Consider the following 57,671-nt stretch of genomic DNA (forward strand, 5'->3'; position numbering starts at 1 on the left):
TATGGCAAACCTGCCATTCGTCGGCTCCGGAGTCCTCGGTTCTGCCGTCAGTATGGATAAAGACGTCACGAAGCGTCTGTTACGCGATGCCGGCCTGCAGGTAGCACCTTTTATCAGTCTGGCCTCTTCAGAACTGGAAAAATTCAGCCCGGCGCAAGCCATCGGGACACTCGGACTGCCGCTGTTTGTCAAACCGGCAAACCAGGGCTCATCAGTCGGCGTCAGTAAAGTACATACGGCTGATGAACTGCTGCCCGCATTGCATGACGCTTTCCGCTATGACCGTAAGGTGCTTATCGAAACGGCGATTACCGGCCGTGAGATTGAATGTGCTGTATTAGGTAATGATCATCCGCAAGCCAGTCACTGCGGCGAAATCGTTCTCAGCGATGAGTTCTATTCCTATCAGACCAAATACATTAACGAAAAGGGCGCACAGGTGGTCGTGCCAGCAGAGCTGGACCCAGGCACAGAACAACATATCCGCCAGGTGGCATTACAGGCTTTCCGGGCACTGGAATGTTGCGGTATGGCGCGGGTCGATGTCTTCCTGACCGCGGATAATCAGGTCATTATTAACGAAGTTAATACACTGCCGGGCTTTACCAATATCAGTATGTATCCAAAACTCTGGCATGCCAGTGGTCTGGGATACAGTGAACTGATCACCCGACTGATCGGGCTGGCCTGCGAACGCCATCAGCAAGACCAGCAGATGATGGCTGCCTTCGATCACTAAACGCCGTGTAGCACCCGCCCGCCACTATACCGTCCGGGCGGGTGATATCCGGTTGCGGCCATTGCGTTTTGAAACATACAAATTGCGGTCAGCAATACTTAGCAGCCGGTTCATTACCGGTATCCAGCTTTGATCATCCGCGCCGGCTATGTCGCGGGCAACCCCGATACTGACGGATACCGGCACGGCTTTTCCCTGAATAATACAGGGCGTATCCGCCACAGTACGGCGGATATTTTCGGCGAAACCGTATAATTGCTCAGTATCAGCGTCAAATAATACGATAGCAAACTCTTCTCCGCCAAAACGGGAAACCCTGTGCCGGGAACCGGTCAATACCACCAGCCGCTGGCTTATTTCCTGTAATACACGGTCACCTTCATCATGGCCATAGGTGTCATTAATAGATTTAAAAAAATCGATATCCAGCAGAATCAGTCCCATAGCTCTGTCTGCCGACAAAGGCTCACGACTGAGGCTGTCAAATAACCCGGCACGGGACAGTAACCGGGTCAGGAAATCGTAATTCGCCCGCACAGATAGCTGCTGATTCAGCGACCGGACAGACTCCATCCCCACAGCAACCATATACGGTGTTAATGCCAGTGCAGCAATTCCCAGCCTGACGGAAATCAATGCGGGTATTTCTGACGGCAAAAATCCGGAACCGGTACTGATGAGATCCGTATAAATTAATACGATTTCGGTCATCCCGATAATGCAGGTAATCAGACAGGTAGCCGTTACCGGCAGTACCAACGCGCACCAGATCAAACCGGGCAGAGGCAACGGCAGGCTGCCCGGGCCTCCGGAGATCACCGCAAAGAGCAGCAGGACGGTAACAGCAATTACCGGAAAAACAGACGTCAGACGTAACCGGGCGGTGCTTTTGCTGCCGATACTTAAAAATAGCGGCAGTAATAATAATCCGGTCGAGAACTGTTCACTGCTCCATTCTCCGATGACGTTTAACAGACCGGCAGTGCTGTCACAGGACGGAGAAATAAATGCCCACCAGCTGCCGGAGAGTATTGCCGACAGCAGACAGACGGGAAAAATAAGCATCACACTGCGGATATTCTCTTTACCGGCCTCAGGTGTCATCAGCCTGCTCAGCAGAATACTGGTCACACTAATAAAAATAAGATTAGCCAGATTAATTGCGAATGCCTGCACACCCTGGCCGGACATATACAGGTCATAAACCACCATTCCGCTGTAACAAAACAGGTAATTCAGCGGAGTATTCAAAAATGGCTTACGAATAAATAACCCGGTGATTACCGCATTTGTCACCCAGAACAGAGAAAGTGCCTGCGGCAAGCGCAGATAACTGTTTATGACCGCCAGTACCGCACTTAAGCACAGCAGCAAAATGCCATTGCGGATAATTGTTTTTTCGCTAAAAATCCGGACCACCATTACTTAATACTCCGCACTGCTTGTTCAGGCGTCAGTCACATAAGTGAACGTTATCATTCCGTATCAGGACAGGTCAGACAGGTACCATACCGGAAGGCTGAAATATAGCGGGTAGCTCAGAAAAAATAACTTTCCTGAGTGAATTATTTATTCCTGAATGTTGATTTCGCGGGTAATCACGGCCTGTGATTATTTCCGGTAATTACGCGCTGATATTTCAGCGCGTACAGATGGTCCTTATTCATAACCGCGCGTATTCTGACAAAATAGCGGCAAATAACAAACAACAATTAATAAAATTAATGTCATTAAATGCGATAGCCGGTCAGTGAGCGCGGATTACTGGCCGTTCCAGGCCCGTAAATTCTGTTCTCTGACCTGTATTTTCTGCTGAGCAGATAACTGGTTGTAGCCGTCGGCCAGACCACTCTCCCAGTCGCCGTATTGCGGATTCGGCAGAATAATGAACTTCGTTCCGAACAGGGCATGATTATTGCTGACAAATTCACGGCGCTGAGCGTTATCTTTATGCCAGCTGGCTCCGCCAAAATCATTCAGGTTATCACCAATATACAAAACAACATTGGCCCCTGATTGCCGAATCTCATCAAAACGCGCCTGCTTATTAGAGGTGGTCGTACTCAGACGAAGGGTATTGTTACTGACCCCGGGGAAACCTAATGCGGTCAGGTTATCCACAGTGGCCTGATAATCTTTCTGATCCCGGTTCGATACGTAGAACACCGTACCGCCGTGACTGTCAACATAACGGGCAAATTCGACTGCCCCCGGTACTGCCCGTGCCTGCCGCGCCCGTGTCCAGGCAGACCAGCTGGCATCTGTGAAGGGCTGATCATTCTTTGCCTGCCAGGCCTGGTAGGCGCTATTATCCAGCATTGTTTCATCCAGATCGACAATCACCGCGCCGGGTTTTCCGCTTTCAGAGACTGCATTATCAAACGCCTGAGTCGCGACATTAAATGCCTGCCATGTCAGCGCCTGATATTCCCCGGACTGCTGAGTCCAGTTGATGGCTGCCACTGTCTGGTCATTGAGCCGCTGTTGCGCATTTTCGGCACAACCGGTCAGACCAAGAATGAAGACGGCAGGTAATGCCATAAGCCAGCGTTTTTGCATCATATATCCTCTGGTTAAATCAGATTTATCAGTAGTTGACCCCAGGATAACTATCGCAGTATCGTCATCCTGAATGCAACTCCGGAAGCCACTTCGACACAGGAAACAGCAATGTCCCGTTCTGCTGCTGCCGTTACCCGCTCGCCTTTACTTGACTCACTCGGCTGGGTCAGCCACCAGTTTATGCCGGCAGGTATCCGCCCCCCGGCAGATGCTGCTTACGGGATTCAGCGCCATAGCGCCACCGTACTCTGTGCAGAAGATAATTTCCCGCCACAGCAAGTGGTCTCAGACGGTCTGATCAGTCGTGGCCGGCAGCCGGCAGCCGTATATACCGCAGACTGCTTACCGGTACTGATTGCCTCACCGCAGACCCGTCAGGTAGCGGCAGTGCATGCTGGTCTGAAAGGCACGCTGGCCGGTATACTGCAACAAGCTGTCCGGCGGCTGTGCGATAAAGGGGCCAGTAGCAGCAGCCTGTATATAGCCATCGGTCCGGCAATCGGCCCCTGTTGCTATCAGCTTGGACGGCCGGTGTTAACAGAGATAGAACAATGCTGCGGGTTTTCCGGCCCCTGTTATGACTATCCCGGGGATAACCCGCGGGCCGTCCGGCCCTGTGCCCCGCAAAGCTACCCCGCTGTCTGGCTGGATTTACCGGCACTGGCCAGCCAGATACTGGCCTGCGAAGGTGTCCCGCCGGAACAAATCGATAATCTGCACTGTTGCACTTATTGTATGGCAGAAGACGGTGCCAGTTTCCGGCGAAATACTCACACCGGCGAAGGCTACCAGCTGCGTTTTTCATGGATAGCCAATAATACAGCTCCGCAGGCCGCGGAGACTCAAGGCCAATAGTCTGATTGACGGAGGGTAAACACAGGATAAACATCATTGCGCGGGAGCGGTTGGCCGGTCATCATCCGGCCGGAGGACAGACCGTGTTGGGTCCGGCATTATCTGAGCGCCCTGCACCGCCTGTGGACTTCTGCAGCGATACCCACTGGCGATGCAGGGGCGCGGAAATAACAGCTTAGCGCAGCTTAACAGACCTCAATACCACAAATTTACTGTTGGAAGCCACCAGCTGGCAGTTGCCGAACAGCTTTTTCAGTTTACGCTGATGGTCGAGGTGACGGTTAGCCACTACCCGGAACTCCCCTCCGTGTTGCAGACAACGGAAAGCGTCGCGGAACATTTGCCATGCCACGTGATCTGTCACCGCATTCTGCTGATGAAACGGCGGGTTACAGAGTACAGCCGCATAACTGTCAGCAGAGAATCCGCTCAGAGCATTATTGACCGTGAAATGGCAGCGAGACAAATCTTCAGGCAGATTCTGTTCGATGGTTAACCGGGCAGAAGCTACCGCCATCATTGATTCATCCACAAAATGGATAGCCGCATCAGGGTTATGGGTCAGTGCTGTCAGCCCGATGACTCCGTTACCGCAACCAAGGTCAATAATATCCCCTTCCAGATTACGTGGTAAGTGGCGCATAAAAAAGCGCGCACCAATATCCAGAGACTGGCGGGAGAATACATTGGCATGGTTATGGATAGTGTAAGGGGTCCCCTCCAGCGGCCAGCGCTCAATCAAATCGCGTGCGGTCAGTGTATCAACCGTACGCTGGCTGAAAATTAAACGTGCTTTCTTTTTCGCCAGTGACGTTTTGGTCTCGCCGATGATCCGTTCGAATAATCCGAGGGTTGAGTTATGGATATCTTTAACTTTCGCGCCCCCGATAATCACTGTTTCAGCCGTCAACACCGGACGTAAGGACACCAGCTGGTATTCGAGCAACGCCAGAGTTTTAGGCACCTTAATCAGTACCGCAGCCGGTGTTTCTGTCAGCGCCGTCATGCTGCCGAGAAACGTGACCTGACTCTCATCAAGCTGGTTTTCGGCAAGGTTGATTTGCGTCGCCTGCTGACTGTTCAGAGAATCACTGATATGCCATACCCGGCGTCCTGACTGTAACAGGGCGCAGGTCAGCGCACCGAAGTTATCGTTGAATACCGCCACCGGGCCCGGCGGTAATTCCTGCTGTAACAGATATTCATCTGCCGCATCCCAGGCCTGTAAAGCATTATCGTCGCCGGTTCTCGGAAAACGATGCAGGGTAAGTGAAAAATCACTCAGTTCGAATTGGCTCATGATATCTCCGGCACAGGTCTGGGGGTAACGCAGAAAAGGGGCGCAGTATACTGGCTTTACCGGATAAACCCAACCGCAAACACCGTGTTATCGCCACCGTATACCGGCAGCTAGCCTGACCTTTATCAGATAAAAGCGCCAGCTTTACGGATCAGGCTGGTTTTCGTCAGCGCACCAAGAAAGTAACGCTCAGAGTCATCACTCAGCACCGGCAGACGCTCGAGGGTTACCTGTGAGAATGCCTCCCAGCCCTCGCGCAGACTTTTATCCTGACAAATTGTCGGGAAATCGTTATCCATCACAGCCCGGACTGGCGAATCCGTCGTTATTTTCTGGGACAATACGCTGGCGGCAATCTCATGTACCGAAACAACGCCCAGAAAACGTCCGCTTTCGTTAATCACGTAAACATAGCGCTCACGCTTCAGAGAACTGATAGCCAGAGCATCACCGACCGAAGCATCTGGCAATAAAGCAGCCCCCGGAATAATCAGTTCAGCAATGGTGGTGTTATCAAAATCATAACGGGCTTCAGCACGGTTAAAATGGGTAGAGATTAACGGATAAGTCACTGCCGACTGTAACCGGTACGCCACCATCGTCGCCAGTACCGTGGAGATCATCAACGGGAATAGCAAGCTGCTGTTCAGGGTCATTTCCAGTACCATCAGCATCGCCATCAGCGGCGCCTGGCTGATGGCGGCAAGTACCGCGGCCATGCCCATGGCCGCATACAGCCAGCCCTGCTGACTGGCGATGCCCCAGTGTGTGGCCAACAGACTGAACATGGCACCGACTAACGCCCCGATCAGCAAGGAAGGGGTAAACATGCCCCCCACCGCCGAAGATCCCGCTGAACAACAGGTGGCCAGCAGTTTCAGAACCAGTAACATTAATAGCCCCGGAAACAGGTAATGACCACTGAAAATATTGATAATCACTTCATAGCCATTGCCCAGAATATCCGTGGAGCAGATAGCCAGCAGCCCGACAGCGACGCCGCCGGCACCAAGCCGTAATGGCAGACTGCGGATACGGGAAAATTGTTTTTTACTGTAACCCGCAAGAGTAATAAAACCGGCGCCGGTCAGCCCGCACACCAGGCCGATAACAATCACCATCAGGATACTGCTTACACTGACATCAAACCTGACATCTGCCAGCGGGTAGAGCGCAGAGCGATAGCCAAGCAACCACATGGTCATCACCGATGTACCGGAGGCTATCACCAGCGGAATCAGTCGCTGTAATGCCGAAATACCAAAAGCAACCTCGGCCACAAAAATAGCCGATGCCAGCGGCGCATGATATACGGAGGCCAGTCCGGCAGCCGCAGCCATAGCAACAACATCCCCATTTTTCAGGTAAATACGCACCGGCAGGCAACGGGCTATGATACTGCCGCATAACGCTGATAGCTGTACCATCGGCCCCTCTTTTCCGATGGAAGCACCACTGGCAATACTGGCTATTGAAGAAAAGGCGCGAAATAATGAAGTCCGGGTCGGTACCGCGTCCAGCCTGGCATTGAGAACCGCCAGGTAATCGGTACTGACTCTTTGTTTTTTTTCCAGAGCCACCGCATAGCGCAGGAAAAAACCGGCAACCACCCCGCCAGCGCCGACAATCACCGGCCAGAGAAACCATGGCCAGACATGCATTGCCTGCGTGATATCGTCAGTGGTACCAAACAGTAAGCGGTTCAGCCACTCAATGGTATGGCGAAACCCCAGAGTCACCATCGCACCGGCGCATCCGACGGGTATCGCAATCAGCAACGTTGTCCAGCTAAGGACGAATTTACCTTCCTTCACTACAAATCCTGCACACAGGGGGAGAGGCAGTCATCATAAAACTGTCAGCCTCTGCTGGCAATTAATCGCCTTTCCTGTACAGAGCGCGCGCGCACCATCATATTTCAAAATATGTCATACCCTGTATTGCATTTATTACCATTCCGTTTCAGGATAGCGGCAGCAAAGGGGAGTAACTTATAAGCCGGATGATCGTCATTACGTTGTGTATACAACCGGTCACCGGGCAACCAGAAAACATTCTGCGTTGTAAGTGAGACCTTGCCGGAAGGTAAGGTTTGCTTGCAGCGAAAAGGCGGCTGATATCTTCTGATCTCAGCCGTTTTTTTGTAAGGGCAGAATGATGCATAGTATAGGTAATCCGTTTCTCTGGAGTTGTTTCACCGTCATCGTCGTTATTATGCTGGTTATCGACCTTCGGCTGCAGGGCAGCCGTGGCAGTGCAGGGATGTCATTTAAACAGGCCGCATGCTGGTCTGTCGTATGGGTACTGGTTTCCCTGCTGTTCAGTGCCGTACTCTGGGGATACTTACGTACGACTGTCAGTCCTGATATTGCCTCTTCTCAAACGCTGGCCTTTATCACTGGTTATCTGCTGGAAAAAGCACTGGCCGTCGATAATGTTTTCGTCTGGCTGATGTTATTCAGTTATTTTTCTATACCGGCCAGCCTCCGGCAGCGGGTGCTGGTATACGGAGTACTGGGTGCGATAGTACTGCGGACCGCCATGATTTTTGCCGGCAGCTGGCTGGTGAATGAATTCAGCTGGATCCTCTGCCTGTTCGGTGCTTTTCTGGTATTCACCGGCATAAAAATGGCCATCCCGGAAAAAAGTGCCGCCGGCAGTTCAGCTGAAAAACCGCTGGTTAGCTGGCTGAGCCGCCATCTGCGGGTTACCGAAACACTGCAGGGAGAACGCTTTTTTGTGCGCAGGCAGGGTGTGCTGCGGGCTACCCCTTTATTGTTAGTGTTGATCATGGTCGAATTAAGTGATGTGATCTTTGCCGTTGACAGTATTCCGGCCATCTTTGCCGTGACAACTGATCCGTTTATCGTTCTGACATCAAATCTGTTTGCCATACTGGGCCTGCGGGCGATGTATTTTATGCTGTCCGGTATTGCCGAGCGATTTTCATTACTCAAATACGGACTGGCTCTGATCTTGTTATTTATCGGCGTAAAAATGCTGCTGATGGAAATCGTTCATATTCCCGTCACCGTATCCCTGACCGTGATAGCCACCATTCTGCTGCTGACGCTGCTACTCAACCATTGGGTCAATTGCCGGACATCACAAAAGCCATAACAGGACAATATCCCGCAGGGGGGCAGCCATTCCCCTGCAAAAATTATAACTTTCGTCGCCATGCGATATATTAATAAAAATAATGACACTATTCGCGTATTTTACGCTACCGGGTATTCAGACACCGTGAATTTGTGCTTTATTCTGCAGATCTTTTACTTATACTTGCGCGGGCAAACGTCATTTATTCCGAATTAACAAACCACGGAAAAATGATAACATCCTGATAACTAAGTAAATATTATATGACTACAAAAAAGAATAGTTTTTTCAACTGGCTGAAGTCCGGTAATCTTATCGGCCAGATTATTGCGGGTCTGTTAGCCGGTATTTTGCTGGCGATGGTCTCTAAAGATGCCGCTAATGCTGTCGGACTGTTAGGAGAGCTCTTCGTTCATGCTCTGAAAGCGGTTGCCCCTGTGCTGGTGCTGGTGCTGGTGGTCTCCTCGATTGCCAGCCATCGTCATGGTCAGCAGTCAAGTCTCCGGCCGATTATCGTTATGTATCTGCTCAGCGTTTTTTGTGCCTCAGTTGTCGCCGTTGTCGCCAGCTACCACTTCCCGCAATTTATTACCTTGTCACATGCTCATCAGGGAGCCATTCCGCCACGGGGCATTTCCGCCATTTTGCATAGCCTGCTGCTCAGTATGGTGGTTAACCCGCTGGATGCACTGCTGAATGCAAATTATATTGGTATCCTGGTGTGGGGAATTGGTCTGGGGCTGGCGTTTCGCCATAGTAGCGATACCACCCGTCTGATGCTCACTGATTTGTCGTCAGCCATTGGCTGGCTGGTACGCAAAGTCATCCGCTGTGCGCCATTAGGTATTTTTGGTCTGGTGGCATCAATTCTTGCCAGCAGCGGATTCTCAGCCCTGTGGAATTACGCCTCGCTACTGTCATTACTGCTCGGCTGTATGCTGATGATGGCGCTGGTAGTTAACCCGGTGCTGGTCTTCTGGAAAATCCGTCGCAACCCTTACCCGCTGGTCTTTTTGTGCCTGCGGGAAAGCGGAGTAACCGCCTTCTTTACCCGCAGTTCGGCGGCAAATATTCCGGTCAATATGGGCATAGCAAAACGCCTCGGCCTGGATGAAGATACCTACTCCGTATCCATTCCCCTCGGCGCCAATATCAGTATGGCAGGTGCATCAATCACCATTACGGTACTGACGCTTGCCGCCGTACATACCCTGAATATTCCGGTCGATTTTCCGACCGCCATTATGCTGAGCCTGGTCGCATCACTCTGTGCCTGCGGAGCTTCCGGCGTGGCAGGAGGGTCGCTGCTGTTGATCCCGGTCGCATGTAATATGTTTGGTATACCGAATGATACAGCAATGCAGGTAGTGGCTGTCGGCTTCCTGATCAGTGTCCTGCAGGATTCCGCCGAAACGGCCCTGAACTCATCGACTGATATATTATTTACGGCCGCCGTCTGCCAGTCTGAAGCACAAAAAAAAATATTACTGGCTGAACACACCAGATAATATCAGACAGCAGTACAATGATCTCTGACGCGGGGAGAACTTACTGTCATTTTCCCCGCGCCAGAGATGATAAAAAAATGCTATTCCCCGTTCCCTGCCTTCCCTGCTGTCACTTCATGGCCGGTGTGCTTTCCGAAAACCTTATTATGTCAGTCCGTGTAAATATCCTTTTGCAACGGTACCTGCCGGGTAAAACTCTGCGTCAGCATCGTGTTAGCTGTATTGTGAAAACTTATTATTTGTTACACTTACTCTTCCTTTTTTACCCTTCAGCAGGGTAATCACAGGTCGCTGATCAGAAGTTTTAAAGACATTCCGGCAGTTTCTGCGGAATGTATTATCTTTAAGGCTTCTTCCGGGAATGTTAATGATGGTCAGGAACACTTAATGGATACCCTACAAGCCTTACTCCACGCTCTGTGGCAGCAGGATTTTGAAACACTCGCCGATCCTTCCCTGGTCTGGGCTATTTACGGCATTTTGTTTATTATTTTGTTTCTGGAAAACGGTTTGTTACCTGCTGCGTTTTTACCCGGAGACAGTCTGCTGATTCTGGTCGGCGTATTGATTGCTAAAGGTACCATGGACTTTCCTCTGACCCTGTTTATCCTCACCACTGCCGCCAGTCTGGGCTGCTGGGTCAGCTACATTCAGGGCCGATGGCTGGGGAATACGCCGCTGGTACAGAAATGGTTAGCTCATTTACCGGCCCAGTACCATCAACGGGCCCATCGTCTTTTCCACCGCCACGGTTTATCGGCGCTACTGGCCGGACGGTTTATTGCTTTTGTCCGCACTCTGTTACCCACCATTGCCGGTATTTCCGGGCTTAAAAGCGCCCGCTTTCAGTTCTTTAACTGGATAAGTGCATTTCTCTGGGTGCTTATTTTGACAGTCGCCGGCTTCGCTTTAGGTAAAACGCCGCTGTTCCGGAAATACGAAGATCAACTGATGTTCTGTCTGATGCTTCTGCCACTGGTATTACTGGTCTTCGGCCTATTCGGCTCCTTATATATTTTGTGGCGTAAACGTACACAACAAGACCGGAATCCCCGGTAATGCATTCACGTAATGTATTTATCCGTTACCGTCTTGCGGCCTTGCTGGCGATCAGCTGCATCCTGGTTATTACCGGCGTTATTCTTACTTCAGATTTTTTGCAGGAAACACCACAGGTCAGAATTGGCGTTACCTATAAAGGTACCAATCTTCCTGATGGCTTTTTTATTTACCAGCAACTGTCAGCCCGCGGGATCATTATAAAAAGTATTACACCGGAACAGGATATGCTGGTCATTCGTCTCGAAAGCGAAGACCAGCGTCTTGAGGCACAAAAACTCCTCAGGCAGATACTTTCTGATGCCTACACCAGTGTATGAACGGCCGGTCCGGCAACAGATGATTCCGGATCGGCTATTTCATCACCTCCACAACTTTGAACTTTCCAGCAGCTGTATCTATACTCAGATAATCAGATAAAAACAGCCAGATAACTGTCTGTATGCAGGCATTCAGCGCTACTGTCACGGGTGAGGGTAGCACTGAGAAAAACAGTGATGCTGTTATTCCGGGAGCTGCTGAGACTGGCAATCCCGGACGCAGAATAACACCAAACACACAAAAAAAGGTTCAGGGCGACTGGTATTATCGGTTCACAGTGAACAAGGTTACTGAGTCTGTTTTCCCCGCATCTGCGGATTTAACTACTATCTTTCAGAAGGAGTTTCAAATGGCTAATATTCCATCGTCCGAGGATCTGCGTGCTGAACTGGCAACTCTGGCTGATACCCTGGAGGAAGTCCTGAGTGGTGCCAGCGATAAATCAAAAGTTGAAATTGAAAAGCTGCATAAAAAAGCCCGCGCCGCACTCCACAATACCCGTGAAAGCCTCGGTGAGTCCGGACAACATATTGCCAAAACAACCCGCGAGGCGGCACACAAAGCCGATAATTACGTCCACGAAAAACCGTGGCACGGCGTGGGTATCGGTGCTGCTATCGGGGTAGTGTTCGGCATTCTGATTTCACGCCGTTAATTATGGCTACTCACTCGCAGAACGAAGGACCGGCAAAAAGCATTATTACTATCGGTCAGCGAATGGTGACAACCCTTGCCAGTATTGTGGAAACCAGGGTTCGTCTGGCAATTGTCGAGTTAGAGGAGGAAAAAGCTAACCTGATCCAAATGCTGCTGATGGTCGGTTTAACTATGCTTTTTACGGCATTTGGACTGATGAGTCTGATGATCCTCATCATCGTCGCAGTAGGTGCAGAATACCGGCTGATGGCTATCGGTATTACCACCGGGGTACTGTTTGCCCTGGCGCTGATTTTCGGGATCCGGGTATTAGTTAAATCCCGGCAATCAACGTTGTTACGCCATACCCGTAAAGAACTTTCAACTGATCGGGAGCTGCTGGAGGACAGACAGTAATGAGCCGCCGTGATATTGAACGTCGCAGAGACGAATTGCTGGCAGTGATTCAGCAACAACGACTGGACCTTCAGGCCTGTCAACGTGACTGGTGCCAGGCAACCCGCCGCTATGATCAGCTCTGGGTCAGGCTAACGGGCCTGCGTCGTTATATTGCCATTGGCGGCGGGCTGGCTACCCTCTGGTCTTTACGACATCCCGGCTTTGTTGCCCGCTGGGCTAAACGCGGCTTCGGTTTATGGAGCAGTTGGCGAATGATACGTAACAACCTGCCGGGTAAATGATAGCCTGTTTCTCAGCCAGCCTCAGGGCTGGCTGAGCCTTTCACCGGCAACGGTGCGTTATTTATCTCTTTTCTCTCGCAGTTTCCCGCGACACAATAACAGTCTGTTTTACTCTCCGGAGAACATAATGGGAATGCTTACTCAGGGCCAATGGCAGGATGTCTGGTACGACACCAAAGCCAGCGGAGGTAACTTTGTTCGTTCACAATCTCAGTGGCGTCACTGGATCACCCCGCAGGGCGAACCCGGCCCGAGCGGTGACGGCGGATTTCCAGCCGCGAAAAATCGTTACCACCTGTATGTCTCTCTGGCCTGCCCGTGGGCACACCGCACACTGGTTATGCGTCAGCTTAAAGCACTGACGCAGGTTATTTCAGTTTCCGCCGTACATCCTCTGATGCTGGAAAATGGCTGGACCTTCGACCGCAACTTTCCCCATGCAGACGGCGATCCGTTATACGGACTGGAATATTTGTACCAGCTGTACCTGAAAGCTGACCCGCAAGCCACTACCCGAGTGACCGTGCCGGTACTCTGGGATAAATATCGCCAGACCATTGTCAGTAATGAATCTGCCGATATTATGCGAATGCTGAATTCTGCATTCACCGCCTGCGGGGCCAGTGACACGGACTATTATCCGCTATCGCAGCAGAAGCAGATTGATCAGTTAAATGACTGGATTTATTCGCAAATTAATAATGGCGTATACCGTGCCGGGTTTGCCACCACACAGCAGGCCTACGATGATGCAGTCAGTGCTGTATTCGACGGACTGGAGCGTGCTGAGGCAATCCTCGCTGAACGCCGCTACCTGACCGGTAACCAGCTCAGCGAAGCAGACATTCGTCTGTGGACGACACTGATACGGTTTGATGATGTTTATGTCACCCATTTCAAATGTAACCGGAAACGCATCAGTGACTACCCGAACCTCTATGGCTTTCTGCGGGATATTTACCAGCTGCCGGGCATTGCCGACACGGTTAATCTGCCCCATATCTGCCATCATTACTACGCCAGCCACCGGCAGATAAATCCCTCCGGGATCATCCCCGTCGGGCCGGATCATAACTGGTGGTCAGCCCACCATCGGGTTAACCGCTGATCAGGGTTCCCGGCCACAGGCTGTCTGTGGCCGGACTACCATAATGAAGGGGTCTGATATTTTGCCAGCAGCCGCGGGATTTCACGCAATGCCCACGCCTTCGCTTCTCCCATACTGTCACGCCGCCAGGCCATAATAATATTGATCTCATTCCGGTATTCCGGGCTGACCACTTTTAACCGCCCTTCTGCCACATCTTTTTCTATCCATGGCCAGGGCATAGTCGCTACCCCTAGTCCTGCCAGCAATGCTTTACGTTTATCTTCTAATGAACTGACAGTCAGGCGCTGCTGTTTATCCAGTAACTGTACGGTAATGACAGGCCGTTCACGGGCAGTATCCGCTACCGCGATCCCGCGGTATTTTACCCGCGTGACTTCCGAAAGGGGCTCCGGTTCCTGATGAATCGGATGATCAGGACTGGCTACATAGACGCCTGTCATACTGTATAACTTACGGGTATTAATTTCGCTGGAGGTCCGGAAATGCATGGCCGGAGCAATAACAATATCGGCTCTCCCCTGATCCAGCCTTTCCCAGGATCCGGCCAGTACCTCTGTCAGAAGCGAGACCCGGGTATTAGCCTTCTCTGCCAGCCGGTCAACCAGCGGAAACAGATGCTCACAGGGTACCAGTGCTTCGGTAACAATCGTCAGATGAGTTTCCCAGCCACGAGCCAGAGCTTCTGCATCGGTAGTGAGTTTTTCGGCGGCTTCCAGCAGGGCCCGGCCCCGTTCGAGTAACAGTCTGCCGACATTGGTAAATTTGGTGCGATGGCCGGAACGATCAAACAGCACGACATCCAGTTCTTCTTCAAGCTTTTGCATGGTGTAACTGAGAGCCGACGGAACACGGCCCAGTTCATCAGCGGCCGCCGCAAAACTGCCACGACGGTCAATCGCATCCATAACCCGCAGCGCTTCCAGTGTCAGTGCCCGTTCTCTTACCATCAGATTCTCTTTCAGTAAATTTGAATATAGCAGGCAGATTAACTGGCTAACATTCAGCCGTCCAGCCCTTTAAGATAAAAGCACACCATGATTTACAGGAAGAAATATGTTAACTCTCCGGTCAGCAAAAAAATGCGGCACTGCCGATTATGGCTGGCTGAAAGCCAGATACAGTTTCTCCTTCGGCCATTACTTTGACCCGGCGCTGATGGGATTCAGCTACCTGCAGGTACTCAACCAGGAGAGCCTGGCGCCGGGAAGCTCTTTCCAGCCACGCAGCTTTCCGAAAATTGATGTGCTGAATATTATTCTGCAGGGAGAGGCCGAATACCGCAGCAGCGACGGACAAATATCACGGGCCGGGGCAGGAGATGCACTGTTACTTTCTGCCAACGACAACAGTATTTATCAGGAATCTAATCCCTGTCAGCAGCATGCTTTACTCCGCCTGCAACTGTGGCTGAATGCCTGCCCGCAACAAACCGCTCCGCCAGTACAACATCGCTCTCTGGCTTCAGATAAACAGTGGGTTCTGATTGCCTCACCGGAAGGCAGTGATGGCAGCCTGCAACTGCGGCAGAACATCTGGGTACACCAGTTGAATTACCGCCAGGGAGAAAGCCTGCCATTCCGCTTGCAGGGTACCCATTGCTATCTGCAATCCGTATCCGGTGAATTATCACTGCAAGGCAGTAAGCAATCGTTATCCATGGCCTGCGGAGACGGGGCCTTGATCAATGATGAGTCAGAAATTTATATCTCCGCCGTGAGTGACGGAAAATTACTGATTATTGATTGTCTGGAAGAAGCTCAGGCAGCCTGACAGACTGCCTGAGAACCCCTTATTTCAGCAGAGTGAAGGCTGTAGTGACATGTTTAACACCACTCACACGGCTGGCTATATCTGCAGCAGCCTGCCCCTCTTCAGCAGTGACTAATCCCATCAGGAAAACTTCTCCCTGTTCTGTGGTGACTTTTACATTTGAAGATTTCACTTTATCGCTTCCCAGTAACCGGGAACGAATTTTGGTGGTGATCCAGGTATCTTCCGAAGAAGTTCCGAGAGAGGCATTCGGCCCGATACGAATTTCGTTATACACTTCCGATGCACCGTCCACGCCGGCAGTAATCTGTTTCGCTTTGTCTGCCAGCGCCTGTGACGGAGCTTCGCCGGTCAGTAATACTTTGCCCTGATAGGCCATGGCATTAATGTGGGTGTCTGATTTTATCTGTTTATCATTTGACAATGCATTGGCAACGCGGAGTTCTAAGGTGCCGTCATCAACCTGAGTACCCACTGTCCGTGGATCTGTTGCTGATTTAGTCGCTACCGCAGCGCTGCCTATGACGACTGCCGCACAGCCCTGTAACATCAGGGCCGGGATAAAAATCGCGAATACCGGAAGTATTTTCATTAATGCTCCTTCAGTCATTCCTGATGGGGAAATAATGTGTAATCAATAAGTTCACACAGACAGTTCACCGTCAGCATATGCATTTCCTGGATCCTTGCACTACGGTGCGAAGGAATGCGTATTTCAACGTCATGGGGGCCAAGCAATCCGGCCAGTTCTCCCCCGTCATATCCGGTCAGGGCGACGATGGTCATATCGCGGGTCACCGCAGCTTCGACAGCTCTCACAATATCCCGGCTGTTGCCACGGGTCGATATTGCAAGCAGCACATCTCCTGCCTGCCCGAGTGCTCTGACTTGTTTGGCATAAATTTCATCATGCTGTCGATCATTACCGATCGCGGTCAGCATAATATTATCTGCACTTAATGAGACTGCGGGTAAGCTGGGTCGTTCATTTTCAAAGTGATTTATCATCGTAGCGGTAAAATGCTGAGCATTGGCGGCGGATGCGCCATTGCCACAACTCAGAATTTTATGGCCATTGAGCAACGACTGAACCAGCGTCATCGCTGCACGGGAGATTGCATCCGGCAACGCTTCGGCGGCAGCTATCTGCGTCTGGATACTTTCGGTAAAACAAGCTTTAATTCTTTCCTGCACAAGACCACCTGGTGATTACATATCGGTATCAAACGCGTTTTTTAACCATTGCAGTTCCTTTCCGGTCACCGCAATAATATCAAAGCGACAGTCCGTGGTAGCAAAACTTTGCTGCCTGCCGGCCAGCCATAGGGCGGCAGCTTTCCGTAACCGCTGCCGCTTCTGCCGGGTGATGCTGGCCAGTGCCCCGCCGAAGCGATCATTGCTTCTGAAACGCACTTCTGTGAACACCCATATCATGCCATCGCGCATGATAAGGTCTATTTCGCCACAGGGATAGCGAACATTACTGGCCACCCATTTCAGCCCGGCACGTTGCAGAAAGCGACGCGCACGCCGCTCATACAACTGTCCGTTAATAATACGGTTTAATGTACCGGTATAATTTGCCCCTGAGAATATTGGTTCCATGATAACGTCCTGTTAATCACGCAATTCTGACCGGCATTCAGCATACCTGTATCTCCGCTGATCTGGTAACCGGGTTGCTGGCGGAGCTGACTGAAGTGATTCGCCAGAGTCCAGGCATCGATCCCCATTGCGTACAAACGTGCCAGCGAATAATCATTACTGAAGTTTTTCACTGTCTGTTGCATCAGCGCCGGATTAGCCCCGGACAGTAACGGAATATCACTGAACTGAAGGCCATCCATTTCCAGACGGAAATCCGGACCAGAGCCTGCCTGCGAGCTGAGTGAGCTGGCGTACAAGGCGATATTGCTACGGCTTCCGGTGCGCATAGTGATCATCGGTTTAATCAGCGCCAGTTCGCTTTGGCTGGCGACAATGTAAACAGAATCAATATTGCCCGGCGCAGCGTTATCTGCCACAGGTGCCGGTTGTTCAGGGGCAGCAAAGGTCAGTCCGGCAACCGAAACCGAAGAGGATGCCGGTGCTGAATTATTTTGTACCACAACCGGTGTACCGGTCATTGCGATACCGGAATTACTGTTAATCCGTTGTTTAAGATCAGCGACTGAACCAAACGTCTGCTGTTCGACCACTGAGCCCCCCAGTTTTTGCCACTCAAGCGCAAAAGCATTTGCCACACGGTTGCCAAAGTTATTCGCCGGAATAAGCAACAGGGGCATACGTTTGTTTTGCTGCCAGATATGACGGGCCGCATCGCGGGCTTCATTTTCCGGCGACAGGGCGAAATAACACATATTGGGGTGGTTCTGTAAGCTGCCGGGTTCATTCAGCGCCAGGATATTCAGCGGCGTGGACAGGGAAGCAACTTTGCTGACATCGTCCTTCAGTAAGGGACCGACGACCAGGGTCGCACCATCACTCTGTGCCTGCTTAATCAGCTGTTCGACCGGCTGTGTGTTCGTATCATACACTTTCACCAGCGTAGTGCTGTTGGCCGGTGCTGTCGCGGGTATCGTCGGTGCTGAGGAGGCTGCCGCCGTTACAGCGGCTGACGCAGGCGGCGTCGCTGCCGGAATCGTTGCCGCCGACGGGCTGACAACAGCATCAGTGTTTGCCGGTGATGTGGCACTGATCGGTGCATTAGCACTGCCGGTGACCGTGCTGGCCGCCGGAGCAGTTGCCCCTGTCACAGCCGCTGCCGCAGGCGTCGAGGATGGTACAACCGCTGAGGCAGTTACCTGACTGATTACACCATTACGCGCATCATCAAACCCTTTTTCTATCGCCTGTGAAAACACAGCCGCAGGGCCACTTAACGGCAGCAGTAATGCAATTGTATTGGTCGATGCAGGCGTCATATTCATGCTCTGCAGCAGACCCGCAGGCAATTGTTTTGCTGCCGGGTTATCCGGGTAACGGGTTTGCCAGTCTTTCACCCCGGATTTCAGCGCATTCAGATCACCGTTACTGCGGTAATAGACTCCCAGCAGATCCAGCCAGCCTTGCAGAATATTTTCATTGGCATTAATGATAAAGTTGCTGGCTTGCTGCTGAGGTATTTTGCGTAACGACAGCCAGGTATTATCAATATTTTGCTGTTGAGCATCACCCTTCAGCAAGGGCTGTAAGGCAATATAAGCGCGCAGAGTGTCCAGGCTCGGCTGATCGCGGCTCGCGGCAATGGTGGTCGCGTAATAACGGGTCTTTTGATCGGCCGATAACCCGGCGACATTCACCCCTTTCAGCAGCTGCAGCGCCGCTACCGAATGATTAGCCGATACCGCATACTGTGCTTTCAGTAAATCCAGCTCCTGCTGCCGGGTTGCAGAGACCTGTTGCGGTAATAATTGCAGCTGTTTACCGGCGGCAGAATATTTTCCTTCTGTCATTAACGCGCGGATTGCGAGTAATTGCCAGTCGGTCTTGCTATCATCACTGCTCTGCTGCATCTGTTGCAGGTAATAAGCAGAGGTACCTGTTGCCGGCCCCCCGACATTCACCGCAGGTGCCTGCGGCCCCTGAGAAGAACAGGCGGCCAGAATAAGCCCGGCAAGAACAACAGGAACAAAACGCCCTGCTTTACGACGATTCACATTTGAAAGAAGCATACGGTATCCGGTTATGTTTTTTTCAGAACGCCTAATATTAAATCGGCAATTCGGATGAAACAATGAAACAAAACGATCAGACAGATATTTCTGCGGGTACACTGTATATCGTCCCGACCCCCATAGGTAACCTGGGCGATATTACACAGCGTGCGCTGACTGTCCTGTCAAACGCAGACTTGATTGCCGCAGAAGATACACGCCACACTGGCATGTTACTACAACATTTCGCAATCAACGCGCGCCTGTTCGCACTCCACGATCACAATGAACAGCAAAAAGCCGATTATCTGATAACACGATTACAGGCAGGTCAAAGTATAGCGCTGGTTTCTGATGCAGGTACCCCGCTGATTAACGACCCTGGTTATCATCTGGTCACTAAATGCCGTGATGCCGGGGTAAACGTCGTGCCTCTGCCCGGCGCCTGTGCCGCGATAACAGCATTAAGTGCCTCAGGGTTACCGTCCGATCGATTCTGTTACGAAGGGTTTCTGCCGGCCAAAACCAAAGGCCGTTGCGACACGCTTCGGGCGCTGACGACCGAACCACGGACGCTTATTTTTTATGAATCCACCCACCGTTTGCTCGATTGCCTGCAGGATATGGTGCAGGAATGGGGGACTGAACGTTATGTAGTACTGGCGCGTGAAATTACCAAGACCTGGGAAAGTATTTATGGTGCCCCGGTCGGCGAATTACTTCGCTGGGTAAAAGAAGACGAGAACCGCCGTAAAGGTGAGATGGTACTGATTGTTGAAGGGTATCATGCTGATGCAGAAGCTCTGCCTCCGGAGGCTCTGCGGACTCTCGGCCTGTTACAACGCGAGTTACCACTGAAAAAAGCAGCAGCACTGACAGCAGAAATCCACGGGGTGAAGAAAAATGCACTCTACCGTTACGCCTTAGATCAACAAGAAGATCAGCAAGACGCGTGACAAATGGCCGCGAATGCCCTATTATCCGCGGCCGAAGCTGACCAGACAGTCGCCGCTTCGTCGTTGTCCCTTCGGGGAGACGGACGGAGGGGAGGAAAGTCCGGGCTCCACAGGGCAGGGTGCCAGGTAACGCCTGGGAGGCGCAAGCCTACGACCAGTGCAACAGAGAGCAAACCGCCGATGGCCCGTTTACGGGATCAGGTAAGGGTGAAAGGGTGCGGTAAGAGCGCACCGCGCGGCTGGCAACAGTCCGTGGCACGGTAAACTCCACCCGGAGCAAGGCCAAATAGGGGTTCACATGGTACGGCCCGTACTGAACCCGGGTAGGCTGCTTGAGCCAGTGAGCGATTGCTGGCCTAGACGAATGACTGTCCACGACAGAACCCGGCTTACCGGTCAGCTTCAACTTTTTATGGAAAAACCCGCTGCGGCGGGTTTTTGCTTTTCTGCTTCCGGGAAAGTCTTCTGCGGCCTGCGGTGTCGCGGACGTGTCCACGACGCTATTCACCCACAGGAACGCGGCTTACCGGCCAGCTTCCGCTGCTTATGGACAGCACGCTGCGGCGGGTTTTTGCTTTTATGTTCTCTGATAGCCTCCGGCGATCATATGGCTCAGGGGCGACCGTGCAATATTTCCCCGAAAAGAGCGGTCTGAGTAATGATATATTGGCTGAGTCGCAGTGAAATACCTGCCGCTTAAAAAGCGTACACCTGACATGATACACCCTGGGAAATGAAGAGGTAATAAATTGATATTATTAAATAAAATAATCCCTGCCTTGATGCTCTTTTCTGTAATCGTTATGACCAGCGGCTGCGTCAATAGCACTGCGGAATCAGTAAGTAGCACGAGCGGTGACAATTATCCGGCCCGGGTTGCGCTGGAGGCAATGGGTAGATCTTTTCAGGAAAATGCCACTGACTTAAAAGTCACACAGCAGGTAAATAGCGGAGAAGCGCCGGATAAAGCGATTGTCACCGTTGAACAATCGGGGCTAATGGACGATTCTGTCGCTGCCGAACGAACTGTTTTTACAATGAATTACCGCGAAGGTCAGTGGGAGACAGTCAGCCGGGTAACAACTCAGCGCTGCTGGCCTGAACGGGGGCATCAGCAGTTCTCTGAGCAGCCATGTGATTAGAGCCCGCGAACCAGGTGACTGACAGTCCGGCAGACAGCGACAATCTATAACAGCGCAGTATATCCTGCCTTCTGCCGTTCCGCGGAATGATGCTGATTCAGGGAAGCTGATCGGCAACCTGACGGGCAAATGCACGGATCGCCGGCATCAGATTGCCCTGCTCAGGGGCCGATAATAGCCAGAGATAGTTTTCCGGCTGATATTCCTGACTGGCGATAATTTGCAGGCTCTCCCGTAACGGGCTGCTCTCCAGTACTGCCAGCGGTACAATTCCTACACCGTTACCATTCGCCACCAGTTGCATCTGTAAGAGTGCTCCGGCACTTTCCACATTAACGTTGAATCGACTGCCTGAATGTTCAAGATAACGGATAATACCGGCTCTTAATCCGCACCCTTCAGGATTCAATACCCACCCCGTTTCTGCCGCTTCACCCAGTGTTATATGCTCACTGAACATTCCCTTACGGGCGATCACCGCTACCGCCATAGGTTTCAGTTTTACAGCCTGAATATTCTCCGGCACCGCAAGGTTCGCCGGACCTATCGCCAGCATGGCATCAAGGTCGAAGTTTTCCAGACGATTCAGTAACTGTCCGCCCCAGCCACAACTGACCGTGATTCCGGCATGAGAAAATTCCTGACGTAAGTTATTCAGGGTGTGCGTCAGACTCAGTTCACTCAGACTTTGGGGTAAACCTAACCGCAGAGGCCCCCGCGGCTGTCCGCCATCATCGGCCATCGCATACAAACGACGGGCCTCTCTTTTCAGAGCCAGGCACTGCTGATAAACCCGCTGTCCGACCGTGGTCAGCCGCAGGGGTTTGGTCTGCCGGTCCAGCAACCGGGTCCCTAATGACTGTTCCAGACTTTGTAATCTGCGGGTGATCGCTGACTGCGTAATCCCTAAATGTTCAGCGGCCTGACTCAGGGAAGAAAACTGTACTACCGCCAGTAATGCATCGATGTCATCTATTCGCATGCTGATCTCTTATGAACTTTTTGCATATTAGCTTAGATAAAAATTGAATTTTAGGAATAAAAATACCTTTGCTAACGTAATAACACATTTCATTTGTTGCAGGAATTATTTATGTCTTTTTCCTTACCGGGTACACAGGTCCGTCGCGTTATCCGGTGGATAGCGGTGTTATGGATCTTACCGGGGCTGGTATTCAGTGTATCTGCTGCACAAACCTCTCTGGTAGTCGGTGATCAGGCGCGTATTTTACGCAGTCTGATGGAGGCTTCCGGGGTATTGCAGGATCTGCCGTACTCGATCCACTGGGCCAATTTTCAGGGAGCCGCCCCGTTGTTTGAAGCCCAGCGGGCTGATGCCACAGACACTTCTTACGCCGGGGATTTACCGGTATTACAGGCACTGGCAGGCGGAGTGAATCTGAAAATTATTTTAACCGAAGTCAGTACCGGAAGGGGTAACGGCATTGTAGTGCCTGCCGACAGCCCGCTAAAAACGGTTAACGACCTGCGTGGTCAGCAGGTCGTTGTTTCCTCAGCGGCCGGCAGTATTTCACAGAATATGCTCTGGCTGGCACTGGAAAAAGCCGGTCTGTCGCGTCAGGATACGCGGATCCGGTTTGTATTGCCGGTTGATGCCAGCGCCGCTTTTAACAGTGGCCAGATCAACGCCTGGGCCGTTTTTGACCCCTACCTGGCCGTCGCTCAGCAAAACGGGGGCCGGTTAATTACCGATGCCAGCCACCTGACAACCTCATTTTCGTTTCTGACCGCTACGACCGCATCACTGGCTGATCCGGCGAAGCGACAGGCCATTCAGGACTTTGCTGGCCGGGTACGTAAAGCCAGACTTTGGGCGGTCAGTCATCCTCAGCAATATGCCGCCAGTTACGCCGCGCTCAGCCAGTTACCTCTCTCGACTGCCCGCCTGATTATCTCACGCGGATCGACAGACTCACGCAATGTCACTCCCGGCGATCTCAGCAACCTGCAATCCACCGCAGATCGTTTTTATCACTATGGCATTCTTCCGCAAAAAATTAACGTCAGCGAATACGCCATTACCGGTTTTCTGAATTAGCCCGCGACGTTAGCGCACGGTGCCTCGGGTTCATATCTGTTTAGCATAATTACTAATGTTAAAAATGAATTTTGATCATATTAACATTCGGCCTAGAGTATAAAAAACCACCGCTGATCTGTGCAGATCTGCGGGCCCTTTTGTGACAGGAAATAACTATGAGCATTCAGTTTATCGGCATGATTAGCCACCGTCTGGCATCTGAAACCATCGCCCCTTCAGGCCCTGTATTTGATAAAGACTACATTACTCGTATTGCACGGGCCCATGAAGCCGCAGGTTTCGACCGCCTGCTGGTCGCCCATGCTTCCGACCAGCCCGATGGATTTCTGGTCACAGCACTGGCCGGGCTCTCAACAGAAAAAATTAAGTTTCTGCTCGCCCATCGTCCCGGGTTCGTCTCCCCTACCCTCGCAGCACGTAAATTTGCCACCCTGAATCAGTTACTGGATAACCGTCTGGCAGTACATATTATCAGTGGCGGCAGCGATGCAGAGCAGCGTCGTGACGGTGATTATCTGGACCATGATCAGCGCTATGCCAGAAGTGAAGCTTTCCTCGACGTAGTACGTGATATCTGGAGCAATGATCAGCCCTTCAATATCAGTAATTCATTTTACCGGGCTGAGCAGGCGATCTCGGCAATACGTCCCCCTGCAGATCAGCCGATTCCGGTCTTTTTTGGCGGGTCATCCGATGCCGCGATTCGGGTCGCCGGTAAACATGCCGACGTTTACGCACTGTGGGGAGAATCTCTGGCCCAGACCAAAGAGACTATTGACCGCGTGACTGCCGAAGCAGCCCGTCATGGTCGGAAAACAGAGTTCAGTGTCTCTTTCCGCCCGATTATTGCCGATACAGAAGCGGAGGCCTGGCAGAAAGCTGAACTAATCCTTGCCACCGCGACCCGTCGTCAGCAGACCGCCGGGCCGCTGAAACCGGATAATAAACCACAGAGTGTGGGAGCTCAGCGGCTGCGTGCTACGGCCGCCCTCGGAGAAATTGTCGATAAACGTCTGTGGACCGGTATCGCAAAGCTGGTCGGCGGCGGACAAAACTCTACCGCGCTGGTAGGTACGCCAGAACAGGTTGCCGATGCATTACTCGATTACTACGACCTCGGGGTGCGAAATTTCCTGATCCGGGGTTTCGATCCTCTGAATGATGCGCTGGATTACGGGAAAGTATTACTACCACTGACACGGGAAAAAATCGCCCGCCGTGAACAGGCTGAACGCCAGCGTGCCTGATATCCATAAGGAGCATCCAATGAGACAGGCAGAACAGTCTGCGGCCCCCTGGCCTCCGGCATCATTACTCGCCGATATTCGCCACCGAATGGCAGAAACGGCGCAACAATATGATCAGCAAGGTGCTTTCCCGCACCAGAATCTGTCCTGGTTACAGCAGCATAAATTACTGGCACTGGCGACCGGACAATCCTATGGCGGAAGTGGCGCTTCCCTCGACACGCTGCAACAGGTGATCAGCGCCATTGCCGGAGGTGAGCCGTCGACAGCACTGATCACCTGTATGCATTATTTGCATCACTTACGGTTACGCCAGCCAAACCGCTGGCCGACAGAGCTGATCCGCAGGGTATCCGAAACCGCGGTCAGCGAGGGGGCCTTGATTAACAGTCTGCGGGTCGAGCCGGAAATGGGTTCACCGTCCCGTGGTGGCCTGCCACAAACCATCGCACGGCGTACCGCCACCGGCTGGGTACTGAATGGCCATAAGCTTTACACTACCGGGATTGAAGGGCTGCACTGGCTGGTCGTCTGGGCATGCAGTGATGACCAGGTCCCGCTGGTCGGCAGCTGGCTGGTGCCGAAATCGGCCCCGGGTATCAGCATTATTCCCAGCTGGGACCATATTGGTATGCGTGGCACCGGCAGCCATGAAGTCATTTTCAAAAACGTCACTGTGCCGCTCAATTATGCGGCCGATGTCACCCCGGTGAATGCCACGACTCACACGGATACCGCGTCTCAGACCGCATTTGCCAATGCCAATACGGCACTGCTGGCCGCCATTTACGATGCTATTGCCCGGGCCGCTGCCGACTGGCTGACCGGCTGGCTTCAGCTACGGACCCCTTCAGGTCTCGGCAAGCCTCTTGCCTCCCTGCCGCGGGTTCAGGAACAGGCCGGACAAATTGAATCGTTACTACTGATTAACAGCACACTGTTAAACCAGGCGGCGGCAGAAGCGTTCAGCTATTCGCAGGCCGGTTTAGCAAAAGCGACTATTACCGATAATGCTATCCGCGTGGTCGACCTGGCCCTGCAGTTATCAGGGAATTACGGGCTGACACGCAGTAATCCACTGGAGCGTCATTACCGCAATGTGCTCTGTGGCCGGGTACATACCCCGCAGCGAGACAGTGCCTGGTTATATGCGGGACAACAACGACTGAACACAGCCCCGGCCTGACTCGCCGCAGACATTCACCGGTGCGGCCGGCGGCTCTGTCCGGAGATGGTTTCCGGTGACAACATTAATTTCCCGGGTCCGGGAACAATAACAAGGAATTGACTGATGCGTTCTTCCCTATTATCCCGCAGGCGTTTTCTGGCCCTCAGTTCCGGCCTTGCAGCAACACCGTTGCTCGGCGGTTTTTCATCTTCTCTGTGGGCGGCTGAGCCTGTCGGTCATTCGATGGCAGGCATGGCCGGGATGATCGAAACCGCCGATAATACCAAAGGCGGCGTTGCAGATACTTCATCACTGCGGCTGGCCGAACCTTTTAAATTAAAACTGGCGATCAACCAGAGCGCGATCTGTATTGCGCCGGTCACCGTGGCACAGCAACAAAATCTGTTCAGCAAATACAATCTGGATGTCGAATTCGTCAATTTTGGTAACTCAACCGATGTGCTGTTACAGGCGATTGCCACCGGGAAAGCGGACGCCGGGATCGGAATGGCACTGCGCTGGCTGAAAGCCCTTGAACAGGGGTTCGATGTAAAACTGACCGCCGGTACTCATGGCGGCTGCCTGAGCCTGCTGACGGCAAATAATTCTCCTTATACCTCTCTTGCCAGTCTGAAAGGTCAGTCTATCGGGGTAACCGATATGGCCGGGCCGGATAAAAACTTCTTTGCGATTTTACTCAAAAATCACGGCGTTGACCCCATCGCGGATGTGCAGTGGAAGGTCTATCCTGCCGACCTGATGACCCATGCGCTGGATAACGGTGAAATTGCCGCCATCAGTGGCAGTGAACCTTTCAGCACGCGGATGCTGGATACGGGGAAATATCATCTGCTGGCCAGTAATATGACCGGAGAGTACGCCAACCTGAGTTGCTGTGTTATCGGCGTTAGCGGGGAGCTGGCCCGTAAGCACAAACCTGCAGCAGCGGCACTGACTCAGGCCCTGCTGGATGCCCACAGTTTTGCCGCCAGGAATCCGCAAAAAGTCGGTAGCGAATTTATGGCCCATGCACTGAATACCTCGCCACAGGAAGTGTCAGCAATTCTGATGAGTCAGGCCCATGACCATCATGCTGTCGGAGCAGCATTCGTCAACGAAATGACCCGCTATGTCACTGATTTACAGAGAGTACAGGTTATCAGTGCCTCAGTTAATCCTCATCAGTTTTCGGAGAGTATTTATGCAAATGTCTTCGCCTGATCATCTGATTGCCCCGGCCGGACTGACACTGCCCCGGCTGTGGAATAAAGGCGCAATTGCGGCGCTGGCATGGCTGGTTTCGGCCGCTATTACGCGGTACTGGCCAAACGGTGCCAGAGACTGGCCTTATTCACAACTATGGGCAGAGATTAATGTGACTATTGGCCTGTTGTTACTGCTACTGACAGTCACTTATCGCCACTGGGTCACTGCATTGCCCCGGCTCAGAGTCGCCGCGGCCTGGCTAATCGCCTTGCCTCTGTTACTCAGTGGCTGGCAGTTATTAACGGCAAAGCTGCTGGTACTGCCGGTCCCGTTTTTCGCGCCTCCCCAGGCACTGTTACAGGTGTTTCATGATGACTGGCCAAGGCTGCTCGACAGCCTGTATCACTCACTGTCTTTGCTGGTGAGTGGTGTGCTGCTGGGCACGCTGTTTGGTTTTATTGCCGGGCTGGCGATTGGCTGGTCACCGCGGGTTGGCTACTGGATGCATCCGGTACTGCGTATCCTCGGACCATTGCCGGCCACTGCCCTGTTGCCGTTATGCTTTTTTCTGTTCCCTACCAGCCATGATGCCAGCGTGTTTCTGATCGCACTGGCGACCTGGTTTCCGGTCACTGTGCTCACCTGGTCAGGTGTTGCCGGGATCGATCAGGCCTGGTATGACGTGGCCAGAACCCTGGGCGGGAACTCCCGTTTTCTGATTTTACGGGTAGCTATCCCTGCCGCTTTGCCGAGTGTGTTTGTCGGTTTGTTTATGGGGCTGGGAGCATCATTTTCGGTACTAATTATTGCCGAAATGGTCGGAGTTAAGTCAGGTATCGGTTTCTATCTGCAGTGGGCACAGGGCTGGGCTGCCTATTCAAATATGTATGCAGCACTGTTACTGATGGCCCTGCTGTGTTCCGGGCTGATTAGTCTGTTATTCGCGGTAAGAAACCGGGTACTCCGCTGGCAAAAAGGAACCATGAAATGGTAACCACCGCTCAGGCAACAGAAACATTCAGCGGGCTGAGTATCAGCCTGCAAAATATCAGCCACCGCTTTACTCTGAAAGATAAGCAACTGCCGGTACTGGATAATGTCAGCCTGCAGATTGCCCCGGGTGAAAGCGTGGCATTGCTCGGCCCTTCCGGTTGCGGAAAATCGACACTGTTGCGTTTACTGGCGGGTCTTGAACCTTTACAGCAAGGGCAGCTGCTGGCGGGAAACCAGCCGGTAACCGCCCCTGGCCCTGACCGTATTCTGGTATTTCAGGACCCGACGCTATACCCGTGGCTGACGGTACGGCAAAACGTTTTACTCGGCCCGCGGGCTCGCGGACTAAAAGGGCAACAACCCAAAGCTGATCAGCTGATCAGCCGCATCGGTTTGCAGGAGTTTGCTGATGCCTGGCCAGCCCAGTTATCGGGGGGGATGGCACAACGGGCGGCATTAGCCCGTGCGTTGCTGAATGAGCCCCGTTTGCTGCTGCTGGATGAACCCCTCGGTAAACTTGATTCCCTGACGCGGATCCGTATGCAGAGTGAATTAATTACCTTATGGCAAAACCAGGGCTATACCAGTGTGCTGGTTACCCATGATATCGAAGAAGCTTTACTGCTTAGCCACCGTGTGGTGGTTTTTTCACCCCGTCCTGCACGCATTCTTGCCGAATTCCGTAATCCGGCACCTTTTCCCCGTCATCGGGACGCCCCTTTACTGGTCAGACAACGTCAGGAAATTCTGGCTTTACTCGGCCAGGGCACTGACTGGTAATTTTTTATACAGGAATCATTATGACTACAGACACCCTGGTTCATCACACCGCCACAGATAGCCGCCACTGGTCTGATGAAGAATATGCTGTGCGGCTGGATCTGTCCCGCGCTTACCAACTGGCGGCGCGGCTGAAATTTACTGACCATATTTATACGCATTTTTCGGTGAGGGTACCGGGCAAAGAAGAACACTTTCTTATTAATCCCTACGGATTACTGTTCGGGGAAATAACCCCGCACAATCTGATTAAAATAGATATCCGCGGTAATATTATTGATGATCCGACCGGGCTTGGGATCAATCAGGCAGGCTATGTGATCCACGCAGCCATTCATGAAGCACGTCCGGATCTGAAAGCAATCCTGCATACCCATACCCGTGATGGTGTGGCGGTTTCTGCGCAGCGCGAGGGGCTGCTGCCCATATCACAGCACGCGCTTGGCTTTTACTCACGTATCACTTATCACGACTACGAAGGTATTGCCCTTGATATGGATGAACAACAACGGCTGGTCCGGGATTTGGCAGACAGTGATGTTATGATCCTGCGTAATCATGGTTTGCTGGCCGCGGGAAGCAACATAGCGCAGGCGTTTCGCAATCTGCATATGCTTGAGCGGGCCTGTAATATACAAATTGCTGCGTTGGCCGGCGGCCGGCAGAATATCCTGCTGGCGCCTCAGGAAGCGATTGATAAAGTCAGTGAACAGTCATCACGCTTCAGGGATGGGAATGATCCTGTGACCCTGAAACACTGGCAGGCGCTGGTCCGTACTTTGCCTGCTGAAATATCCGGTTAATACTGCCGCCCGGGCCCTGCATAGGTCCGGGCAGGCAGTCAGCGAAATTTTTTATGGTTCTGATTACGGATCTCAGCCAGCTTTTTCGCTTCAGTTCTGGCTTCCGGTAGTTTATTCAACACCGCAAGTTTATCAACCACCACAATCTGTGTGATTAACTGATCCAGTCCGGCACGGTAATCTTTCATACCGGCACTGTCAGGTGCCTGCCCCTGCAACGTATAGGGCGCCGATTTTTTTGCATCTTCGGCCGCCGCCTGCATTTTTTGCAGGGCCTGATGCATTTCCGGGCCACTGTCAGTGCTCTGCACGGTTGCCAGCTCCACCCCCAGAATATCCATATCCTGTTCCAGTGGCAGGGCATAGGCCGAAGCGCAGGAAAGAAACAGCACGGCAGTGAATGCCGCAATCACAGATTTACCCATTGCTCACTCCTTAATGATTATCAGCGTACCGGCATTATTAGTTTTATCACCGGTATCGACTGCTGCCAGCCGGTTACTGACCGGCGATTTTCATTCCGTCCAGTAATACAGAGCCGCACTGAATATTACTGCGGGTTTCGATGTCATCGCCGACAGTGACCATGTTTTGCCACATATCTTTCAGGTTACCGGCAATAGTAATCTCACTGACCGGATACTGTATCTGGCCATTTTCGACCCAGAAACCGGAGGCACCACGAGAGTAGTCACCGGTGATAGCACTTACCCCCTGACCCATTAACTCGGTGACCACCAGCCCGGTGCCCATCTGCTGTAATAACTGTTCAAATGAGTGGCCTTGTCCGGCAATACGCCAGTTATGGATGCCGCCGGCATGCCCCGTACTGTGCAGACCCAGTTTGCGCGCAGAGTAGCTGGTCAGTAACCAGTCCTGTAAAACACCATGATTAATAATCGTCCGGTCGCAGGTTCGGACGCCTTCACTGTCAAACGGGGTAGAAGCTACGCCTTTCAGCAAATGCGGACGTTCTTCAATATTCAGCCAGTCAGGGAAAATCTGTTTACCCAGTGAGTCCAACAGGAAGGTCGATTTACGGTAAACATTACCACCACTGATAGCTCCGACCAGATGACCAAATAGCCCCGTCGCCACTTCAGCAGCGAAAATAACCGGAGCCTGCATGGTAGACAGTTTTCTCGGGGCCAGCCGTGCCAGAGTACGACGGGCACACTCTTCACCGACCCACTGTGCCGTGCGCAGGTCAGCAAAATCGCGGGCCGCGGTATACGCGTAATTGCGCTCCATCTGCCCTTCCTGCTCAGCAATCACACTGGCCGAAATACCATGGCGGCTGCTGCAATAACTGTTCAGTAAGCCATGGCTGTTACCGAATACACGGATACTGGCATGGCTATTAAAACTGCCACCCTCGGTATTAATAATCCGCTTATCCGCCTGCAGGGCTGACTGTTCTGCCGCCGCCGCCAGTTCAATGGCACGATCAACTTCAATCTCCGCAGGATGGAACAAATCCAGGTCCGGAGCATCCCAGGCCAGCAGATCTTTTTCCGCCACTCCGGCGCAGGGATCCGGTGAGGTGTAACGGGCAATATCAACAGCAGCCTGAACCGTACGCTGGATAGCCTGCGGGCTGAGATCGGTCGAAGAAGCACTGCCTTTACGCTGCTGCAGATAGACGGTGATTCCCAGCGCACCATCACTATTGAACTCAACATTTTCCACGTCGCCATAACGGGTACTGACACTGATCCCTGTCGTTTTACTTACTGCGACCTCTGCGCCGTCGGCGCTGGTTTTCGCCAGCTCCAGCGCGTGAGAAACTGCCTGTTCCAGCACTTTACGTTGCTCTGCAACCTGAGTTGATACCTTCATCGATTCGCCGTCTGCTGTTATGTATGAATATATTCAGTCTATCAGAGTCAGAGAACAATTTCGCAGTCACCCTGTAACCTGTTAGCATTAGCTTCTTTTTCAGGAGCCCTATAATGACCAGACAGCCCGATGAGTGGCTCGACCACGAGCCAGACCCCCAGCAAGATGAAGATGAAGAGATTATCTGGGTCAGTAAAAGTGAAATTAAACGTGATGCCGAAGAGCTTAAACGCCTGGGTGCAGAACTGACTGACCTGAGTAAAAATGAGCTGGAACGCATCCCGCTGGATGAACAGTTGCGCGATGCAGTTGAACTGGCTCAGCGAATCAGGAAAGAGGCACGCCGCCGCCAGTTACAACTGATTGGTAAGTTATTACGTTCACGTGACGTCGAACCTGTTCGCCAGGCACTGGATAAACTGAAGAACCGCCATAATCAGCAGGTAGCACTGTTCCACAAACTGGAAGCGATCCGTGACCGGCTGATTGAACAGGGCGATGATGCGATTACAGAGGTGATTAATTTATATCCGACAGCCGATCGTCAGCAATTACGCAGTTTTATCCGTAATGCTCAGAAAGAAAAAGCGGCCAATAAACCGCCGAAATCTGCACGACTGATTTTCCAGTATCTGCGTGAGCTGGCGGAAGCTGAGTAAGGCTTCCGGCAGGGCGACATTTCGCCCTGCCGGCCGCGGCTTACCGGTTTTCCAGTCGCTGGCGGAGCTTCTGATGGATCCCTTCAAAACCGCCATTACTCATGACCAGCAGGGTATCACCGGGTTTTGCCTCTCTGGCTATCATTTCCACCAGCGTATCAATATCCGCACTCCAGTGTGCAGGCTGGATACAGGCATCAGCCACATCCGTAACCTGCCACGAAATATGCGGCGGCTGGAACAGGAATACCTGATCGGCTTTGGCCAGTGACGGTGCCAGCTCATTTTTACTGATCCCCATTTTCATGGTATTGGAGCGCGGTTCGAGTATCGCGAGGATCCGTGCATTACCACCGACTTTACTGCGCAAGGCCGATAACGTGGCCAGGATAGCCGTCGGATGATGGGCAAAGTCATCATAGATATCCATGCCATTGATATTGCCCTTCCATTCCAGACGACGACGGGCATTGATAAAATCATTCAGGGCTAATGCTGCATCCTGCGGAGTAATGCCGACATGCCGGGCGGCCGCCATCGCCATTAATCCGTTATGCATATTATGTTCGCCCACCAGTGACCAGTTCACTTCTGCCACCGGCTGGCCATCAAACCAGACTTCCCAGTGGGATGCATCGGCGTTCAGTTTTTTCGCCTGCCAGTGCCCCTGTTCTCCCAGAGTTTCCTGTTCACTCCAGCAGCCCATCTGAATCACCTGACGCAGGTTAGTATCCTGCTCCGGCCACAGGATTTTCCCCTGACCGGGAACAATACGGATCAGGTGATGGAACTGGCGCTGAATAGCACGCAGATCATCAAAAATATCCGCATGATCAAACTCCAGGTTATTGAGGATCAGTGTCCGCGGGCAGTAATGCACAAATTTAGATCGTTTATCAAAGAAGGCACTGTCATATTCATCTGCTTCAATGACGAAAAACGGGCTGTCACCGGGCCGGGCAGAGACATCAAAGTTGCCCGGCACACCACCGATAACAAACCCCGGCGCCAGGCCACAGGCGTCGAGGATCCACGCCACCATCCCCGAAGTGGTAGTTTTACCATGAGTGCCGGCAACGGCCAGCACCCAGCGGTCGCGCAGCACAAAATCATGCAGCCATTGCGGACCGGACATATAAGGCATATTTTTTTCCAGTACCGCTTCAACACAGGGGTTCCCCCTGGCCATCGCATTACCGATGATCACCAGATCCGGTGCCGGATCCAGCTGCTGAGGGTCGTAGCCCTGAGTGAGTTCAATTCCCTGTTGTTCCAGCAGAGTACTCATTGGCGGATATACGTTGCTATCAGAACCGGTCACTTCGTGTCCCAGAGATCGCGCAAGTATTGCCAGCCCACCCATAAAGGTGCCACAGATACCCAGAATGTGAATTCGCATAAACTGATCCATTACCCAAAAGTTGCGGTACAGTGTAACGCTACAGCCGGTAACTAAGAAATAAGATGATTGATTAAGTTATTATGGCCAGTTAAGTTTGCATTGGTGTTAACATAAAGTAAGAAATTAATTAATTAACTTATCCCGGATAATTGTTATGAAAACATTGGGTGAATTTATTGTTGAGAAGCAGCATGACTTTCCTCATGCCACAGGCGAACTGACAGCGCTGATTTCAGCGATAAAACTGGGCGCAAAAGTTATTCATCGCGACATCAATAAAGCCGGTCTGGTCGATATTCTTGGCACCAGCGGCGTCGAGAACGTACAGGGTGAGCAGCAAATGAAGCTTGACCTGTTCGCTAACGAAAAACTGAAAGCCGCCCTGAAAGCACGCGGAATTGTGGCGGGCATCGCCTCCGAAGAAGAAGATGAATTTGTCATTTTCGAAGGTGTGGAAAACGGTAAGTATGTGGTGCTGATGGACCCGCTTGATGGTTCCTCAAATATTGATGTCAATGTCTCTGTCGGTACTATTTTCTCAATTTATCATCGTATTACTCCCGTAGGGACGCCGGTCACTGAAGAAGACTTTATGCAGCCCGGTACCGCTCAGGTTGCTGCCGGATATGTGGTTTATGGTTCATCGACCATGCTGGTTTATACCACCGGCCACGGCGTACATGCCTTTACCTACGATCCGTCACTGGGCCTGTTCTGTCTGAGTCAGGAACGGATGACTTTCCCGGCACAAGGCAATATTTACTCGATTAACGAAGGTTACTATTCACGCTTCCCGCAGGGGGTGAAAAAGTACCTGAAATTCTGTCAGGAAGAAGATACGGCTACCCGCCGCCCTTATACTTCACGTTATATTGGCTCTCTGGTCGCAGACTTCCATCGTAACCTGTTAAAAGGCGGTATTTATCTGTACCCGAGTACCGCAAGTTATCCGACAGGAAAACTGCGTTTATTATATGAATGTAATCCGATGGCCTTTCTCGCCGAACAGGCTGGCGGCAAAGCCAGTGACGGCACCACCCGTATTCTGGAACTGAAACCCCAGAGTATTCACCAGCGCAGTCCGTTCTTTGTCGGTCCTGAAACGATGGTCAACGACCTTGAACGTTTTATCCGCGAGAACCCTGAAGAAAACGCACAATAATTACCGGTTTTCCCCCGCAGATCTTACCCGGTGCCGATCTGCGGGGCTGGTGACGCTTTACGCCGTCAGACGAAACCCGGCGACCGTATGCTGTAGCCGGGAACTCTGGTCTTCGAGTGTATGAGTCGCTGACGTTGCCTGTTCCACCAATGCGGCATTCTGCTGCGCCACGTCATCCATCTGTGTGACCGCAATATTTATCTGTTCGATACCGCGGCTCTGTTCATCAGAGGCAACCGAAATTTCTTTCATCAGCAGACTGACCTGCGATACTTCAGAATAAATTTCACTCATCGATTCCCCGGCCCTGCTGGCCATCCTGCTGCCATCAGCCACCTGGCTCTGGGAAGTGACTATCAGCTGACGGATCTCTTTTGCGGCACTGGCACTGTGCTGGGCAAGGCTGCGGACTTCGTTAGCAACCACCGAAAATCCCCGGCCCTGTTCCCCGGCCCTGGCCGCTTCAACCGAAGCATTGAGAGCCAGTATATTGGTCTGAAAAGCAATACCATCGATCATAGCCAGAATATCGCCAATTTTTTGCGAACTGTGGGTAATCTCCTGCATTTTTTCGACAACCTGATTGACCACTTCTGCACCACGATGGGCAGTTTCCGACACCCGGCTGGCAAGCTGATGCGCCTGATGCGCATTACCTGCATTCAGGCGGACTGTGGCGGTGATCTGTTCCATACTCGCGGCCGTCTGTTCCAGAGAGGCTGCAGACTCTTCTGTACGCTGAGACAGGTTAAGGATCCCCGCCCCCAGTTCACGGCATCCCTGGTCTATCTGTAAACTGGCCCCGGAGACTTGCTGTACCGAAGTCCCCAGCGCACTTTGCATCGCCTGCAGTGTATTCATTACCCTGAGCAGCTCTTTACTGCCTGCCAGAGGCACCTGACGGGTTAAGTCCCCTTCGGCAATAAATGTCAGATGTGTCGTCATCAGCGCCAATGGCTGTAACAAGGCCTGCCGCAGGATCCGCCAGCTGATCAGTAAGGTACTGATGGTAATGATTGAACAGAGAGCCAGTAATATTTCCATATTCCTCTGCCGTTTTCCGGCAAGGATAAATTGCTGTTGTGCAACATTACTGGCGTAACGATTAAACGTTTGTACCGACTGACTGAAGCTGGCCATCAGGGCAGGGAATTTCTCAATATTTTGATAGTAACTGGCAAGATCTGCTGCTTTAAGGCTGGTGACCATCGGAAAAATAGCCTGCCCGGTATAGGCCTGAAAACTGCGACTGATGTCAGCCGCCATCTGTTTTCCTTTCTGCGTCACCGTCCCGGCTTTCATAAACAGTTCCATATGCAGCAGTGAACTGGCAACCGCATCATTTACCCCCTGCAGATACTTTGCTGCGGCCTGTTTATCCCCCGATTCCTGCTTGAGGACCACCAGTGCCGCCAGTGAGCGACTATGCAGTAAGTCGCTGTTACTCTGGTAAAGGTTAGCCAGCTCATTCTCATGGATACGATTGATCTCAGTCAGTGAGCGATCGGCGGCTCTCAGAGCGATAAACCCGGTGGCGCTGACAATGCATAACAACGCGGTCATTAATAACAGAATAATCAGCAACCCGCTGCGTAATGATAATTTAAACAGCATAAAACCTGTTCCTTAGCCGCTATGTACGGAAATACCTTATTTATCGTCACGGCGGGGCGATCCTTTACTGACAACTGACCCTCTGCTGAATCATCCGCAGAGATCTTTATCTCTGATAGCTGTGCGGCGGGTTTGTTTTTCGCCGAAAGCTCTGTGCGGATCACTCTGAAAGCAGAAAAAGAGGCAATACTTTCACTGTCAGTTAGCTATAATACCGGGCACTTAATTGATGTCATTGAAGGAATTAAACGATGAGTTTGAACCTGGTTGAAGCAGGTAAAGATCTGCCAGAAGATATTTACGTTATCATTGAAATCCCGGCGAACGCTGATCCAATTAAATATGAAGTTGATAAAGAGTCAGGCGCACTGTTTGTCGATCGTTTCATGTCTACGGCCATGTTCTACCCATGTAATTACGGTTACATCAACCACACTCTGTCACTGGATGGTGACCCGGTAGACGTTCTGGTCCCGACGCCGTATCCGTTAGAGCATGGTTCAGTGATCCGCTGCCGTCCGGTTGGCGTACTGAAAATGACTGATGAATCAGGTGAAGATGCTAAAGTCGTTGCTGTCCCCCACAGCAAACTGACCAAAGAATATGATCATGTTAAAGACGTGACAGATCTTCCTGAGTTACTGCGCGCCCAGATTACCCATTTCTTTGAACATTACAAAGATCTGGAAAAAGGCAAGTGGGTTAAGGTCGATGGCTGGGCTGATGCCGCCGCGGCTAAAGCAGAAATCGTTTCTTCTTTCGAACGTGCTGCTAAAAAGTAATCTTCTGCTTTTGCTGTAAAAAAACGCCGTCTGCTAACAGACGGCGTTTTTCGTTGTCTCAGTTTTCACTATCCTTTTTAAGCCAGTCACCACTGATAATCTGCTGGCTGCGGACGACTGGCCGCTGATATATATACATCCACGCAGTACCGTACGGCGTCGATATCAGCTGACGCTTGTACTCTCCGCCACGGGTCCTCAGGGCATCCAGTTCACCCAGAGTTGTGGCATCTATCCGGTATACCTCACAACACACACGTCCTTCACCGGCAACAATCCCGGGGTACAGACCAAGATTATACAGGTCATACCCTTCAACCTGATAATCCCCTAACCACTGCGCATTGGTCATCCAGTGACTGTTTCCCTGCTTGCGCCTCAAACTACCATAGACGATTATTCGCATTGCTAAAACTCAAACTGATAAAGCAAATCAAGTGCCTGATCAACACCAGACACCGCTTCCAAATAGAGTTTAGGCATCAGCCGGTAGCGCAGGGTCAGCGTCGCCAGAGAATCAAACAAGCCGATACCATATTTCACCTGCAGCCCCGGCAGGACATAACCACTGACCTGCACCTGCTGACTATCACCGACCCCTGCGGTATCGAGTGCAAGGTTACTCACACCGAAGGTTTCGCCGATTTTGCCCATTACCTGCCCGCTTTGTGCAACCCCTAATCCAACCAGAGCAGATGTCAGTGCGTTGCCGTCACCGTCACTGCCGAGTCCCTGCCCGCGTAATAAATAAGACAAGGCCGCCTGTTGTGACATCACCGGATCAGAGAACACCTCAACCTTAGGTTCATCTGCCATGCCTGTCACACGGATACCCGCAGTCACATCATCTTCTGTGGCTTCAGGGTTACGGATAGCTTCCAGATTGACATATGGCTGGTCAGGCGGGCCGGAGAACTGTAACTGTCCTTTACGTACCACCAGATCCTGGCCATAGGCATGGAAGCGTCCTGAAGGAATATTAATCTGTCCATTCAGTCCGAGTCCATTTTTATCCTGCAATACTTTCAGGTCTCCCGTCAGACGGGCATTCAGGCCAAAGGCAGACAAACGAACATCATTACCTACATGTATGATTAAATTACTGTTTATAGGAATTGAGGTGGTTTTTGGCTGTATCGGCTGCAGATTCTCATTCAGCATCACCAGATCAGGAGATACGCCGACGGCACTTTCCGGTACCTGCTGTACCGTAATCCGCGCCCAGGGAATATCCACACGGCCATCCAGATTAAAGGCTGCCGGCGTGGCTTCAAACACAAGATCCGGAGAGACATCCATCCTGACCATCGGCGGCACCGTGACACGAATTTTTTCACCTTTGGCAGCAACCCGAGCCCGCCAGTTATCAATCTGAGCCCAGTCAGCATTACCGGTCAGATTCAGGTTTCCCTGCCGGGTCTGAATCAGACCTTCGAGGGTTGAACTGACCCCGTTAAATACCAGTTTCAGGTTCGCCGATGTCATATCAACCGGCATAAAATTGGCATTAATATCAAGGCCGTCCAGCGTAGTCTGACCATAGACCCGCGGGTTCTGCAAATTACCGGATAAACGCAACTGGCTGTTCAGCATACCGGTAATTTGTTCCCCTTTCGCCAGCGCCGGATTAAACAGCCCCAGAGAAAAACCGGCAATATTCACGCTACCACTCAGATTACGGGCCCGTTGCGGATCGCTGATCCGGACACTGCCGTTCAGCTGACCGTTATTAGCAATTTTTACCCGCCAGTCAAGCTGAGCTTTTCCGCCTGCCAGCGAGGCTTTCAGGTTCAGGGCATCAAATGCAATAGGCAGTGTATTGCCCTGCACGTTCTGTTTCACCTCGACACCTTTCCCGCTGAGGGTCACATTACCTTCCGGGAGTCCTCCGTTGGCGGTCCATTTCACCCTGGCATCTCCGCTGAATACACCTTTCAGCTGAGTCTCCGCAGGTAATACCGGTTTTAACATCCCGAGGTCAAACCGGGTCAGTTGTATCCGTGCATGCCCGTCAGCACCGGCGACAATCGGTTCCGGTACACAAATCTGTGCATCAGGATTCAGCCAGCAGTGGCTGCCAATTGTGATCGTTTTCAGGGTATTTTTATAATCCAGGCTGACCGCTTTACTCAGCCGCCATTCGCCAACCGGGGTGTTAAAGCGGGTATTGTTAAGTGATCCCTGCCAGCGCTGTTGCTGGCGATCAAAGCTGCCGGTCAGGGACAACTGACCCGAAACAGGTTCACCGGCCACCGTCAGTTTCAGCTGATGCTGTTTTTCGTTACCATCGGCATCCAGTACCACACTGCTGATGTTAAGGGCATCCTGTTGCAGCTGTGATACCCGTAACGCAAGTTTACCGGCAATCTGCTGGCCGGAACTGACATTGCCTTTAAGGCTGACACGACGAATTTTCAATTGCTGCCAGCGTAACCCCTGTCCGTCAAGATCCGCACGAACTTCAGGCTGCTGTAAGCTACCGCGCGCCAGTATTGTTCCTTTAACCACCCCACCCAGTCCCGGCAATGCATTATCCAGGTGTGACGCATCAATGCTGGCATCCAGGTTAATCTTATCCGACAGAGATCCTTTAATATTCAGCCGGTTTTGTCCCAGTAACAGATCAATACCCGGAATATTCCATTGATTGTAACTGTTGCCGTAAAGTGAACCTTTTACATTCACCGCATTCTGCTTCACATTACCGGTAAGTAACAGTTCAGGTACCCTGATTTGCCAGCTGCCGCCATACAGACTGCCACGGGTTTTAATACTGCCGTTCAGTTTTGCCGGCCAGTCAGGATACTGTCTGGCGGTATTAATACCTGCCAGGGTTAACTCACTGTTCCAGCTGACGGCTTTGGTCCAGTCAACCAGCGCACGTAAATCAACATTTCCTTGTAATGCTGAGATACGCAGTTTATCCAGCGAGAACTGATCCGTATTCCCTTTGCCGTCCAGAGCAATATCTGCGGGAGGTATGCTGTTGCCTGAAACCGCGCTGCGCAGGGAAATCGTGTAGCCCGTCGCTTTCCCCTCAGTAGTCAGTGCCAGATTTTTCACCTGCCAGTCAGGCTCTCCGGTCAGCGGCCAGCGTAATTGCGGGCTGTTTAAACGCAATGAAAAAGGCAGCCCGATGTCAGCCGGACGGGCCATCGCCTGTAACTGTGCTTTCACTGGTCCGGAAAGATTAACTTTCAGATCTACCTGCTGTTTTGCGGCACCACTGACAGTCAGCCTGACTTTCTGGCCTTTTACCGGTGCCATATTGATATCACTGTTCAGTGTCAGGCTGAGCGGCCAGTTATCTCTGAGGCTGGCTTCGCCGCGGGCACTCAGGATCCCCTGCTGTGCGTTTATCTTCAGGGTCTGTAACTCAACTTTATTTTCCTGAGTCAGGGCCCGGAGCTGTAAACGATTAACGGTCAGGTCCGTATCCCCGGTCAGACGCAGGTTTTCGCCAAGAATATCCTCAATACGGATATCTATCGGTAAACGGAATTCGGGTAAATTCAGTAGTGGTTTAGCGAATAACGCCCGCAGCATTTCTGCCGGTGATTGCTCCGTAACAGGCTGCGAAGCTGCCGCAGCCACCGGCTGCCCTGTTCCGGACGTTGCCGAAACTGGCGGTGTGACTTTGGCAGCTTGTACGGCAACCGGCCCGGCGGCTGCCTGTGCTGCGGCTGTTTTGCTTTTTGGTAATGCCAGCAGCAGATTTTCTATCCTGGTCGGTGTCAGGGTCAGCTGACGCCCCTGCCAGTGAATCCCGCTCGAGAAACTGCCCAGAGAAATCGCCGTGTCATCGATTTTCAGATTCACATTATCCAGCCCGAGGTGACGTAACACTATCGGATACGGGGTGGAAATGTCGCCACTGCTGCTCTCTTCGGCCGGTTTCTCCGGTGATGCGGGGGCCATTTTGCTGCTGTCCACGACCACGCTGACATCTTTAAGTCCGATGTCATTAACACACACTGAAGAGTGGATCAGACATGACGCATCCAGCGATAAATGAAACTCCCCGCCGGAGACACTGACCCCGGGCATCTGATACGCCAGCCCTTTAATCGTCAGATTTCGCCAGCCACCTTCGACCTGTTGAATCTGTAAACCCGGAACCCAGCGCGCAGCGCTGTTAAGCACCAGATGTAAGCCGGGCGTAGTCCCAATCAGGAAGCCAATAATAACCACCAGCAGTAACAGAAATATCAGGATCCCTGCCAGAACTCTTTTCAATAGCGTCATAACTCCGGCCCCAACCCGATATAAAACTGTAATCCATGCTCGCCTGAATCGCCTACCGGCCGGGCGATATCCAGCTTGATCGGCCCAACCGGTGATGCCCAGCGGATCCCCACTCCGGCACCGGTTTTGAAATCAGAATCTTTGATATTATTGACCGCTTCACCGGAATCGATAAAGACTGCCCCCCACCATTTGCCCGTAAAATTATACTGATACTCGGCCGAACCGGTGGCCATTTTGGAGGCCCCGGTCAGCTTGCCATCAGAATCACGCGGTGAGATATCTTTATATTTATAGCCACGGATACTGCGGTCACCCCCGGCAAAAAAGCGCAGGTCAGGCGGGATACGGTTGAAATTACTGGTTTCTATCCAGCCAAGGTTACCACGGAATACAAAACGGTTTTTTTCGGCCAGGGTACGGATCCAGACATTTTGTGCCTGCATAATGACAAAATCGACATCCGAGCCCCACCCCGTATCAGAAACGTCGACAGAGTAACGCTGAGAGTCCCCCCATGTCGGCATCAGCCCGCCCCGTGAGCGGGTACGGTTAACACTGACCCCCGGATAAATCAGCATCGTATTATCCGATATATTCCCCTGGGTATAGTTATCCAGACTCCAGCGCAGGTTTACCGCTTTTTGCCAGCCCGACTGATTATCCCAGTAGCGGGATACTGCCAGTGTCGAGGTATCAGAACGGGTATCATTCAGGTCGGTACGCTTTACACCGCCCTGTAACAGATAATATTGTTCCAGCGGACTTTTCAGTAACGGTATTTTATAGGTCATGTCGAGCTGTTGTTCCGGCTGCGACAGGTAAGTGCTGACCGACATGCTGTGGCCGTAGTCGTTTACCCAGGGACGTTTCCACGATGCTTTAACATGGGGCCCGACATCAGTTGAGTAACCGATACCCGCTTCGGCGGTATTTTTCACTGCGGGGGTCAGTACCGCACTCACCGGTAGCACCTTATCCTGACGGGACTTACCGAATTCCGGAGATGCCACCACCGAGCTGAACCACCCGGTGGCAGATAAACGGCGGTTGAGTTCGGCTAAGTCCCGGGAACTGTAGTAGTCGCCTTTGTGATAAGGAACCAGCTGGCGCAGATACTCTTCACGGATCTGTGAGCCTGTAAAGCTGACATCACCAAACCGGTAACGCTGCCCGCTGTCATAGTCGATATCCCAGAACGCTTCATGCCGCTCAACCGAAACACCAAGCTGACTTTTTTTAAACTCACCATCAAAATAACCGTTGCGCAGAGCAATGCCGGAGAAGCCGCTTTTAAAGCTGTCGTATTTGCCCTGATTAAGTACCGTACCGACCACCGGACGTCCTGCGGCTATCCACTGTTGGTAATCAGGGTCTTTACTGCCTTCCCCCCCGACCACAATCGTGCTGCCGGCAATCTTTACCGGCGGACCGGCATCAACCTTTACGCGGATGATCGGGTTTTTACGATCCAGAGACTCAGGAGGGGTCGGAAACGTAATTACCGGTTGAAAGTAACCGAGCGCTTGCAGGCTCTGTTTAATGGAATCGGTCAGTCGTGCCTGGAAACGGTTATCCGCCGTAACTTCTTCACTGGCAATCGCTGCCAGACGGATCCGCACATTATTTTGTAATTCACCTGACAATCCCGTCAGTTGTAACTGAACGGTCGCAGCCTGAAGGGCAGGCGCTGTCAAAAGCATTACCGTCATACCAAATAGCGATAAACGTAGACGTGGCACGTAAACTCCTGTTTAAACCGGCCGTTTTCCCGGTGAGCTTTTCCGGCTATCGGTAGCCGGAAAGGCAAAAACAACGAAAAATGAAAAACTAAGATAGTTAGCGGCTATTGTCGATAAATGCTGCAGTTAACACAACACCTGGCAGTAAGATATAACGCTATTTTTCGGTTTAATGACGTAATGATGGCGGTAAAGCTAAGATAAAAAACCAGCACAGACTGTTTTACGACAGATTATTTTGGCGATGAAAATTTGTTCATCTTTCCCTCTGGCGGCCTCTCTGTGGCTGCTGCTATAATCGCTTCTTCAGGAAAGCCTGAGCCGTTCTGTCTGAGAGGTACGCTAATTAAGCTGCCGGACAGACATTTTTGGCGCGGATAGCCGATGTTACTGATATAAGCACTGTCAGCGCACGAGAAGGTCTATGTTGCCCACGCCAAAAATGACAAGAGTATAAACACTGGACCCTTTATGTTAGATAGCTTATTTGTCATTTTATTACTGATAGTCATCAGTTCTTTTTTCTCCCTGTCTGAAATTTCTCTGGCCGCTGCACGCAAAATAAAACTGAAATTGCTGGCAGATGACGGTGATGTCCGTGCCCAGCATATCCTGAAGATGCAGGAATCCCCGGGCATGTTCTTTACCGTAGTACAGATTGGTCTGAACGCGGTTGCCATCCTCGGCGGTATCGTCGGTGATGCTGCATTTTCCCCGGCATTCAGTTCGCTGTTCTCACGCTTCTTTGCACCGGAAATTGCCGATCAGCTGAGTTTTATCTGCTCTTTCACCATCGTCACCAGCCTGTTTATTCTGTTTGCAGACCTGACACCAAAACGTATCGGGATGATTGCACCGGAAGCCATTGCTCTGCGTATCATCCACCCGATGCGTTTTTGTCTGATGATCTTCCGGCCACTGGTGTGGTTTTTTAACGGTATGGCGAATAATATTTTCCGCCTGTTTAAAATTCCAATGGTCCGCAAAGATGACATCACCCCTGATGATATCTACGCGGTCGTCGAAGCCGGGGCGCTGGCCGGGGTACTGCGTAAACAGGAACATGAACTGATTGAAAATGTCTTTGAGCTGGAGTCACGCACTGTGCCTTCATCCATGACATCGCGGGAAAATATTGTCTGGTTCGATTTGAATGAAGATGAAGAAAGTCTGAAGTCAAAAATTGCACAGCACCCGCATTCTAAATTCCTGGTCTGTAATAACGATATTGACCATATTATTGGTTATGTTGACTCCAAGGAGCTATTACTGCGGGTGCTGGGGAATCAGAGCCTGACCCTTAACAGCGGCGTGCAGATCCGCTCTGCACTGATTGTTCCTGACACACTGACCCTGTCTGAAGCGCTGGAAAGCTTTAAATCTGCCGGGGAAGATTTTGCAGTGATCATGAACGAATATGCATTAGTGGTGGGCATTATCACACTGAATGATGTGATGACCACTCTGATGGGTGACCTGGTCGGTCAGGGCTTTGAAGAACAGATCGTTGCCCGTGATGCTAACTCATGGCTGGTCGAAGGAGGAACCCCGATCGATGATGTGATGCGGGTGCTGAACATTGACGAATTTCCCCATTCGGGTAATTACGAAACCATTGGCGGCTTTATGATGTACATGCTGCGTAAAATCCCGAAACGTACCGATTTTGTGATGTTTTCGGGGTATAAGTTCGAAGTGGTGGATATCGACAGCTACCGGATTGACCAATTACTGGTCACCAGAATAGATGAACGCCCGGCAATGCTGGCCCCTGCCGGCACTATTGTCGCAGACGAGAATATCTCTGCCAGTTAAATGATTCAGGGCGCCTTCCGGCGCCCTGGCTTTATTAACAATACTCAGCCTGTAAACGCAGCACCTGGCGGTTAATTTCCGACATCACATTCAGTTGCTGCTTATCTTTTACAGTCGGCAGTAACAACCTGCCCTTATCGAAGTCAAAAGCCCCGATACCGCGAATATATAAGCGGCCTTTAAACAAAATTTTCACGTATTTAGCGATTTGCAGAGGGTTGTATCGCTGAAAAATCTTCATCCTTTCGATCCTTACTTGCTGATGCCCTGATATCCGCAACCGGATATCACTGCTATGACCACAATTTACCGGTAAATTGTCACACTGCTCAATCAGATAAACCATAAAAATGGTATGGATTAGTCTTATATTTTGTTTATCTATGTTAATACAGTATAAAAATCACATCTGTGCAGTAGCACACAATTATTTAACAACTGATGGCGACATATAATGCCGGGCATATATGTCAGTAAGATGATCACTGCACAGAAGAGTGGCCGTACCGCAGTTAAGGGTGTTGCAGAGAAAAGTGCGTAGCAAGCCGGTAAGGGATACAGCACAGGGCACGCCGGCGCCCCCGCGGGCTGAATAGGATTAGCCCGCCGATGCAGTCCGGCGGGAGAGAATGGTCAGAACACACTGACCCGGAAACCGGGATTGAGGAAGGACTCACGTGGCGTATAATCCAGTGTTTTTCCGGTCCAGTCAGTGACATGCGCCCCGGCAGCTTTTGCTACAGCATGTCCGGCCCCCGTGTCCCAGATATTCGTCGGTCCGAAACGCGGGTAGAGTTGTGCTTTGCCCTCTGCGACCAGACAAAACTTCAGGGATGATCCGACAGACGTGGTCTGATGTTCTCCCAGTTGTTGCAGATACTCTTTCAGTTCACTATCAGCATGGGAACGGCTTACCACAACCAGCGGCGGATTTGCCTGCTGCACCTGAATCTGACGGCGGTCCCCCTGTGTTTCTTTCCAGGCTTTTCCTTCCGCGGCAAAATACATCAGGTCCGTCGCGGGTGCATAGACAACACCTGCAACCGGCACCCCCTGCTCAATCAGGGCGATATTTACCGTGAACTCTCCGTTACGACGTATAAACTCTTTAGTGCCATCGAGCGGATCAACCAGCCAGTAACGCTGCCACTGCTGACGTTCTGGCCAGCTTACGGGTGACTCTTCCGATAGCACCGGAATATCCGGAGTTATTCGGCTCAGCCCGTCGAGGATCACATGATGAGCTGCTATATCCGCGGCGGTCACCGGGGAATTATCTGCTTTATGCAGGATGTCCGGCGGCTGTTCGGCATTATATATCTGCATAATTTCCACACCGGCTGCTCTCGCTAACTGACAGAGTTGTTCCAGCATTATTCACCCCCTTCATGTTCGGCACCCCACAGAGAAGTGCGCCGTCATTAGTTGTCGTTTTTTCAGTGTACCGTATTTTCTCTGCTGACGCAGAGAGGGTGGCGGGAACAGATATCGCTGACAACACCCTGAGCGAATCCGTCATCCCGCGCCAGGTCTACGGGCGCAGGCAAAAAAAACCGGCCCTGTGGCCGGTTCAGATTAATGCAGTGAATTACAGAATATCCAGTAACTCTACTTCGAAGACCAGAGTGCTCAGCGGAGGAATTGATGCACCGGCACCACGCTCGCCGTATGCCAGCTGCTGAGGGATCACCAGCTCCCACTTCGAGCCTACCGGCATCAGGGTCAGAGCTTCAATCCAGCCCGCGATAACGCCGCTGACAGGGAATTCTGCCGGTTCACCACGCTGTACAGAACTGTCGAATACGGTGCCATCGATCAGTTTGCCTGTATAGTGTACGCGGACACGATCCTGACGCGAAGGTATCGCTCCTTCACCCTGAGTCAGTACGCGGAATTGCAGACCAGACTCAGTGCTGCTGACGCCTTCACGCTGACGATTTTCTTCAAGATATTTCAGCCCTTCTGCTGCCATAACCTGAGTACGTTCCTGACGAACCGCTTCAGCGCGTTCATGAACTTCACGCAGTGCGCGATGTACGACGTCCACAGGGACAGCCGGCGAATTTCCTTCCAGCGCATCACGCAGGCCGGCGAGTAAAGCTTCAGGCTGTAACCCTTGTAAACCTGATTCCAGCAGTTGCTGCCCGACCTGCAGACCAATACCGTAACTAGCCTGTGCTTCAACGCTATCAAAAGAAAGAGTCGTCATTTCTGTTCCTGATTTATCTTAAAAAAGTGAAACGGCAGCATAACAGCGCACGCCGCCGGGGTAAAACCGAACCTGCTGCTGGTGACTTTTTTTTCTGAAAGATGAACAATAGTCAGCTTAAGGTGCGTATATCCGCCGGCCGGTGATAACTACGACGGCAGTTCAGCATCGCGACTATCATTATCTGTGTAAGAAGAGAGACAAAATGGGCCAATTTGCCCGCCGTAATCCCCCTGTCACCCGGAACCGCGTAGCCGCTGTCCTGAGGGCCGCACGCCCCGCAGCCATACGCAAATTAATTACCCCGCAACAGGACACCACTATGCGGAAACAGAAAAAAAATATCAGTCCGGATTCACTGATTAGTAATATCCGGCAATGGCCAGAAAAGTTGCACTGGCTGGATCCCCTGCCGCTGACTCACCGCTGGGGAATATTTATCGGTCTGTTGCTGATAATCACGGGTTTTTTATTACCGGGTCAGTCCACGCAATTTCCGGTACAACGGTCCGTGAATACTTCACAGGCGATAATGCAGGCACAGCTGGATAATAGCAGTGATAGCTCGTCATCGTTGCCAGCCCCTTCGTCAGATGATCCGCAGGGACAATGGCATAATTACCAGATAAGCGATGGGCAGACGCTGGCTCAGCTATTCCGTGATAATAATTTACCGGTCAGTGATGTGTTTGCGATGGCAAACGCAGAGGGTACAGATAAGCCTTTAAGTAATTTACAGGCAGGACAGCAGATTCGGCTGCGGATTAATGCCCGTGGCACCGTGACAGCCCTGACACTGAATAACAGCAACGGACCCGTGCTTTTTACCCGTCAGAGCAACGGCAGCTTTATCCGGGCGCAGTAAAACTGTCTGTCATGCAGGCGGACTGTACAAACAAAAACGCCGGCACAAGGCCGGCGTTTTCGCATTACTGCAAATTATGCAGCAACGACGTTAACAACCAGTTTAGCAACTACTTCGCTATGAACCTGGAAATTAACTTCGTATTCGCCGGTAGAGCGCAGAACGCCTTCGGCTAAACGAACTTCGCTTTTCGCAACGTCAACGCCGGCAGCAGATACTGCATCAGCGATATCGCGTGCGCCGATAGAACCAAACAGTCTGCCACCGTCACCGGCTTTAGAAGTAATGGTTACTGTCGCCAGTGCGTTGATTTTCTCAGCACGGGCATTGGCAGCAGCCTGAGTTTCAGCTTGTTTAGCTTCCAGCTCAGCACGACGAGCTTCGAAAAACTCGATGTTAGTTTTAGTTGCAGGGACAGCTTTACCCTGTGGAACCAGGAAGTTACGAGCGTAGCCCGCTTTTACGTTTACCTGATCACCCAGGTTACCCAGGTTTGTTACTTTATCAAGCAGAATAACTTGCATTACCTTATCCTCTCAAAGTCGTTAATGGACAGTGGCCGATTACTGATGACGATCAGTGTACGGCAGCAGAGACAGGTAGCGCGCGCGCTTGATAGCACGGGCCAGCTGACGCTGGTATTTTGCGCGAGTACCGGTAATACGGCTCGGTACAATTTTGCCACTTTCAGTGATGTAGTTTTTCAGCGTTGCGATATCTTTATAATCGATCTCTTGAACGCCTTCCGCGGTGAAACGGCAGAACTTGCGACGACGGAAATAACGTGCCATTAGGCTAGTCTCCAGAATCTATCAATTCAATCTGCTCGGCATGTAACACTATTCGGCTTTGTCCTGTCGCTGCCTGATGGCAATGCAGGAAACCTTCCAGAATAAGTTGCGTGCCGACCGTTATATGTTGAGTAATCTGCTGATGTTCGTTACCACTGACAATAACAGGGATACGACACCATGCATGCCGGGATAATCCGGCTTCCTCCTGTAAGGATTTATGCTCAAGCACAAACTGACAGTGAGGAATTCCTGAGGGGCTGGTCTTTCTGACAACCTTGCCACAGACATTGCCGGACAGGTGCAGACGATTAGCCACCCTCATGGATTACTCTTCAGTTTCCTCAGCATCTGAGTCATCAGTGGTTTCGTTAGCGAAGTCTTCACGACGATCACGACGTTCTTCTTTCGCTTTAACCATTGGTGACGCTTCAGTTACCGCGTTTTTAACGCGCATAACCATGCTACGGATAACGGCGTCGTTGAAGCGGAAATTAGTTTCCAGCTCATCGATAACACTCTGCGGAGCTTCAACGTTCAACAGAACGTAGTGTGCTTTGTGCAGTTTGTTGATCGGGTAAGCCAGCTGACGGCGACCCCAGTCTTCCAGACGGTGGATCGTGCCTTCTGCACCGGTGATAGCACCAGTGTAACGCTCGATCATTCCTGGAACCTGCTCGCTCTGGTCAGGATGGACCATAAATACGATTTCGTAATGACGCATCGGTTGCTCCTTACGGATTATTCAGCCTCCTGTCAGGGTCAGCCGCGGCCCATGGAAGCAAGGAACGTGTTTAAGTGCGGCCGAAAAATTGACGCGTAATAATACTGACCCTGAGGGCGAAATTCAAGCAATTAAATCACGAATAATGACAAAGATTGCATCACCATAATATGGCGTAGCAGCGATTAGCGGCACTACCGCTAACAGACTATAATAATGCCACTTTACAGGAGGAACAGATGAAGATGATATTCCGGATGTTCTGTGCTGCAACCCTTTGTTCGGCAGTAACTTTCCCGGCCGTCGCAGGGCAGCAAACCAGCTTAAATACGCTTATCCATAGCCCGCAGGGCCGTCAGCAATTTTCACAGCTGGTCACAGGACAACATCTGCCTGACTGGGTAAAGAAAGGGGGGACCGAAACGCCGGCACAGCCGGTGACGCTGAACGGTGAGCGGTATCAGGTATATTATGCCTGTAAACCGCATAACTGCTCTGCCGAACAGTTCGCCCTGCTTTACTCGCCGGCAGAAGGCACAATGAGTGGTGTATTTGTTCGTCATGATGAAAGACGTCATACGGAGCAATTACGCTGGCTGAACCTGAGTGACAAATTATCCATTGATGGCAGAACCGTATTATATGCGGCCATTACCGGCAGCCTGGAAAATCACCCCGATGATTTCAACTATACCGCCAGCCACTGACTGACAGCCCGGCCGGTGGCAGAGTAAAGCAATATTCTGTGCCACGCCGGGAGCACTCCCGGCACAGCAGCTGTAGTTATGACTGACGCTGGCGTACCGCTTCGAACAGACAGATTCCTGTCGCCACCGATACATTCAGTGATGACACACTGCCCGACATAGGAATACTGATAAGTTCATCACAGTGTTCACGGGTCAGACGGCGCATTCCGTCACCTTCTGCTCCCATCACCAGTGCCATAGGTCCGGTCATTTTACTCTGGTACAGATTGTGGTCGGCTTCGCCGGCAGTGCCGACAATCCACACATGGTAGTCCTGCAACAAACGCATGGTACGAGCCAGGTTAGTTACACGGATCAAAGGCACCGATTCGGCAGCACCACAGGCGACTTTCCTGGCGGTCGCGTTCAGTGAAGCAGAACGGTCTTTCGGTACGATGACCGCATGGACTCCGGCCGCATCAGCACTACGCAGGCATGCGCCCAGGTTATGCGGATCCGTCACTCCGTCGAGGATCAACAGGAAAGGCTGTTCAGTTTTTTCCAGCAAATCAGGCAGATCACCTTCCTGATAATGACGGCCGGGTTTAACGCTGGCAATAATCCCCTGGTGAACTGCGCCTTCGGCTTTGCTGTCCAACCACTGGCGGGTCGCTACCTGAACAGCAACCCCCTGAGCTTCCAGTGCGGCGACCAGCGGTTGCAGACGGCGATCATCGCGCCCTTTCAGAATAAATACTTCCTGAAAACGTTGCGGGTCACGCTCCAGTAAGGCCTCTACGGCATGAATACCAAAAATAATTTCGCTCATAACTCAGTTCAATGGTTGGACGTTAATAACAGGCGCTTTCCGGGGGACGGAAAGCGCCCTGAATAAGGGAATCAGTCAGCTTTCTTCGCGACTGCTTTGCCCTTTCTGGCTGCACGTTTCGCTTTAGTTGCTGCCGCGATTTTACGTGTTTTCTCTGATACTTTTTTGCCTTTTTTCACCGGTTGTGCCGGAGTTTCGGGCTGGCTGCTGTTCTGCGCAATTTTCTTTTTTGCAGAACGCTTTTTTCCTGATTTCTTTTTATCCGCGCGGAAGCTGCTGTCAGCCTCAAAGTTCTTTGCTGACCCCGTTTCGCGGCGACGCTTACCGGCAGAAGATGCCGATTGTTTTTCTTTCTCACGGGCGGTTTTACCTGCTCCGCGAGGCTGACGCTTACTGGAGATCAGCGCAAAATCAATCTTACGCTCATCCATATGTACCGCATCGACCCGGATCTCGACAATATCACCCAACCGGTAGGTGTGTGCACCGGACTCGCCGATCAACCGCTGACCTACCGCATCAAAACGGTAATAGTCATTATCCAGCGTCGAAACGTGTACCAGGCCATCGATAAACAGATCATTGAGGCGTACAAAAAAGCCGAAGCCGGTCACACTGGAAATCACACCGCTAAAGGTATTCCCCACCTGATCCTGCATAAAGTCGCATTTCAGCCAGTCGGCAACATCACGGGTCGCTTCATCAGCCCGGCGCTCAGTCATTGAACAGTGCTGACCTAATTGCAGCATCTGTTGCAGATCATAGTGATAGCCGCCGGTCGGTGTACTGTTTGCTTGTAATTCCCCGGCATTTTTCGCCAGCAGATACTTGATTGCACGGTGCAATAACAAATCCGGATAGCGACGGATAGGCGACGTAAAGTGCGCATAGGAGGCAAGTGCCAGACCGAAGTGCCCCCGGTTTTCCGGATCATAAACCGCCTGCTTCATCGAACGCAGCAGCATGGTCTGTAACATTTCCGCATCGGGCCGGTCGGCAATTTTTTCCAGCAACTCAGAATAATCGAGCGGAGCGGGTTTGTTCCCCCCTGACAGGCTCAGGCCCAGCTCACTAAGGACCGTACGGAAGCTCTTGATACTGTCTTCTGAAGGTCGATCATGGTCACGGAATAACGCAGGTTCCTGGTATTTTTCGACAAAACGTGCTGAGGCAATATTAGCCAGGATCATACATTCTTCGATAAGTTTATGGGCATCATTACGTACCGTACGCTCAACCCGTTCAATACGGCGTTCCGCATTGAAAATAAACTTAGCTTCTTCAGTTTCGAAAGAAATGCCTCCGCGCTGAGCACGGGAGGTTTCCAGCACCTGGTACATACGATGCAGTTCTTCCAGGTCACCGACCAGTGGTGCGTAATGTTCACGCAATTCCTGATCCCCCTGCAGAATATTCCAGACCTTGTTATAGGTCAGGCGGGCATGGGAATTCATTACCGCTTCGTAGTGTTTATAACCACTCAGTTTACCGGCCGCAGAAATCGTCATTTCACACACCATACACAGACGATCGACCTGCGGATTCAGTGAACACAATCCGTTAGACAGGACTTCCGGCAGCATAGGTACGACCTGTGAAGGGAAATACACGGAGGTGCCGCGCTGCTGAGCTTCATTGTCCAGTTCACTGCCGGGACGAACATAGTAACTGACATCGGCAATCGCAACCCACAGCCGCCAGCCGCCACCCCGTTTTTTCTGGCAGTAGACCGCATCATCAAAATCACGGGCATCTTCGCCATCGATGGTGACTAACGGCAGGTGACGTAAATCGATGCGTCCGGCTTTCGCCTGCTCCGGAACCTGCTCGCTAAGCGCAGCCATTTGCTGCTCAACGGCTTCCGGCCAGCTGTGGGGAATTTCATGGGTACGCAGGGCCATATCCACGGCCAGGCTGGTGCCCATATCATCGCCAAGGATCTCGATCACCCGGCCAATGGCTTTCGCGCGGCGGGTCGGACGTTTTTCAAGTTCGACCACAACCACTGCCCCCATCCGCGCATTCAGGGTAAATTCCGGTTCAATAAGAATATCAAAACTCAGACGGCTATCATCGGGCACCACAAAACCGGCACCGGCGTCGACAAAGTAACGTCCGACAATCTGGTTATTGCGGGGTTCAACCACCCGCACCACCCTGGCTTCACGCCGGCCTTTACGGTCGGAACCTCCTGGCTGAGCCAGAATAATGTCGCCATGCATACAGAATTTCATCTGCTCAGCTGACAGATACAGGTCATCTTTGGAATTTTCTATCCGCAGGAAACCGTAGCCGTCACGGTGCCCTATCACTTTACCGCGCAGCAAATCCAGCCGTTCCGGTAAGGCATAGCACTGACGACGGGTAAAAACTAATTGTCCGTCGCGCTCCATCGCTCTCAGGCGGCGGCGCAACGCTTCGATCTGTTCTTCACCGCTGATACCCAGCTCACGGCCGAGTTCTTCACGGTTAGCAGGTTTTTCACGTTTATCTAAATGGGCAAGGATAAATTCCCTGCTGGGGATCGGATTATCATATTTTTCCGCTTCCCGTTGCTGAAAAGGGTCTTTTGACACAGGTACCTCCAATGTCATGAATGTGTATTTACCACAGCGGCATCCGTGATAAAAATTTTATATAAGTTGTCGTTATTTTGAACGATATCCGCAAGCGTATAGTTATCCAGTTCTTTCAGAAATTGTTCCATTGCACTATGTAACGCTGCTTTCAGGCGGCAGGCCGGGGTAATAGCACACTCATCACAATTCACTAGCTGTAAAGGTTCTAACTTTCGTACTACTTCACCGAGATTAATCGCTTGTGCAGGCATGCCAAGACGAATACCACCATGCTTTCCGCGACTGGTCTGAACAAAGCCCTCGCGGCTTAACTGGTTAATAATTTTAACCATATGGTGTCGCGAAACGCCATAGACATCCGTCACTTCAGTGATACTTGTCATCTGCTGCTCCGGTAAGGTTGCCATAAAAATCAACGCCCGAAGACCGTAATCTGTAAAGCTGGTTAGCTGCACTGTTTCCTCATCGTGTTCGCCGGATAAAAATGGCGCAGTGATTAAGCAAAAGGAACCTCTGTATATTGATAATAAACCAGAGTTCAGGATGCCGGAGAATTATTTAAACAACCAATGAACCGGATCAGAAAACAGGAGGAAAGGAAAACGCTGGCAGGAAAGACAAAGGCCGGAATAATTCCGGCCTGAGTATGATTAAGCATCAAACGGGTCGCGCAAAATCATCGTTTCACTACGGTCAGGACCGGTTGAAATAATATCCACCGGTACGCCGGTCAGTTCTTCAATACGTTTAATATAGTCATGGGCAGCTTTCGGCAATCCTTCCGGTGTTTTAACGCCGAAAGTTGTTTCGCTCCAGCCAGGCATTGTTTCATAAATTGGCTCAATACCTTCCCAGCCTTCTGCTGCCAGCGGAGTCGTCGTCACTTCACGACCATCCGGCATCCGGTAACCGACACAGATCTTAACGGTTTCCAGACCATCCAGTACATCCAGCTTAGTCAGACAGAAACCTGACAGGGAGTTGATTTGCACCGCACGGCGCACTGCGACTGCATCCAGCCAGCCAGTACGACGACGGCGGCCGGTGGTGGCACCAAACTCATTACCTTTCTGTCCCAGGAACTCACCCGTTTCATCAAACAGTTCGGTCGGGAACGGACCCGCACCGACACGGGTTGAATAGGCTTTCACGATACCCAGCACATAATCAACATAACGCGGGCCCAGACCTGAACCGGTCGCAACACCCCCGGCGGTGGTATTCGATGAAGTCACATACGGATAAGTACCGTGATCGATATCCAGCAATGTCCCCTGAGCACCTTCAAACATAACCAGATCACCGCGTTTACGGGCGTTATCCAGTAATTCAGAAACGTCTACCACCATGCCGGTCAGAATGTCGGCGATCGCCAGAACATCATCGAGGACTTTCTGGTATTCAACCGGTTCGGCTTTGTAATAATGGACCAGCTGGAAGTTGTAATATTCAACAATTTCTTTCAGCTTAACGGCGAACGTTTCTTTATCAAACAGGTCACCTACACGTAAACCGCGGCGGGCCACTTTGTCTTCATAAGCAGGGCCAATACCACGTCCGGTAGTCCCGATGGCTTTATCGCCGCGCGCTTTTTCGCGAGCCAGATCCATCGCCACATGATATTGCAGAATTAACGGACAAGCTTCAGATAACAGCAGACGTTCGCGTACCGGTATACCGCGATCTTCCAGGCCTTTCATCTCTTTCATCAATGCTTCAGGAGACAAAACCACGCCATTACCAATAATGCTGGTAACGTTATCGCGCAGGATACCTGATGGAATTAAGTGGAGGACGGTTTTTTCACCGTTGATGACCAGTGTGTGACCGGCATTGTGGCCACCCTGATAGCGAACAACATATTTCGCACGTTCAGTCAGAAGATCTACGATTTTACCTTTGCCTTCGTCACCCCATTGGGTGCCAAGTACGACGACGTTCTTACCCATTTTCCAAAACCACCGATTGCTTAAAAAAGGATTCTACCATCTGAAATAGTCTCTTTCAGCATTTTTAGCATACGGTTGCGTACTTTTTTTGCGGTGATTTTATTCAGTATCGTAAAACCCGCAGACTTCAGCGACTGACCATATAATAGATCACGATTCCCGCGACCACCAGTCCGCCACCGAAACGTCGTAATACGTTATCAGGCAGTTTTACCATCGCGGCAATAAATTTACGCCAGCCTCCGGGATAGAGCATCGGCCCGAGGCCTTCCAGAACCAATACCAGCGCTAACGCCATCCAGATTGTTGTATTCATCTTGCGGTCCAATAGAAAAGGCCGGCAAACGCCGGCCTGTCAGTGTAAAACAGTAAAATCAGTGACTTGCAGCGGTTGACGGTGATTTCATAAAACGTAAGAAATCATTGTCCGGGCTCATTACAATCACGTCTTTATTGCCACGGAAGCTGTTTTCATAAGCGGTCAGACTTCTGATAAAGGCATAAAAATCAGGATCTTTACTGAAAGCATCTGCAAACAGTTTTGCGGCTTCTGCATCCCCTTCACCACGGGTAATCAGAGCCTGGCGTTGTGCTTCAGCCAGAGTCTTAGTGACCTGATAGTCAGCCTGAGCGCGCAGCTTTTCAGCCTCTTCCTGTCCCTGAGAACGCTGACTACGGGCAACAGATTCACGTTCCGCACGCATACGATTATAAATAGCCCCTGACACTTCAGCAGGCAGGTTGATCTGTTTGATACGAACATCAACAACATCAATCCCCAGTGCGGCCATACTGTTTGGATTTACCGCAGCCACTTTCCCCTGAGTCTCCTTCTCTACCCTTGCCGCCGCGCTGGCAATGGCATCATCTGCGGCCGGGGTTTGCACATCGTCGTCACTGCCGGCACTGCCGGTATTCAGGGCATCCCGTACATCCGTCGTCAGGCGGCCACGTGAATCGGTAACGATATCACGCACATCCAGCCGGCCGATTTCAGAACGCAGACGGTCACTGAACTTACGTTTCAGTAATAACTCAGCCTGGGAGATATCTCCGCCACCGGTCGCCAGATAGTAACGACTGAAATCACTGATCCGCCATTTAATGTATGAATCAACGATCAGATCTTTTTTCTCTTTGGTCACAAAACGGTCGGCCTGGTTATCCATGGTCTGGATACGTGCATCCAGTGTTTTTACGGTCTCAAAGAAAGGCACTTTGAAATGCAGACCCGGCGTATACACCAGCGGTTTATTCTCGCTGTCACGTAACACTTTACCGAAACGAACCACGATACCGCGTTGTCCTTCCGGGATAACGAACATTGAGGTGAACAATAACACCACCACAATCACAGCCACTACAATTACAGACTTACGCATTATTCATCTCCTCCATCACGCTGGCCATCATTGCGCAGCGCATTCGCCCGTCGCTGATCCATAACACTTTCCGGCGAAAAGCCTGAGGTATTACGACGCATGCTGACTTCAGAAGAGGAAACCGATGACGGTTTAAGCGGTGTCATCGGGGCGACTGCTTTTTCCCGGGTCACTGCAGCAGTGCCGCCTTTCAATAGCTGATCCAGCGGCATAACCATCAGGTTATTACTTTTGTCATTGACGATAACTTTACGGGTCTGGGACATAACCCGTTCCATAGTGTCCAGATACAAACGTTCTTTGGTGATCTGTGGCGCGGCTTTATATTCCGGTAAAATCTCGGCGAAACGGGCGACTTCACCCTGAGCTTCCAGCACAGTACGTTCTTTATAAGCACGTGCTTCCTCAAGAATACGCTGAGCCTGGCCGTTAGCCCGTGGCTGTACTTCATTCGCATAGGCTTCAGCCTCACGAACATATTGTTCACGATTTTCACGCGCAGCGATTGCATCATCAAATGCCGCTTTTACTTCTTCAGGCGGACGGGCAGCCTGGAAGTTAACATCCAGCACACTGATACCCATATTGTAAGGGCGAATAGTATCTTCAATCTCACGCTGAGTTTCGCTACGCACGACAGTACGTCCTTCCGTCAGCACACGATCCATGGTTGAACGACCAATCACACCGCGTAATGCACTGTCAGTCGCCTGACGC

Annotated in this window: 57 protein-coding genes and 1 other RNA gene (2 of these 58 running past the window's edge); 27 read left to right on the plus strand and 31 right to left on the minus strand. The window is 51.6% G+C overall.

The genetic code is table 11. The annotated features are described in order from the left end of the window. Nucleotides 1-739, plus strand: partial view of a D-alanine--D-alanine ligase gene (gene ddlA / locus JK211_RS02360; RefSeq protein ID WP_212707069.1) — the 3' portion only. It extends 362 nt beyond the left edge of the window; only the last 739 of its 1,101 coding nucleotides appear in the window; its start codon lies beyond the left edge, outside the window; its stop codon occupies nt 737-739. 24 nt (nt 740-763) lie between these two features. Here ddlA and JK211_RS02365 read toward each other — a convergent pair whose 3' ends face one another. Together JK211_RS02365 and JK211_RS02370 are read right to left on the minus strand one after the other, a co-directional pair. Continuing rightward, a complete protein-coding gene (locus JK211_RS02365; RefSeq protein ID WP_212707070.1) occupies nt 764-2,161 on the minus strand; it encodes a GGDEF domain-containing protein in 1,398 nt (465 codons plus the stop codon). A gap of 339 nt (nt 2,162-2,500) precedes the next feature. Next, on the minus strand, nt 2,501-3,298 hold the full coding sequence (locus tag JK211_RS02370) for a 5'-nucleotidase, lipoprotein e(P4) family (protein WP_212707133.1): 798 nt from the start codon (nt 3,296-3,298) through the stop codon (nt 2,501-2,503). A gap of 111 nt (nt 3,299-3,409) precedes the next feature. On the opposite strand from JK211_RS02370, the gene JK211_RS02375 reads away from it, so the two are divergent. Beyond that, complete coding sequence (locus JK211_RS02375; protein ID WP_212707071.1) at nt 3,410-4,156, plus strand: polyphenol oxidase family protein; 747 nt, start codon at nt 3,410-3,412, stop codon at nt 4,154-4,156. A gap of 175 nt (nt 4,157-4,331) precedes the next feature. Here JK211_RS02375 and rlmG read toward each other — a convergent pair whose 3' ends face one another. Both rlmG and JK211_RS02385 read right to left on the minus strand, forming a co-directional pair. Then, the gene (gene rlmG, locus JK211_RS02380) at nt 4,332-5,456 is read right to left on the minus strand and encodes a 23S rRNA (guanine(1835)-N(2))-methyltransferase RlmG (RefSeq protein WP_212707072.1); all 1,125 of its coding nucleotides are present in this window, start codon (nt 5,454-5,456) and stop codon (nt 4,332-4,334) included. 125 nt (nt 5,457-5,581) lie between these two features. Next, the gene (locus JK211_RS02385) at nt 5,582-7,270 is read right to left on the minus strand and encodes a chloride channel protein (protein ID WP_343876899.1); all 1,689 of its coding nucleotides are present in this window, start codon (nt 7,268-7,270) and stop codon (nt 5,582-5,584) included. A gap of 343 nt (nt 7,271-7,613) precedes the next feature. Here JK211_RS02385 and JK211_RS02390 point away from each other — a divergent pair, with 343 nt between their 5' ends. The 8 genes from JK211_RS02390 to JK211_RS02425 all read left to right on the plus strand — a co-directional run bounded on the left by JK211_RS02390 (nt 7,614) and on the right by JK211_RS02425 (nt 13,891). Beyond that, nucleotides 7,614-8,576 carry a TerC family protein gene (locus JK211_RS02390; RefSeq protein ID WP_212707135.1) on the plus strand — a complete coding sequence of 321 codons (963 nt, stop codon included), beginning with the start codon at nt 7,614-7,616 and terminating at the stop codon, nt 8,574-8,576. A gap of 245 nt (nt 8,577-8,821) precedes the next feature. Next, nucleotides 8,822-10,066: a serine/threonine transporter SstT gene (sstT, locus tag JK211_RS02395; protein ID WP_212707073.1), complete on the plus strand. Its 1,245-nt coding sequence runs from the start codon at nt 8,822-8,824 to the stop codon at nt 10,064-10,066. A 387-nt stretch (nt 10,067-10,453) separates the two neighbouring features. Beyond that, nucleotides 10,454-11,125, plus strand: a complete 672-nt coding sequence (locus tag JK211_RS02400; RefSeq protein ID WP_212707074.1) for a DedA family protein — start codon at nt 10,454-10,456, stop codon at nt 11,123-11,125. Further along, nucleotides 11,125-11,445: an EnvZ/OmpR regulon moderator MzrA gene (mzrA, locus tag JK211_RS02405; protein ID WP_212707075.1), complete on the plus strand. Its 321-nt coding sequence runs from the start codon at nt 11,125-11,127 to the stop codon at nt 11,443-11,445. Before JK211_RS02400 ends, mzrA begins: the two co-directional genes overlap by 1 nt. A gap of 350 nt (nt 11,446-11,795) precedes the next feature. Further along, entirely contained in the window at nt 11,796-12,101 is a 306-nt protein-coding gene (locus JK211_RS02410) for a YqjD family protein (RefSeq protein WP_212707076.1), read from the plus strand. A 2-nt stretch (nt 12,102-12,103) separates the two neighbouring features. Beyond that, entirely contained in the window at nt 12,104-12,499 is a 396-nt protein-coding gene (locus tag JK211_RS02415) for a phage holin family protein (protein WP_212707077.1), read from the plus strand. Next, complete coding sequence (locus JK211_RS02420; protein ID WP_212707078.1) at nt 12,499-12,783, plus strand: YqjK-like family protein; 285 nt, start codon at nt 12,499-12,501, stop codon at nt 12,781-12,783. Before JK211_RS02415 ends, JK211_RS02420 begins: the two co-directional genes overlap by 1 nt. A 127-nt stretch (nt 12,784-12,910) precedes the next feature. Beyond that, nucleotides 12,911-13,891 carry a glutathione S-transferase family protein gene (locus JK211_RS02425; RefSeq protein WP_212707079.1) on the plus strand — a complete coding sequence of 327 codons (981 nt, stop codon included), beginning with the start codon at nt 12,911-12,913 and terminating at the stop codon, nt 13,889-13,891. Between the two features lie 35 nt (nt 13,892-13,926). Here JK211_RS02425 and JK211_RS02430 read toward each other — a convergent pair whose 3' ends face one another. Then, a complete protein-coding gene (locus JK211_RS02430; protein ID WP_212707080.1) occupies nt 13,927-14,841 on the minus strand; it encodes a LysR family transcriptional regulator in 915 nt (304 codons plus the stop codon). A gap of 106 nt (nt 14,842-14,947) precedes the next feature. Between JK211_RS02430 and JK211_RS02435 the strand changes: the two genes are divergently transcribed. Next, complete coding sequence (locus JK211_RS02435; protein ID WP_212707081.1) at nt 14,948-15,664, plus strand: pirin family protein; 717 nt, start codon at nt 14,948-14,950, stop codon at nt 15,662-15,664. A 19-nt stretch (nt 15,665-15,683) separates the two neighbouring features. On the opposite strand, the gene dolP is transcribed toward JK211_RS02435, so the two are convergent. From dolP to JK211_RS02455, 4 genes are read right to left on the minus strand one after another with little or no spacing between them, the layout of a single operon-like run. Then, complete coding sequence (dolP, locus tag JK211_RS02440) at nt 15,684-16,256, minus strand: division/outer membrane stress-associated lipid-binding lipoprotein (protein ID WP_212707082.1); 573 nt, start codon at nt 16,254-16,256, stop codon at nt 15,684-15,686. A gap of 14 nt (nt 16,257-16,270) precedes the next feature. After that, nucleotides 16,271-16,858: a DnaA initiator-associating protein DiaA gene (gene diaA, locus JK211_RS02445; protein WP_212707083.1), complete on the minus strand. Its 588-nt coding sequence runs from the start codon at nt 16,856-16,858 to the stop codon at nt 16,271-16,273. Between the two features lie 15 nt (nt 16,859-16,873). Then, nucleotides 16,874-17,269 carry a YraN family protein gene (locus tag JK211_RS02450; protein WP_212707084.1) on the minus strand — a complete coding sequence of 132 codons (396 nt, stop codon included), beginning with the start codon at nt 17,267-17,269 and terminating at the stop codon, nt 16,874-16,876. Beyond that, the gene (locus JK211_RS02455) at nt 17,227-19,338 is read right to left on the minus strand and encodes a penicillin-binding protein activator (RefSeq protein ID WP_212707085.1); all 2,112 of its coding nucleotides are present in this window, start codon (nt 19,336-19,338) and stop codon (nt 17,227-17,229) included. The genes JK211_RS02450 and JK211_RS02455 overlap by 43 nt, the downstream gene beginning before the upstream one ends. Before the next feature lie 62 nt (nt 19,339-19,400). Here JK211_RS02455 and rsmI point away from each other — a divergent pair, with 62 nt between their 5' ends. The 3 genes from rsmI to JK211_RS02470 all read left to right on the plus strand — a co-directional run bounded on the left by rsmI (nt 19,401) and on the right by JK211_RS02470 (nt 21,418). Further along, nucleotides 19,401-20,276, plus strand: coding sequence for a 16S rRNA (cytidine(1402)-2'-O)-methyltransferase (rsmI, locus tag JK211_RS02460; protein WP_212707086.1), 876 nt, complete (start codon nt 19,401-19,403; stop codon nt 20,274-20,276). A gap of 33 nt (nt 20,277-20,309) precedes the next feature. Continuing rightward, nucleotides 20,310-20,684: RNase P RNA component class A (gene rnpB, locus JK211_RS02465), an RNA gene on the plus strand. Nucleotides 20,685-21,166: 482 nt separating this feature from the next. Beyond that, nucleotides 21,167-21,418: a hypothetical protein gene (locus JK211_RS02470; protein ID WP_212711464.1), complete on the plus strand. Its 252-nt coding sequence runs from the start codon at nt 21,167-21,169 to the stop codon at nt 21,416-21,418. A gap of 97 nt (nt 21,419-21,515) precedes the next feature. Here JK211_RS02470 and JK211_RS02475 read toward each other — a convergent pair whose 3' ends face one another. Continuing rightward, nucleotides 21,516-22,400 (minus strand): LysR family transcriptional regulator, encoded by an 885-nt coding sequence (locus tag JK211_RS02475; RefSeq protein WP_212707087.1) that lies wholly within the window; start codon nt 22,398-22,400, stop codon nt 21,516-21,518. A gap of 111 nt (nt 22,401-22,511) precedes the next feature. Between JK211_RS02475 and JK211_RS02480 the strand changes: the two genes are divergently transcribed. From JK211_RS02480 to JK211_RS02510, 7 genes are all read left to right on the plus strand, one after another. Then, the gene (locus tag JK211_RS02480) at nt 22,512-23,477 is read left to right on the plus strand and encodes an ABC transporter substrate-binding protein (protein ID WP_212707088.1); all 966 of its coding nucleotides are present in this window, start codon (nt 22,512-22,514) and stop codon (nt 23,475-23,477) included. A 158-nt stretch (nt 23,478-23,635) separates the two neighbouring features. Continuing rightward, the gene (locus JK211_RS02485) at nt 23,636-24,727 is read left to right on the plus strand and encodes an LLM class flavin-dependent oxidoreductase (RefSeq protein WP_212707089.1); all 1,092 of its coding nucleotides are present in this window, start codon (nt 23,636-23,638) and stop codon (nt 24,725-24,727) included. A 19-nt stretch (nt 24,728-24,746) separates the two neighbouring features. Beyond that, a complete protein-coding gene (locus tag JK211_RS02490) occupies nt 24,747-25,913 on the plus strand; it encodes an acyl-CoA dehydrogenase family protein (RefSeq protein ID WP_212707090.1) in 1,167 nt (388 codons plus the stop codon). Between the two features lie 105 nt (nt 25,914-26,018). After that, complete coding sequence (locus JK211_RS02495) at nt 26,019-27,116, plus strand: ABC transporter substrate-binding protein (protein WP_212707091.1); 1,098 nt, start codon at nt 26,019-26,021, stop codon at nt 27,114-27,116. Further along, a complete protein-coding gene (locus JK211_RS02500) occupies nt 27,097-28,095 on the plus strand; it encodes an ABC transporter permease (RefSeq protein ID WP_212707092.1) in 999 nt (332 codons plus the stop codon). The genes JK211_RS02495 and JK211_RS02500 overlap by 20 nt, the downstream gene beginning before the upstream one ends. Next, nucleotides 28,089-28,874, plus strand: coding sequence for an ABC transporter ATP-binding protein (locus JK211_RS02505; RefSeq protein ID WP_212707093.1), 786 nt, complete (start codon nt 28,089-28,091; stop codon nt 28,872-28,874). Before JK211_RS02500 ends, JK211_RS02505 begins: the two co-directional genes overlap by 7 nt. A gap of 20 nt (nt 28,875-28,894) precedes the next feature. After that, nucleotides 28,895-29,677 carry a class II aldolase/adducin family protein gene (locus JK211_RS02510; RefSeq protein ID WP_212707094.1) on the plus strand — a complete coding sequence of 261 codons (783 nt, stop codon included), beginning with the start codon at nt 28,895-28,897 and terminating at the stop codon, nt 29,675-29,677. Nucleotides 29,678-29,715: 38 nt separating this feature from the next. Here JK211_RS02510 and cybC read toward each other — a convergent pair whose 3' ends face one another. Continuing rightward, on the minus strand, nt 29,716-30,102 hold the full coding sequence (cybC, locus tag JK211_RS02515; protein WP_212707095.1) for a cytochrome b562: 387 nt from the start codon (nt 30,100-30,102) through the stop codon (nt 29,716-29,718). Between the two features lie 73 nt (nt 30,103-30,175). Beyond that, a complete protein-coding gene (gene pmbA / locus JK211_RS02520) occupies nt 30,176-31,516 on the minus strand; it encodes a metalloprotease PmbA (protein ID WP_212707096.1) in 1,341 nt (446 codons plus the stop codon). Nucleotides 31,517-31,629: 113 nt separating this feature from the next. Here pmbA and yjgA point away from each other — a divergent pair, with 113 nt between their 5' ends. Beyond that, entirely contained in the window at nt 31,630-32,175 is a 546-nt protein-coding gene (yjgA, locus tag JK211_RS02525; RefSeq protein WP_212707097.1) for a ribosome biogenesis factor YjgA, read from the plus strand. Nucleotides 32,176-32,215: 40 nt separating this feature from the next. Here yjgA and mpl read toward each other — a convergent pair whose 3' ends face one another. Further along, on the minus strand, nt 32,216-33,574 hold the full coding sequence (gene mpl / locus JK211_RS02530; protein WP_212707098.1) for a UDP-N-acetylmuramate:L-alanyl-gamma-D-glutamyl-meso-diaminopimelate ligase: 1,359 nt from the start codon (nt 33,572-33,574) through the stop codon (nt 32,216-32,218). Between the two features lie 157 nt (nt 33,575-33,731). Between mpl and fbp the strand changes: the two genes are divergently transcribed. Next, the gene (gene fbp / locus JK211_RS02535; RefSeq protein ID WP_212707099.1) at nt 33,732-34,739 is read left to right on the plus strand and encodes a class 1 fructose-bisphosphatase; all 1,008 of its coding nucleotides are present in this window, start codon (nt 33,732-33,734) and stop codon (nt 34,737-34,739) included. A gap of 57 nt (nt 34,740-34,796) precedes the next feature. Here the strand turns inward: fbp and JK211_RS02540 are convergent, their stop codons facing one another. Then, nucleotides 34,797-36,353 (minus strand): methyl-accepting chemotaxis protein, encoded by a 1,557-nt coding sequence (locus JK211_RS02540; RefSeq protein WP_249213743.1) that lies wholly within the window; start codon nt 36,351-36,353, stop codon nt 34,797-34,799. A gap of 251 nt (nt 36,354-36,604) precedes the next feature. On the opposite strand from JK211_RS02540, the gene ppa reads away from it, so the two are divergent. After that, on the plus strand, nt 36,605-37,135 hold the full coding sequence (ppa, locus tag JK211_RS02545; protein ID WP_212707100.1) for an inorganic diphosphatase: 531 nt from the start codon (nt 36,605-36,607) through the stop codon (nt 37,133-37,135). A 58-nt stretch (nt 37,136-37,193) separates the two neighbouring features. On the opposite strand, the gene JK211_RS02550 is transcribed toward ppa, so the two are convergent. The 3 genes from JK211_RS02550 to JK211_RS02560 are packed head-to-tail and all read right to left on the minus strand — an operon-like array spanning nt 37,194 to nt 43,092. Beyond that, entirely contained in the window at nt 37,194-37,541 is a 348-nt protein-coding gene (locus JK211_RS02550; protein WP_212707101.1) for a gamma-glutamylcyclotransferase, read from the minus strand. Nucleotides 37,542-37,543: 2 nt separating this feature from the next. Further along, nucleotides 37,544-41,380, minus strand: a complete 3,837-nt coding sequence (locus JK211_RS02555; RefSeq protein WP_212707102.1) for a translocation/assembly module TamB domain-containing protein — start codon at nt 41,378-41,380, stop codon at nt 37,544-37,546. Further along, nucleotides 41,377-43,092 (minus strand): autotransporter assembly complex family protein, encoded by a 1,716-nt coding sequence (locus JK211_RS02560; RefSeq protein WP_249213247.1) that lies wholly within the window; start codon nt 43,090-43,092, stop codon nt 41,377-41,379. The genes JK211_RS02555 and JK211_RS02560 overlap by 4 nt, the downstream gene beginning before the upstream one ends. A 501-nt stretch (nt 43,093-43,593) precedes the next feature. Between JK211_RS02560 and JK211_RS02565 the strand changes: the two genes are divergently transcribed. Continuing rightward, a complete protein-coding gene (locus JK211_RS02565; RefSeq protein WP_212707104.1) occupies nt 43,594-44,937 on the plus strand; it encodes a hemolysin family protein in 1,344 nt (447 codons plus the stop codon). 34 nt (nt 44,938-44,971) lie between these two features. Here the strand turns inward: JK211_RS02565 and JK211_RS02570 are convergent, their stop codons facing one another. The 3 genes from JK211_RS02570 to fklB all read right to left on the minus strand — a co-directional run bounded on the left by JK211_RS02570 (nt 44,972) and on the right by fklB (nt 47,146). Then, nucleotides 44,972-45,178 (minus strand): DUF1107 domain-containing protein, encoded by a 207-nt coding sequence (locus JK211_RS02570; RefSeq protein WP_212707105.1) that lies wholly within the window; start codon nt 45,176-45,178, stop codon nt 44,972-44,974. A 392-nt stretch (nt 45,179-45,570) separates the two neighbouring features. Continuing rightward, nucleotides 45,571-46,311 (minus strand): 3'(2'),5'-bisphosphate nucleotidase CysQ, encoded by a 741-nt coding sequence (gene cysQ, locus JK211_RS02575; protein ID WP_212707106.1) that lies wholly within the window; start codon nt 46,309-46,311, stop codon nt 45,571-45,573. Nucleotides 46,312-46,525: 214 nt separating this feature from the next. Then, nucleotides 46,526-47,146, minus strand: a complete 621-nt coding sequence (fklB, locus tag JK211_RS02580) for a peptidylprolyl isomerase (RefSeq protein ID WP_212707107.1) — start codon at nt 47,144-47,146, stop codon at nt 46,526-46,528. 322 nt (nt 47,147-47,468) lie between these two features. On the opposite strand from fklB, the gene JK211_RS02585 reads away from it, so the two are divergent. Next, a complete protein-coding gene (locus tag JK211_RS02585; RefSeq protein WP_212707108.1) occupies nt 47,469-48,011 on the plus strand; it encodes a LysM-like peptidoglycan-binding domain-containing protein in 543 nt (180 codons plus the stop codon). 74 nt (nt 48,012-48,085) lie between these two features. On the opposite strand, the gene rplI is transcribed toward JK211_RS02585, so the two are convergent. Genes rplI through rpsF form a run of 4 tightly spaced genes read right to left on the minus strand, consistent with a single transcriptional unit; the run spans nt 48,086 to nt 49,526 of the window. Next, entirely contained in the window at nt 48,086-48,535 is a 450-nt protein-coding gene (gene rplI, locus JK211_RS02590; protein WP_212707109.1) for a 50S ribosomal protein L9, read from the minus strand. Nucleotides 48,536-48,574: 39 nt separating this feature from the next. Further along, nucleotides 48,575-48,802, minus strand: a complete 228-nt coding sequence (gene rpsR, locus JK211_RS02595; protein WP_000135199.1) for a 30S ribosomal protein S18 — start codon at nt 48,800-48,802, stop codon at nt 48,575-48,577. Nucleotides 48,803-48,806: 4 nt separating this feature from the next. Then, entirely contained in the window at nt 48,807-49,121 is a 315-nt protein-coding gene (gene priB, locus JK211_RS02600; protein WP_343876917.1) for a primosomal replication protein N, read from the minus strand. Between the two features lie 9 nt (nt 49,122-49,130). Next, entirely contained in the window at nt 49,131-49,526 is a 396-nt protein-coding gene (gene rpsF / locus JK211_RS02605) for a 30S ribosomal protein S6 (RefSeq protein WP_212707111.1), read from the minus strand. 257 nt (nt 49,527-49,783) lie between these two features. On the opposite strand from rpsF, the gene JK211_RS02610 reads away from it, so the two are divergent. Continuing rightward, a complete protein-coding gene (locus JK211_RS02610; RefSeq protein ID WP_212707138.1) occupies nt 49,784-50,233 on the plus strand; it encodes an Ivy family c-type lysozyme inhibitor in 450 nt (149 codons plus the stop codon). Between the two features lie 76 nt (nt 50,234-50,309). On the opposite strand, the gene rlmB is transcribed toward JK211_RS02610, so the two are convergent. The 7 genes from rlmB to hflK all read right to left on the minus strand — a co-directional run. Continuing rightward, nucleotides 50,310-51,044, minus strand: coding sequence for a 23S rRNA (guanosine(2251)-2'-O)-methyltransferase RlmB (gene rlmB, locus JK211_RS02615; RefSeq protein WP_212707112.1), 735 nt, complete (start codon nt 51,042-51,044; stop codon nt 50,310-50,312). A gap of 71 nt (nt 51,045-51,115) precedes the next feature. Next, nucleotides 51,116-53,620, minus strand: a complete 2,505-nt coding sequence (rnr, locus tag JK211_RS02620) for a ribonuclease R (RefSeq protein WP_212707113.1) — start codon at nt 53,618-53,620, stop codon at nt 51,116-51,118. 14 nt (nt 53,621-53,634) lie between these two features. Further along, on the minus strand, nt 53,635-54,078 hold the full coding sequence (gene nsrR, locus JK211_RS02625) for a nitric oxide-sensing transcriptional repressor NsrR (RefSeq protein WP_212707114.1): 444 nt from the start codon (nt 54,076-54,078) through the stop codon (nt 53,635-53,637). A 195-nt stretch (nt 54,079-54,273) separates the two neighbouring features. Then, on the minus strand, nt 54,274-55,572 hold the full coding sequence (locus tag JK211_RS02630) for an adenylosuccinate synthase (RefSeq protein ID WP_212707115.1): 1,299 nt from the start codon (nt 55,570-55,572) through the stop codon (nt 54,274-54,276). Nucleotides 55,573-55,699: 127 nt separating this feature from the next. Continuing rightward, on the minus strand, nt 55,700-55,888 hold the full coding sequence (locus JK211_RS02635; protein WP_212707116.1) for a DUF2065 domain-containing protein: 189 nt from the start codon (nt 55,886-55,888) through the stop codon (nt 55,700-55,702). 58 nt (nt 55,889-55,946) lie between these two features. Then, complete coding sequence (hflC, locus tag JK211_RS02640; protein WP_212707117.1) at nt 55,947-56,954, minus strand: protease modulator HflC; 1,008 nt, start codon at nt 56,952-56,954, stop codon at nt 55,947-55,949. Continuing rightward, on the minus strand, nt 56,954-57,671 hold the 3' portion of the coding sequence (hflK, locus tag JK211_RS02645; RefSeq protein ID WP_212707118.1) for an FtsH protease activity modulator HflK. It continues 518 nt past the right edge of the window; the window shows 718 of its 1,236 coding nt (coding positions 519-1,236); its start codon lies beyond the right edge, outside the window; the stop codon is at nt 56,954-56,956. The genes hflC and hflK overlap by 1 nt, the downstream gene beginning before the upstream one ends.

Origin of the sequence: Tatumella sp. JGM130, assembly GCF_018257525.1 — a bacterium.
Lineage (GTDB): Bacteria > Pseudomonadota > Gammaproteobacteria > Enterobacterales > Enterobacteriaceae > Tatumella > Tatumella punctata.

Coding starts and splice junctions, on each gene's coding strand:
- rpsF (WP_212707111.1), bottom strand. CDS start 49,526: ATGCGTCATTACGAAATCGTATTTATGGTCCATCCTGACCAGAGCGAG.
- JK211_RS02500 (WP_212707092.1), top strand. CDS start 27,097: ATGCAAATGTCTTCGCCTGATCATCTGATTGCCCCGGCCGGACTGACA.
- JK211_RS02505 (WP_212707093.1), top strand. CDS start 28,089: ATGGTAACCACCGCTCAGGCAACAGAAACATTCAGCGGGCTGAGTATC.
- rpsR (WP_000135199.1), bottom strand. CDS start 48,802: ATGGCACGTTATTTCCGTCGTCGCAAGTTCTGCCGTTTCACCGCGGAA.
- JK211_RS02375 (WP_212707071.1), top strand. CDS start 3,410: ATGTCCCGTTCTGCTGCTGCCGTTACCCGCTCGCCTTTACTTGACTCA.
- JK211_RS02610 (WP_212707138.1), top strand. CDS start 49,784: ATGTTCTGTGCTGCAACCCTTTGTTCGGCAGTAACTTTCCCGGCCGTC.
- hflC (WP_212707117.1), bottom strand. CDS start 56,954: ATGCGTAAGTCTGTAATTGTAGTGGCTGTGATTGTGGTGGTGTTATTG.
- JK211_RS02390 (WP_212707135.1), top strand. CDS start 7,614: ATGCATAGTATAGGTAATCCGTTTCTCTGGAGTTGTTTCACCGTCATC.
- JK211_RS02450 (WP_212707084.1), bottom strand. CDS start 17,269: ATGGAACCAATATTCTCAGGGGCAAATTATACCGGTACATTAAACCGT.
- fbp (WP_212707099.1), top strand. CDS start 33,732: ATGAAAACATTGGGTGAATTTATTGTTGAGAAGCAGCATGACTTTCCT.
- sstT (WP_212707073.1), top strand. CDS start 8,822: ATGACTACAAAAAAGAATAGTTTTTTCAACTGGCTGAAGTCCGGTAAT.
- JK211_RS02365 (WP_212707070.1), bottom strand. CDS start 2,161: ATGGTGGTCCGGATTTTTAGCGAAAAAACAATTATCCGCAATGGCATT.
- rlmG (WP_212707072.1), bottom strand. CDS start 5,456: ATGAGCCAATTCGAACTGAGTGATTTTTCACTTACCCTGCATCGTTTT.
- JK211_RS02400 (WP_212707074.1), top strand. CDS start 10,454: ATGGATACCCTACAAGCCTTACTCCACGCTCTGTGGCAGCAGGATTTT.
- JK211_RS02510 (WP_212707094.1), top strand. CDS start 28,895: ATGACTACAGACACCCTGGTTCATCACACCGCCACAGATAGCCGCCAC.
- JK211_RS02475 (WP_212707087.1), bottom strand. CDS start 22,400: ATGCGAATAGATGACATCGATGCATTACTGGCGGTAGTACAGTTTTCT.
- JK211_RS02425 (WP_212707079.1), top strand. CDS start 12,911: ATGGGAATGCTTACTCAGGGCCAATGGCAGGATGTCTGGTACGACACC.
- JK211_RS02540 (WP_249213743.1), bottom strand. CDS start 36,353: ATGCTGTTTAAATTATCATTACGCAGCGGGTTGCTGATTATTCTGTTA.
- pmbA (WP_212707096.1), bottom strand. CDS start 31,516: ATGAAGGTATCAACTCAGGTTGCAGAGCAACGTAAAGTGCTGGAACAG.
- JK211_RS02570 (WP_212707105.1), bottom strand. CDS start 45,178: ATGAAGATTTTTCAGCGATACAACCCTCTGCAAATCGCTAAATACGTG.
- JK211_RS02490 (WP_212707090.1), top strand. CDS start 24,747: ATGAGACAGGCAGAACAGTCTGCGGCCCCCTGGCCTCCGGCATCATTA.
- JK211_RS02415 (WP_212707077.1), top strand. CDS start 12,104: ATGGCTACTCACTCGCAGAACGAAGGACCGGCAAAAAGCATTATTACT.
- mzrA (WP_212707075.1), top strand. CDS start 11,125: ATGCATTCACGTAATGTATTTATCCGTTACCGTCTTGCGGCCTTGCTG.
- JK211_RS02455 (WP_212707085.1), bottom strand. CDS start 19,338: ATGCTTCTTTCAAATGTGAATCGTCGTAAAGCAGGGCGTTTTGTTCCT.
- JK211_RS02420 (WP_212707078.1), top strand. CDS start 12,499: ATGAGCCGCCGTGATATTGAACGTCGCAGAGACGAATTGCTGGCAGTG.
- rlmB (WP_212707112.1), bottom strand. CDS start 51,044: ATGAGCGAAATTATTTTTGGTATTCATGCCGTAGAGGCCTTACTGGAG.
- JK211_RS02495 (WP_212707091.1), top strand. CDS start 26,019: ATGCGTTCTTCCCTATTATCCCGCAGGCGTTTTCTGGCCCTCAGTTCC.
- rsmI (WP_212707086.1), top strand. CDS start 19,401: ATGAAACAAAACGATCAGACAGATATTTCTGCGGGTACACTGTATATC.
- JK211_RS02635 (WP_212707116.1), bottom strand. CDS start 55,888: ATGAATACAACAATCTGGATGGCGTTAGCGCTGGTATTGGTTCTGGAA.
- JK211_RS02630 (WP_212707115.1), bottom strand. CDS start 55,572: ATGGGTAAGAACGTCGTCGTACTTGGCACCCAATGGGGTGACGAAGGC.
- JK211_RS02585 (WP_212707108.1), top strand. CDS start 47,469: ATGCGGAAACAGAAAAAAAATATCAGTCCGGATTCACTGATTAGTAAT.
- JK211_RS02480 (WP_212707088.1), top strand. CDS start 22,512: ATGTCTTTTTCCTTACCGGGTACACAGGTCCGTCGCGTTATCCGGTGG.
- JK211_RS02550 (WP_212707101.1), bottom strand. CDS start 37,541: ATGCGAATAATCGTCTATGGTAGTTTGAGGCGCAAGCAGGGAAACAGT.
- JK211_RS02560 (WP_249213247.1), bottom strand. CDS start 43,092: ATGACGGTAATGCTTTTGACAGCGCCTGCCCTTCAGGCTGCGACCGTT.
- JK211_RS02410 (WP_212707076.1), top strand. CDS start 11,796: ATGGCTAATATTCCATCGTCCGAGGATCTGCGTGCTGAACTGGCAACT.
- mpl (WP_212707098.1), bottom strand. CDS start 33,574: ATGCGAATTCACATTCTGGGTATCTGTGGCACCTTTATGGGTGGGCTG.
- cybC (WP_212707095.1), bottom strand. CDS start 30,102: ATGGGTAAATCTGTGATTGCGGCATTCACTGCCGTGCTGTTTCTTTCC.
- JK211_RS02555 (WP_212707102.1), bottom strand. CDS start 41,380: ATGACGCTATTGAAAAGAGTTCTGGCAGGGATCCTGATATTTCTGTTA.
- JK211_RS02485 (WP_212707089.1), top strand. CDS start 23,636: ATGAGCATTCAGTTTATCGGCATGATTAGCCACCGTCTGGCATCTGAA.
- yjgA (WP_212707097.1), top strand. CDS start 31,630: ATGACCAGACAGCCCGATGAGTGGCTCGACCACGAGCCAGACCCCCAG.
- JK211_RS02430 (WP_212707080.1), bottom strand. CDS start 14,841: ATGGTAAGAGAACGGGCACTGACACTGGAAGCGCTGCGGGTTATGGAT.
- JK211_RS02370 (WP_212707133.1), bottom strand. CDS start 3,298: ATGCAAAAACGCTGGCTTATGGCATTACCTGCCGTCTTCATTCTTGGT.
- JK211_RS02470 (WP_212711464.1), top strand. CDS start 21,167: ATGGGTAGATCTTTTCAGGAAAATGCCACTGACTTAAAAGTCACACAG.
- rplI (WP_212707109.1), bottom strand. CDS start 48,535: ATGCAAGTTATTCTGCTTGATAAAGTAACAAACCTGGGTAACCTGGGT.
- fklB (WP_212707107.1), bottom strand. CDS start 47,146: ATGACGACTCTTTCTTTTGATAGCGTTGAAGCACAGGCTAGTTACGGT.
- cysQ (WP_212707106.1), bottom strand. CDS start 46,311: ATGCTGGAACAACTCTGTCAGTTAGCGAGAGCAGCCGGTGTGGAAATT.
- JK211_RS02565 (WP_212707104.1), top strand. CDS start 43,594: ATGTTAGATAGCTTATTTGTCATTTTATTACTGATAGTCATCAGTTCT.
- dolP (WP_212707082.1), bottom strand. CDS start 16,256: ATGAAAATACTTCCGGTATTCGCGATTTTTATCCCGGCCCTGATGTTA.
- JK211_RS02435 (WP_212707081.1), top strand. CDS start 14,948: ATGTTAACTCTCCGGTCAGCAAAAAAATGCGGCACTGCCGATTATGGC.
- ppa (WP_212707100.1), top strand. CDS start 36,605: ATGAGTTTGAACCTGGTTGAAGCAGGTAAAGATCTGCCAGAAGATATT.